This window comes from Micromonospora chaiyaphumensis (assembly GCF_900091435.1).
Taxonomy (GTDB): Bacteria; Actinomycetota; Actinomycetes; order Mycobacteriales; family Micromonosporaceae; genus Micromonospora; species Micromonospora chaiyaphumensis.
Window position 1 is genome coordinate 1 of sequence record NZ_FMCS01000006.1, and the last position, 54,804, is coordinate 54,804.

General features: G+C 74.3%; 58 protein-coding genes, 1 tRNA gene, 1 pseudogene and 1 riboswitch (1 of these 61 only partly in view). Of the genes and pseudogenes, 34 read left to right on the forward strand and 26 right to left on the reverse strand.

Features of this window, described 5'->3' with window-relative positions:
- A partial coding sequence (locus GA0070214_RS16940) for a HAMP domain-containing protein (RefSeq protein WP_167364282.1) occupies nt 1–1,870 on the reverse strand: 1,870 nt, incomplete at its 3' end.
- Between the two features lie 182 nt (nt 1,871–2,052).
- Here GA0070214_RS16940 and GA0070214_RS16945 point away from each other — a divergent pair.
- The gene (locus tag GA0070214_RS16945; RefSeq protein ID WP_091264062.1) at nt 2,053–4,116 is read left to right on the forward strand and encodes a SpoIIE family protein phosphatase; all 2,064 of its coding nucleotides are present in this window, start codon (nt 2,053–2,055) and stop codon (nt 4,114–4,116) included.
- A gap of 90 nt (nt 4,117–4,206) precedes the next feature.
- Here GA0070214_RS16945 and GA0070214_RS16950 read toward each other — a convergent pair whose 3' ends face one another.
- Nucleotides 4,207–5,724 (reverse strand): FAD-binding oxidoreductase, encoded by a 1,518-nt coding sequence (locus GA0070214_RS16950; protein WP_244167746.1) that lies wholly within the window; start codon nt 5,722–5,724, stop codon nt 4,207–4,209.
- Nucleotides 5,725–5,881: 157 nt separating this feature from the next.
- On the opposite strand from GA0070214_RS16950, the gene GA0070214_RS16955 reads away from it, so the two are divergent.
- Nucleotides 5,882–7,975 (forward strand): S9 family peptidase, encoded by a 2,094-nt coding sequence (locus tag GA0070214_RS16955; RefSeq protein ID WP_091265451.1) that lies wholly within the window; start codon nt 5,882–5,884, stop codon nt 7,973–7,975.
- Nucleotides 7,976–8,004: 29 nt separating this feature from the next.
- On the opposite strand, the gene GA0070214_RS16960 is transcribed toward GA0070214_RS16955, so the two are convergent.
- On the reverse strand, nt 8,005–8,946 hold the full coding sequence (locus tag GA0070214_RS16960; protein ID WP_091264069.1) for a threonine ammonia-lyase: 942 nt from the start codon (nt 8,944–8,946) through the stop codon (nt 8,005–8,007).
- A 62-nt stretch (nt 8,947–9,008) separates the two neighbouring features.
- Here GA0070214_RS16960 and GA0070214_RS31860 point away from each other — a divergent pair, with 62 nt between their 5' ends.
- Nucleotides 9,009–9,173 carry a hypothetical protein gene (locus GA0070214_RS31860; protein ID WP_154229506.1) on the forward strand — a complete coding sequence of 55 codons (165 nt, stop codon included), beginning with the start codon at nt 9,009–9,011 and terminating at the stop codon, nt 9,171–9,173.
- A gap of 1 nt (nt 9,174) precedes the next feature.
- On the opposite strand, the gene GA0070214_RS16965 is transcribed toward GA0070214_RS31860, so the two are convergent.
- From GA0070214_RS16965 to GA0070214_RS16990, 6 genes are all read right to left on the reverse strand, one after another.
- On the reverse strand, nt 9,175–11,292 hold the full coding sequence (locus GA0070214_RS16965; protein ID WP_091264071.1) for a bifunctional polysaccharide deacetylase/glycosyltransferase family 2 protein: 2,118 nt from the start codon (nt 11,290–11,292) through the stop codon (nt 9,175–9,177).
- A gap of 2 nt (nt 11,293–11,294) precedes the next feature.
- On the reverse strand, nt 11,295–11,714 hold the full coding sequence (locus GA0070214_RS16970) for a superantigen-like protein SSL4 (protein WP_091264074.1): 420 nt from the start codon (nt 11,712–11,714) through the stop codon (nt 11,295–11,297).
- 101 nt (nt 11,715–11,815) lie between these two features.
- The gene (locus GA0070214_RS16975; protein WP_091264077.1) at nt 11,816–13,339 is read right to left on the reverse strand and encodes an FtsX-like permease family protein; all 1,524 of its coding nucleotides are present in this window, start codon (nt 13,337–13,339) and stop codon (nt 11,816–11,818) included.
- Nucleotides 13,336–14,037: an ABC transporter ATP-binding protein gene (locus tag GA0070214_RS16980; protein WP_091264081.1), complete on the reverse strand. Its 702-nt coding sequence runs from the start codon at nt 14,035–14,037 to the stop codon at nt 13,336–13,338. The genes GA0070214_RS16975 and GA0070214_RS16980 overlap by 4 nt, the downstream gene beginning before the upstream one ends.
- Nucleotides 14,034–14,570 carry a PadR family transcriptional regulator gene (locus tag GA0070214_RS16985; protein WP_091264085.1) on the reverse strand — a complete coding sequence of 179 codons (537 nt, stop codon included), beginning with the start codon at nt 14,568–14,570 and terminating at the stop codon, nt 14,034–14,036. Before GA0070214_RS16985 ends, GA0070214_RS16980 begins: the two co-directional genes overlap by 4 nt.
- A 75-nt stretch (nt 14,571–14,645) precedes the next feature.
- Nucleotides 14,646–15,212, reverse strand: coding sequence for a TIGR03086 family metal-binding protein (locus tag GA0070214_RS16990; protein ID WP_091264088.1), 567 nt, complete (start codon nt 15,210–15,212; stop codon nt 14,646–14,648).
- A gap of 32 nt (nt 15,213–15,244) precedes the next feature.
- On the opposite strand from GA0070214_RS16990, the gene GA0070214_RS16995 reads away from it, so the two are divergent.
- Complete coding sequence (locus tag GA0070214_RS16995) at nt 15,245–16,069, forward strand: helix-turn-helix domain-containing protein (RefSeq protein ID WP_091264091.1); 825 nt, start codon at nt 15,245–15,247, stop codon at nt 16,067–16,069.
- Nucleotides 16,070–16,073: 4 nt separating this feature from the next.
- On the opposite strand, the gene GA0070214_RS17000 is transcribed toward GA0070214_RS16995, so the two are convergent.
- From GA0070214_RS17000 to GA0070214_RS17025, 6 genes are read right to left on the reverse strand one after another with little or no spacing between them, the layout of a single operon-like run.
- Nucleotides 16,074–17,612 carry a SpoIIE family protein phosphatase gene (locus GA0070214_RS17000; RefSeq protein WP_091264098.1) on the reverse strand — a complete coding sequence of 513 codons (1,539 nt, stop codon included), beginning with the start codon at nt 17,610–17,612 and terminating at the stop codon, nt 16,074–16,076.
- Nucleotides 17,613–17,614: 2 nt separating this feature from the next.
- Complete coding sequence (locus GA0070214_RS17005; RefSeq protein ID WP_091265453.1) at nt 17,615–18,943, reverse strand: sensor histidine kinase; 1,329 nt, start codon at nt 18,941–18,943, stop codon at nt 17,615–17,617.
- A 32-nt stretch (nt 18,944–18,975) separates the two neighbouring features.
- Nucleotides 18,976–19,989 (reverse strand): ATP-binding SpoIIE family protein phosphatase, encoded by a 1,014-nt coding sequence (locus GA0070214_RS17010; protein WP_091265456.1) that lies wholly within the window; start codon nt 19,987–19,989, stop codon nt 18,976–18,978.
- Complete coding sequence (locus GA0070214_RS17015; RefSeq protein WP_091264101.1) at nt 19,986–20,405, reverse strand: ATP-binding protein; 420 nt, start codon at nt 20,403–20,405, stop codon at nt 19,986–19,988. Before GA0070214_RS17015 ends, GA0070214_RS17010 begins: the two co-directional genes overlap by 4 nt.
- Nucleotides 20,402–20,812, reverse strand: coding sequence for an STAS domain-containing protein (locus tag GA0070214_RS17020; RefSeq protein WP_091264104.1), 411 nt, complete (start codon nt 20,810–20,812; stop codon nt 20,402–20,404). The genes GA0070214_RS17015 and GA0070214_RS17020 overlap by 4 nt, the downstream gene beginning before the upstream one ends.
- A complete protein-coding gene (locus tag GA0070214_RS17025; RefSeq protein WP_091264107.1) occupies nt 20,812–21,672 on the reverse strand; it encodes an STAS domain-containing protein in 861 nt (286 codons plus the stop codon). Before GA0070214_RS17025 ends, GA0070214_RS17020 begins: the two co-directional genes overlap by 1 nt.
- A gap of 162 nt (nt 21,673–21,834) precedes the next feature.
- Here GA0070214_RS17025 and GA0070214_RS17030 point away from each other — a divergent pair, with 162 nt between their 5' ends.
- Entirely contained in the window at nt 21,835–22,194 is a 360-nt protein-coding gene (locus GA0070214_RS17030) for an STAS domain-containing protein (protein ID WP_091264111.1), read from the forward strand.
- A 10-nt stretch (nt 22,195–22,204) separates the two neighbouring features.
- On the opposite strand, the gene GA0070214_RS17035 is transcribed toward GA0070214_RS17030, so the two are convergent.
- Complete coding sequence (locus GA0070214_RS17035; RefSeq protein WP_244167747.1) at nt 22,205–23,494, reverse strand: MFS transporter; 1,290 nt, start codon at nt 23,492–23,494, stop codon at nt 22,205–22,207.
- A gap of 49 nt (nt 23,495–23,543) precedes the next feature.
- Between GA0070214_RS17035 and GA0070214_RS17040 the strand changes: the two genes are divergently transcribed.
- From GA0070214_RS17040 to GA0070214_RS17060, 5 genes are all read left to right on the forward strand, one after another.
- On the forward strand, nt 23,544–24,227 hold the full coding sequence (locus GA0070214_RS17040; RefSeq protein ID WP_091264115.1) for a FadR/GntR family transcriptional regulator: 684 nt from the start codon (nt 23,544–23,546) through the stop codon (nt 24,225–24,227).
- 39 nt (nt 24,228–24,266) lie between these two features.
- Nucleotides 24,267–24,737: a large conductance mechanosensitive channel protein MscL gene (gene mscL, locus GA0070214_RS17045; RefSeq protein WP_091264118.1), complete on the forward strand. Its 471-nt coding sequence runs from the start codon at nt 24,267–24,269 to the stop codon at nt 24,735–24,737.
- Nucleotides 24,738–24,814: 77 nt separating this feature from the next.
- Entirely contained in the window at nt 24,815–25,063 is a 249-nt protein-coding gene (locus GA0070214_RS17050; RefSeq protein ID WP_091264120.1) for a hypothetical protein, read from the forward strand.
- Between the two features lie 29 nt (nt 25,064–25,092).
- Nucleotides 25,093–25,458, forward strand: coding sequence for a hypothetical protein (locus GA0070214_RS17055; RefSeq protein ID WP_091264122.1), 366 nt, complete (start codon nt 25,093–25,095; stop codon nt 25,456–25,458).
- Nucleotides 25,459–25,480: 22 nt separating this feature from the next.
- Nucleotides 25,481–25,756 carry a hypothetical protein gene (locus GA0070214_RS17060; protein ID WP_091264125.1) on the forward strand — a complete coding sequence of 92 codons (276 nt, stop codon included), beginning with the start codon at nt 25,481–25,483 and terminating at the stop codon, nt 25,754–25,756.
- Here GA0070214_RS17060 and GA0070214_RS17065 read toward each other — a convergent pair whose 3' ends face one another.
- On the reverse strand, nt 25,757–26,962 hold the full coding sequence (locus GA0070214_RS17065) for a benzoate/H(+) symporter BenE family transporter (protein ID WP_091264128.1): 1,206 nt from the start codon (nt 26,960–26,962) through the stop codon (nt 25,757–25,759).
- 58 nt (nt 26,963–27,020) lie between these two features.
- On the opposite strand from GA0070214_RS17065, the gene GA0070214_RS17070 reads away from it, so the two are divergent.
- The 5 genes from GA0070214_RS17070 (at nt 27,021) to GA0070214_RS17090 (ending at nt 31,717) form a co-directional block, all read left to right on the forward strand.
- Complete coding sequence (locus GA0070214_RS17070; RefSeq protein ID WP_091264132.1) at nt 27,021–27,584, forward strand: helix-turn-helix domain-containing protein; 564 nt, start codon at nt 27,021–27,023, stop codon at nt 27,582–27,584.
- A gap of 93 nt (nt 27,585–27,677) precedes the next feature.
- Nucleotides 27,678–28,397 (forward strand): PP2C family protein-serine/threonine phosphatase, encoded by a 720-nt coding sequence (locus GA0070214_RS17075; protein ID WP_091264135.1) that lies wholly within the window; start codon nt 27,678–27,680, stop codon nt 28,395–28,397.
- Between the two features lie 51 nt (nt 28,398–28,448).
- Nucleotides 28,449–29,648, forward strand: coding sequence for a GNAT family N-acetyltransferase (locus GA0070214_RS17080; RefSeq protein WP_091264137.1), 1,200 nt, complete (start codon nt 28,449–28,451; stop codon nt 29,646–29,648).
- A 38-nt stretch (nt 29,649–29,686) separates the two neighbouring features.
- Nucleotides 29,687–30,439, forward strand: a complete 753-nt coding sequence (locus tag GA0070214_RS17085) for a ZIP family metal transporter (protein WP_091264141.1) — start codon at nt 29,687–29,689, stop codon at nt 30,437–30,439.
- 102 nt (nt 30,440–30,541) lie between these two features.
- On the forward strand, nt 30,542–31,717 hold the full coding sequence (locus GA0070214_RS17090) for a ribosomal eL19 family protein (protein ID WP_167364283.1): 1,176 nt from the start codon (nt 30,542–30,544) through the stop codon (nt 31,715–31,717).
- 106 nt (nt 31,718–31,823) lie between these two features.
- Here the strand turns inward: GA0070214_RS17090 and GA0070214_RS17095 are convergent, their stop codons facing one another.
- Together GA0070214_RS17095 and GA0070214_RS17100 are read right to left on the reverse strand one after the other, a co-directional pair.
- Nucleotides 31,824–32,906: an NAD-dependent epimerase/dehydratase family protein gene (locus GA0070214_RS17095; protein ID WP_091264149.1), complete on the reverse strand. Its 1,083-nt coding sequence runs from the start codon at nt 32,904–32,906 to the stop codon at nt 31,824–31,826.
- 36 nt (nt 32,907–32,942) lie between these two features.
- Nucleotides 32,943–33,242: a hypothetical protein gene (locus tag GA0070214_RS17100; protein ID WP_091264153.1), complete on the reverse strand. Its 300-nt coding sequence runs from the start codon at nt 33,240–33,242 to the stop codon at nt 32,943–32,945.
- 121 nt (nt 33,243–33,363) lie between these two features.
- Between GA0070214_RS17100 and GA0070214_RS17105 the strand changes: the two genes are divergently transcribed.
- Together GA0070214_RS17105 and GA0070214_RS17110 are read left to right on the forward strand one after the other, a co-directional pair.
- A tRNA-Lys gene (locus tag GA0070214_RS17105) sits at nt 33,364–33,435 on the forward strand.
- 151 nt (nt 33,436–33,586) lie between these two features.
- Nucleotides 33,587–33,925, forward strand: a complete 339-nt coding sequence (locus GA0070214_RS17110; protein WP_091264157.1) for a hypothetical protein — start codon at nt 33,587–33,589, stop codon at nt 33,923–33,925.
- 12 nt (nt 33,926–33,937) lie between these two features.
- Here GA0070214_RS17110 and GA0070214_RS17115 read toward each other — a convergent pair whose 3' ends face one another.
- Nucleotides 33,938–34,504 carry a hypothetical protein gene (locus GA0070214_RS17115; RefSeq protein WP_244167748.1) on the reverse strand — a complete coding sequence of 189 codons (567 nt, stop codon included), beginning with the start codon at nt 34,502–34,504 and terminating at the stop codon, nt 33,938–33,940.
- A 373-nt stretch (nt 34,505–34,877) separates the two neighbouring features.
- Between GA0070214_RS17115 and GA0070214_RS17120 the strand changes: the two genes are divergently transcribed.
- Together GA0070214_RS17120 and GA0070214_RS17125 are read left to right on the forward strand one after the other, a co-directional pair.
- Nucleotides 34,878–35,759, forward strand: a complete 882-nt coding sequence (locus GA0070214_RS17120) for an SdrD B-like domain-containing protein (protein ID WP_091264164.1) — start codon at nt 34,878–34,880, stop codon at nt 35,757–35,759.
- A 145-nt stretch (nt 35,760–35,904) separates the two neighbouring features.
- Nucleotides 35,905–36,387 carry a hypothetical protein gene (locus GA0070214_RS17125; protein WP_091265462.1) on the forward strand — a complete coding sequence of 161 codons (483 nt, stop codon included), beginning with the start codon at nt 35,905–35,907 and terminating at the stop codon, nt 36,385–36,387.
- Here GA0070214_RS17125 and GA0070214_RS17130 read toward each other — a convergent pair.
- The gene (locus GA0070214_RS17130) at nt 36,360–38,744 is read right to left on the reverse strand and encodes a glycoside hydrolase family 65 protein (RefSeq protein WP_244167749.1); all 2,385 of its coding nucleotides are present in this window, start codon (nt 38,742–38,744) and stop codon (nt 36,360–36,362) included. The genes GA0070214_RS17125 and GA0070214_RS17130 overlap by 28 nt on opposite strands.
- Before the next feature lie 136 nt (nt 38,745–38,880).
- On the opposite strand from GA0070214_RS17130, the gene GA0070214_RS17135 reads away from it, so the two are divergent.
- A complete protein-coding gene (locus tag GA0070214_RS17135) occupies nt 38,881–39,510 on the forward strand; it encodes a phosphatase PAP2 family protein (RefSeq protein ID WP_091264172.1) in 630 nt (209 codons plus the stop codon).
- 16 nt (nt 39,511–39,526) lie between these two features.
- On the opposite strand, the gene GA0070214_RS17140 is transcribed toward GA0070214_RS17135, so the two are convergent.
- A complete protein-coding gene (locus GA0070214_RS17140) occupies nt 39,527–40,300 on the reverse strand; it encodes a prepilin peptidase (protein ID WP_091264176.1) in 774 nt (257 codons plus the stop codon).
- 590 nt (nt 40,301–40,890) lie between these two features.
- On the opposite strand from GA0070214_RS17140, the gene GA0070214_RS17145 reads away from it, so the two are divergent.
- From GA0070214_RS17145 to GA0070214_RS17200, 12 genes and pseudogenes are all read left to right on the forward strand, one after another.
- Entirely contained in the window at nt 40,891–41,457 is a 567-nt protein-coding gene (locus GA0070214_RS17145) for a hypothetical protein (RefSeq protein WP_091265466.1), read from the forward strand.
- Nucleotides 41,451–42,419: a hypothetical protein gene (locus GA0070214_RS17150; protein ID WP_091264180.1), complete on the forward strand. Its 969-nt coding sequence runs from the start codon at nt 41,451–41,453 to the stop codon at nt 42,417–42,419. The genes GA0070214_RS17145 and GA0070214_RS17150 overlap by 7 nt, the downstream gene beginning before the upstream one ends.
- Entirely contained in the window at nt 42,416–43,078 is a 663-nt protein-coding gene (locus tag GA0070214_RS17155; RefSeq protein ID WP_091264184.1) for an SAF domain-containing protein, read from the forward strand. The genes GA0070214_RS17150 and GA0070214_RS17155 overlap by 4 nt, the downstream gene beginning before the upstream one ends.
- A complete protein-coding gene (locus tag GA0070214_RS17160) occupies nt 43,078–43,911 on the forward strand; it encodes a CpaE/TadZ family protein (RefSeq protein WP_091264188.1) in 834 nt (277 codons plus the stop codon). Before GA0070214_RS17155 ends, GA0070214_RS17160 begins: the two co-directional genes overlap by 1 nt.
- Nucleotides 43,901–45,431: pseudogene (locus GA0070214_RS32920) on the forward strand (TadA family conjugal transfer-associated ATPase). Before GA0070214_RS17160 ends, GA0070214_RS32920 begins: the two are co-directional and overlap by 11 nt.
- Nucleotides 45,428–46,327, forward strand: coding sequence for a type II secretion system F family protein (locus GA0070214_RS32925; RefSeq protein WP_091264192.1), 900 nt, complete (start codon nt 45,428–45,430; stop codon nt 46,325–46,327). Before GA0070214_RS32920 ends, GA0070214_RS32925 begins: the two are co-directional and overlap by 4 nt.
- Nucleotides 46,327–47,187, forward strand: a complete 861-nt coding sequence (locus GA0070214_RS17175; protein ID WP_091265468.1) for a type II secretion system F family protein — start codon at nt 46,327–46,329, stop codon at nt 47,185–47,187. The genes GA0070214_RS32925 and GA0070214_RS17175 overlap by 1 nt, the downstream gene beginning before the upstream one ends.
- Nucleotides 47,188–47,211: 24 nt before the next feature.
- Entirely contained in the window at nt 47,212–47,421 is a 210-nt protein-coding gene (locus tag GA0070214_RS17180; RefSeq protein WP_091264196.1) for a hypothetical protein, read from the forward strand.
- Nucleotides 47,421–47,924: a TadE/TadG family type IV pilus assembly protein gene (locus GA0070214_RS17185; protein ID WP_091265471.1), complete on the forward strand. Its 504-nt coding sequence runs from the start codon at nt 47,421–47,423 to the stop codon at nt 47,922–47,924. The genes GA0070214_RS17180 and GA0070214_RS17185 overlap by 1 nt, the downstream gene beginning before the upstream one ends.
- A gap of 5 nt (nt 47,925–47,929) precedes the next feature.
- Nucleotides 47,930–48,391, forward strand: a complete 462-nt coding sequence (locus GA0070214_RS17190; RefSeq protein ID WP_091264199.1) for a TadE/TadG family type IV pilus assembly protein — start codon at nt 47,930–47,932, stop codon at nt 48,389–48,391.
- Nucleotides 48,388–48,819 (forward strand): hypothetical protein, encoded by a 432-nt coding sequence (locus tag GA0070214_RS17195; RefSeq protein WP_091264203.1) that lies wholly within the window; start codon nt 48,388–48,390, stop codon nt 48,817–48,819. Before GA0070214_RS17190 ends, GA0070214_RS17195 begins: the two co-directional genes overlap by 4 nt.
- Nucleotides 48,820–48,833: 14 nt before the next feature.
- Nucleotides 48,834–49,895, forward strand: a complete 1,062-nt coding sequence (locus tag GA0070214_RS17200; RefSeq protein WP_091264206.1) for a LysM peptidoglycan-binding domain-containing protein — start codon at nt 48,834–48,836, stop codon at nt 49,893–49,895.
- A gap of 65 nt (nt 49,896–49,960) precedes the next feature.
- Here GA0070214_RS17200 and GA0070214_RS17205 read toward each other — a convergent pair whose 3' ends face one another.
- The 4 genes from GA0070214_RS17205 to soxR all read right to left on the reverse strand — a co-directional run bounded on the left by GA0070214_RS17205 (nt 49,961) and on the right by soxR (nt 53,499).
- Complete coding sequence (locus GA0070214_RS17205; RefSeq protein WP_091264209.1) at nt 49,961–50,812, reverse strand: Rieske (2Fe-2S) protein; 852 nt, start codon at nt 50,810–50,812, stop codon at nt 49,961–49,963.
- Nucleotides 50,813–50,909: 97 nt separating this feature from the next.
- Nucleotides 50,910–51,611: a hypothetical protein gene (locus tag GA0070214_RS17210; RefSeq protein ID WP_244167751.1), complete on the reverse strand. Its 702-nt coding sequence runs from the start codon at nt 51,609–51,611 to the stop codon at nt 50,910–50,912.
- A gap of 619 nt (nt 51,612–52,230) precedes the next feature.
- Entirely contained in the window at nt 52,231–52,851 is a 621-nt protein-coding gene (gene bluB, locus GA0070214_RS17215; protein WP_091264212.1) for a 5,6-dimethylbenzimidazole synthase, read from the reverse strand.
- Between the two features lie 35 nt (nt 52,852–52,886).
- Nucleotides 52,887–53,080: riboswitch (cobalamin riboswitch) on the reverse strand.
- Nucleotides 53,081–53,130: 50 nt separating this feature from the next.
- Nucleotides 53,131–53,499 (reverse strand): redox-sensitive transcriptional activator SoxR, encoded by a 369-nt coding sequence (soxR, locus tag GA0070214_RS17220; protein ID WP_091264216.1) that lies wholly within the window; start codon nt 53,497–53,499, stop codon nt 53,131–53,133.
- Between the two features lie 90 nt (nt 53,500–53,589).
- Between soxR and GA0070214_RS17225 the strand changes: the two genes are divergently transcribed.
- Together GA0070214_RS17225 and GA0070214_RS17230 are read left to right on the forward strand one after the other, a co-directional pair.
- The gene (locus GA0070214_RS17225; RefSeq protein ID WP_091264220.1) at nt 53,590–54,429 is read left to right on the forward strand and encodes an SDR family oxidoreductase; all 840 of its coding nucleotides are present in this window, start codon (nt 53,590–53,592) and stop codon (nt 54,427–54,429) included.
- A 49-nt stretch (nt 54,430–54,478) separates the two neighbouring features.
- Nucleotides 54,479–54,804, forward strand: the beginning of a protein-coding gene (locus GA0070214_RS17230) for an EamA family transporter (protein ID WP_244167752.1). It continues 574 nt past the right edge of the window; 326 of the gene's 900 nt are visible here — the first part of the coding sequence; the start codon lies at nt 54,479–54,481; its stop codon lies beyond the right edge, outside the window.

A 54,804-nucleotide genomic window follows, 5' to 3' on the forward strand; every position in this document is an offset into this window, starting at 1 on the left:
CCCGGGTCACCTCGTCGGCGAACGACGACAGCTGGTCCACCATCGTGTTGACCGTCGACTTCAGCTCCAGGATCTCGCCCTGCGCGTCCACCGTGATCTTCTGCGACAGGTCACCCTTGGCCACCGCCGTCGACACCTGGGCGATGTTCCGCACCTGGGCGGTCAGGTTCGACGCCATCGAGTTCACGTTGTCGGTGAGGTCGCGCCAGGTGCCGGCGACGCCGCGTACCTGGGCCTGGCCGCCGAGCTTGCCCTCGGTGCCCACCTCACGGGCCACCCGGGTCACCTCGTCGGCGAACGACGACAGCTGGTCCACCATCGTGTTGACCGTCGACTTCAGCTCCAGGATCTCGCCCCGGGCATCCACGGTGATCTTCTGGCCCAGGTCGCCCTTGGCGACCGCGGTGGTGACCGAGGCGATGTTCCGCACCTGGCTGGTCAGGTTCGACGCCATCGAGTTCACGTTGTCGGTCAGGTCCCGCCAGGTGCCGGACACGCCCTTCACCTGGGCCTGGCCGCCCAGCTTGCCCTCGGTGCCCACCTCACGGGCCACGCGGGTCACCTCGTCGGCGAACGAGGAGAGCTGGTCGACCATGGTGTTGACGGTGTTCTTCAGCTCCAGGATCTCGCCCTGCGCGTCCACCGTGATCTTCTGCGACAGGTCACCCTTGGCCACCGCCGTGGAGACCTGCGAGATGTTCCGGACCTGGCTGGTGAGGTTGCCGGCGAGCTGGTTCACGTTCTCGGTCAGGTCGCGCCAGGTGCCGGAGACCCCGCGCACCTGGGCCTGCCCGCCCAGCTTGCCCTCGATGCCCACCTCGCGGGCCACCCGGGTCACCTCGTCGGCGAACGACGACAGCTGGTCCACCATCGTGTTCACGGTGTCCTTCAGCTCCAGGATCTCGCCCTGTGCGGCCACGGTGATCTTCTGGGACAGGTCGCCGCGGGCCACCGCCGTCGAAACCTGGGCGATGTTGCGGACCTGGCTGGTCAGGTTCGACGCCATCGAGTTGACGCTGTCGGTCAGGTCCTTCCACGTGCCGGCCACGTTCGGCACCTCGGCCTGGCCGCCGAGCTTCCCGTCGGTGCCCACCTCGCGGGCCACCCGGGTCACCTGCTCGGCGAAGAGCCGCAGCGTCTCGGTGAGCGAGTTCATCGTGTCGGCCAGCTCGGCCACCTCGCCGCGGGCGCCGACCGTGATCTTCTGCGACAGGTCGCCCTTCGCCACCGCCGTCGCCACCTGGGAGATCGAGCGCACCTGGCCGGTGAGGTTCGACGCCATGGTGTTCACCGAATCGGTGAGGTCCTTCCAGGTGCCGGCGACGCCACGGACATCGGCCTGGCCGCCCAGCTTGCCCTCGGTGCCCACCTCCCGGGCCACCCGGGTCACCTCGTCGGCGAACGACGAGAGCTGGTCGACCATCGTGTTCACGGTCCGGCCGATCCGCAGGTACTCACCGCGCAGCGGCCGGCCGTCGATCTCCAGCGCCATGTGCTGGGACAGGTCGCCGTCGGCCACCGCCACGATCACCCGGGCGATCTCCGTGGTCGGGCGGCCCAGGTCGTCGATCAGCGAGTTGACCGCCCGCTGCCCCTCGGCCCAGGAGCCGTCCAGGCCCTCGTCGTCCAGCCGCTCGGTGAGCCGGCCGTCGCGGCCGACCACCCGGCTGATCCGGCGCAGGTCCAGGTGCTGCCGCTCCTGGAGCGACACCACGTCGTTGAAGGAGTCCGCCACCTCGCCGGCCAGGCCGGCCCGTCGGGGCAGGCGGACCCGGAGGTCACCGCGACGGACCCGTCGCAGCGCCTCGACCAGTTCACCGAGGAGCACCTCGTGGTCGTCCCCGGCTACCGGTTGTTTCGCCGTGGTCATTCATTTCCTCGCTCAGCTCGGGGGCCATCAGGCTCGTGCCGACACGCGGCCATCCCACCATTCTGCCGCGTGTCGCGTCGAGGCCATCGATACCGAGCGGACGCCACGCCCGATCTGTCCCGCGCCGACCGGATCGGCGGAGCGGCTTGGCACCCGGGGCGGCGGCGGTGGAGGATACGGAGGTGTCAGCGGAGGCGGGGCCGGCCATGAACGGCGGCTCGGACGAGCACGTCCGGCGGGTTCGCCTCCCCGCCGACCGGCGCACGCCCGCCGCGGCCCGGGCGCTGGTGCGCTCGGTGCTCGCCGAGGCGGACCTGCACGAGCTGCTCAACGAGGCGCTGCTGCTGACCACCGAACTCACCACCAACGCGGTCGAGCACGCGCGCACCGAACTGGACATCGAGGTCGAAGCCGACCCGGCGGGGCTGACCGTCACGGTGACCGACTTCGCCTCCGGCCCGGTCGACGAGCTGATGGTCGGCGTCCGGAACACCACCTCCGACATCACCGAGGTGGCCGAGCGGGGCCGCGGGCTGCTGCTGGTCGACCACTTCGCCAGCCGCTGGGGCACCACCTACCTGCCGACGGGCAAGGGAGTCTGGTTCCGGCTCGACCGGCCCGACCTCGCTCCGACCTCCCGACCGGCCGAGGCCCGCCCGGTGCTGACCACCAGCGCACCGAGCGACGGGGGCACGCCGAGCGCCGCCGCGATGAGCGAGCTCATGCAGACCACCCCCGACCCGTACGCGGACGACCCGCTGCCCGAGTTCGCCGCCGGGCTACTGAGCCGGGTCGCCGAGATGGTCGGGGCGGCCGGCGGGGTGGTACGGCTGGACCGCGGCGACGGGCAGGGCAGCCAGGTGCTCGCCCGCTACGGCCGGCAGCCCCGCGAGGGCAACGAGCTGCTGCGCGTCCCGCTCGCCGTGCACCGCCCCTACGCCGGGGAGCTGGAGCTGGACGCGGCGCCGTCGGCGTACGCCCGGCCGCTCGCGGTGCTGGCCGCCGAGCGGCTCTCCCTGCACCTGGAGAACGACCGGCTGCGCCGGGCCGACGTACGCCGGTCGGCCTGGCTGACCTTCCTGGCCGAGGCGAGCGAACTGCTGGCCCAGTCGCTGGACGTCGAGCTGACCATGGCGCTCGTCCCGCACCTCGTGGTGCCCCGGCTCGGCCAGTGGTGCGCCGTGCACACCACCGACGAGTGGGGGCGGCTGCGGCTCGCCGCGGCCAGCCACGCCGACGAGGCGGTGCTGCCGCAGCTGCACCGGGTGCTCCAGGAGACCGGGCCCGACTCGATCCAGGCCCGGCTGCGGGAGTCCTCCCGGAGCGCGACACAGGTGCCGCTGAGCGGGCCGATGGAGGGCTTCGCCGTACCCCTGATCGCCCGTGGTCAGCGGCTCGGCACCCTGGCCGTGGGCCGTCACCAGCGGCACCGGCACGACCCCGACGAGGTGTCGGTGCTGGAGGACGTGGCCCGGCGGGCCGCCCTGGCCATCGAGAACGCCCGGATCCACGCCGAGCGCCGGCGGGTCGCGCAGACCCTCCAGCAGTCGCTGCTGCCGCCGGTGCTCCCGGTGGTCGAGGGCATCGGCTTCGCCGCCGAGTACGTGCCGACCGGCGACGACGCCGAGGTCGGCGGCGACTTCTACGACGTGGTGCCGCTGCCGGACGGCCGGTGGCTCGTGGTCGTCGGCGACGTCTCCGGCAAGGGCGTGCAGGCGGCGGCGGTGACCGGGCTGGTCCGGGACGTGATCCGGGTGCTCGTCGGCGACGGCAAGCCGCTGCCGGAGGTGCTCGGCCGGCTCAACGAGACGCTGGTCGAGCGGGGCGGCGGCCGCTACTGCACGCTCGCGCTGGCGGCGGTCGGGCCGGGCGACGGCGACCAGCTCGACGTCTCCCTGCACCTGGCCGGGCACGACCGGCCCGTGCTGCTGCACGGCGGCGGCGGGGCGGGCTTCGTCGGCACCGGCGGCACGGCCCTCGGGCTGCTCGACTCGATCACCACCCCGACCGCCGAGATCGCGCTCAAGCCGGGCGACGCACTGATCTTCTACACCGACGGGGTCACCGAGCGCCGGCGCGGCCGGGAGTTGTTCGGCACCGACCGCCTGCGCGAGGCGGCGGCGCCCCTGGCCGGCTACTCGGCGGACGTGGTGGCCGCCCGCCTCCGCGCCACAGCGATCGCCTTCTCGGTGGAACCCCCGCGCGACGACATAGCCGTCCTGGTCCTCCGCAACGACGCCCTCTGACCCTCTCCCCCTGGGCGCCAACCCCGTTGATCATGAAGTTAGCGGCAGTAGGTGCCCGGTTTGTCGCCGCCAACTTCATGATCACCGAGGCTAGAGGCCGCCTGGGAGGCGGCCGGGGGCCAGGCGGTGATGGGGGTCCAGGTGGGCCTTGGCCGTGCGGAGGCGGGGCAGGGTCGGCAGCTCGCCCCACAGGTCGACGGCCCGGCGGACCGGTGCGGGCGCGGAGACCACCACGCAGCGACCCTGGCGGGCGAGGAGCACGCCCCGGACCGCGGCGAGGATCGAGGCGACCCGCTCGGGCGGCAGTGAGCCGGGCAGCGCCGCGTGCACGGCGCCGATCCCGGCCGAGCCGCGGACCGGGACGGGGGTGCCGGCCGCGTCGCGCAGCGCGTAGACGGCGGCGTGCAGGTCGTTGATGGGCACCTCGATCCGCAGTGCGGTGTCGCCGGGGGCGAACGGGTAGCGGCCCCACCACTCGGGGGCGGCGTGGTTGACCACGGCCTCGGGGCCGAGCAGCGCGACGAGCCGGTCGGCCCGCTCCGCCACGTCGGCCGGACCGCCTTCCAGCAGCACCACCAGGCTGCCCGCGGCGGTCGGCCGCCCCGGCCGGCCGGTCACCGCCGGATGGTCGGGCCGGTTGACCACGGACGGGTGGGTCGCGGGGATCCGCCGGCGCGGCAGCGGCACGGGCACCGGCAGGTCCAGCTCGACGGCCGACGGGTCGAGCCGGGCGGCGAGCACCGCCCGGACCAGGTCGTGCACCTCCAGCGGCGTCCACACCGGACGCGACACCCAGACCCGCCCGGCCGGCACGGCCTGCACCCGCATGGTGGCCGAGACCAGCACCCCGAGGCCGCCCTGCGAGCCGCAGAGCAGCCGGGCCACGTCGAGCCCCGGCACCTCGGCCGCCCCGAAGAGGGCGGCCGCACCGCCCGGCGCCCCACCACCCGGCGTCGCACCACCCGATGCCGCACCGCCCCGCGTCGCACCACCCAGGGCCCGACCACGCGATGCCCCACCGCCCAGTGCCGGCCCAGCTCGGCCGAGCAGCGCGGTGCCCGGCTCCCCCACGCTGACCAGCTCGCCGTCGGCGTCGAGGTAGCGCACCCCGACGAGCTGGGCGCAGGGACTGCCGTGGCGGTGGCGCAGCGGGCCGGCCTCGTCGGCGGCCAGCACCCCGCCCAGCGTCGCCCCGGGGGAGGGCGCGTCGACCGGGAGGCGCCGGCCGCTGCGCTCCAGAGTGGCCTGCACGGCCCGGAGCGGGGTGCCGGCACCGATCTCGGCCACCGCGGAGGCGTGCGGCTCGTGCCAGACCCCGGCCAGCCGGCCGGTGTCGAGCATGATGTCGACCTGCGCCGGGGCGGCACCCCAGTCGATCTTCGTGCCGGCGCCGCGGGGCACGACGGTCAGGTCGTGGGCCGCGGCCAGCCGGAGCACCTCGGCGGCGGCGTGCGGGCCGCCCGGCACGGCCACCCAGCGGGCCGTCCGCCCGGCCACCTCGTCGGCCGGGCCGGCGAAACGGGCGAACGGCGGACCGCAGATCTCCGCCAGCTTCCGGGTGATCTCGAGGGCTCCGGGTCGATCGGTGGAACGCGCTGCAGCCGCCATGGCGGTTATCGTACACATGTTCGAAAGCCCTGCGGCGAGTCGCCGGATTTCGGCGGCGCGCGGCCCGGTCGGCGGCCCGCCGGCCGGTAACGTGACGCCCGTGACCACCGAGACTTTCGACAACTCCCGCTCGGCGCGTCGATCGCCGCGCCGCGACCTGGAGCCGTCGCCTGCCCCCGTCGCGAAGCGCGTTCCGGCCGACCGGACCCACCACGGCGACACCGTCGTCGACGAGTACGCCTGGCTGGCCGCCAAGGACGACCCGGAGACGATCGCCTACCTGACCGCGGAGAACGCGTACACCGAGGCGCGCACCGCGCACCTGGCGGGGCTGCGCGCGGAGCTGTTCGAGGAGACCCGCCGGCGCACCCAGGAGACCGACCTGTCGGTGCCGACCCGCAAGGACGGCTACTGGTACTACACGCGCACGGTCGAGGGCCAGCAGTACGGCGTGCACTGCCGCCGCGCCGTCCGCGACGGCGAGACCACGCCGCCGGTCAGCGCGGACGGCGCCCCGCTCGACGGCGAGGAGGTGCTGCTCGACGGCAACACGCTCGCCGAGGGGCATGACTTCTTCTCCCTGGGCGCGTTCGACGTGAGCCCCGACGGGCGCTGGCTGGCCTACTCGACCGACTTCTCCGGCGACGAGCGCTTCACGCTGCGGATCAAGGATCTCCAGACCGGCGAGGCGCTCCCGGACGAGGTCCCGGACACCTTCTACGGCACCGCCTGGTCGAGCGACGCCTCGACGCTGTTCTACGTCACGGTCGACGACGCCTGGCGGCCGAACCGGGTCTGGCGGCACACCGTGGGCACCCCGTCGAGTGCGGACGTGGTGGTGCACCAGGAGGACGACGAGCGGTTCTGGGTGGGCGTCGAGCTGACCCGTTCCGAGCGCTTCGTGGTCATCGACATCCACAGCAAGATCACCAGCGAGGTCCGGGTCATCCCGGCCGCCAACCCCACCGGCGAGCCGGCGATCATCGCGCCGCGCCGGCAGGGCGTCGAGTACGCGGTGGAGCACCACGGGCACCGCTTCCTGATCCTGCACAACGACGGCGCGGAGGACTTCGCGCTGGCGTACACGTCGGCGGACGCGCCGGGCGACTGGACGCCGCTGATCCCGCACACCCCCGGCACCCGTCTGGAGTCCGTCGACGCGTTCGAGAACCACCTGGTCGTCTCGCTGCGCAGCAACGGGCTGACCGGGCTGCGGGTGCTGCCCGTCGGCGGCGGGGACAGCTTCGACATCGACTTCCCCGAGCCGATCTACAGCGTCGGGCTCGACGCCAACCCGGAATACCGCACGAGCGAGGTGCGGCTGCGCTACACCTCGCTGGTCACCCCGGACTCGGTCTACGACTACGACCTGGTCACGCGACAGATGGTGCTGCGCCGGCGGAAGCCGGTCCGGCCCGGCCCGGACGGGCGGGAGTACGACCCGGCCGACTACGAGCAGCACCGGGACTGGGCGCTCGCCGACGACGGCACCCGGGTGCCCATCTCGCTGGTCTGCCGCACGGGCACCCCGCGCGACGGCTCCGCTCCCGCCGTCATCTACGGCTACGGTTCCTACGAGGCGAGCATGGACCCGTGGTTCTCCATCGCCCGGCTCAGCCTGCTCGACCGGGGCGTGATCTTCGCGGTGGCGCACATCCGTGGCGGGGGCGAGCTGGGCCGGCGCTGGTACGACGAGGGCAAGCTGCTGGCCAAGAAGAACACCTTCACCGACTTCGTGGCCTGCGCCCGGCACCTGGTCAAGGCCGGCTGGACGGCGAGCGACCGGCTGGTCGCCCGGGGCGCCTCGGCCGGTGGCCTGCTGATGGGCGCGGTGGCCAACCTCGCCCCGGACGCGTTCGCCGGGATCGTCGCGCAGGTGCCGTTCGTGGACGCGCTCACCTCGATCCTCGACCCGTCGCTGCCGCTGACGGTCACCGAGTGGGAGGAGTGGGGCAACCCGCTCGACGACCCCGAGGTCTACGCGTACATGAAGTCGTACACGCCCTACGAGAACGTGGCCGCGGTGGACTACCCGGCGATCCTCGCGGTGACCAGCCTCAACGACACCCGGGTGCTCTACCACGAGCCGGCCAAGTGGATCGCCCGGCTGCGCGCGGTCGCCCCGCAGGGCGACTACCTGCTCAAGACCGAGATGGGCGCGGGCCACGGCGGCCCGAGCGGCCGGTACGACGCCTGGCGCGAGGAGGCGTTCGTCAACGCCTGGACCCTCGACCGGCTGGGCCGCGCCTGACCGTCGGGCTGAGGGGCCGCGCCGGCCCCTCAGCCCAGCAGCGGGGCCAGCACGTGCGGGTCCGCGTTGCCGCCGGTGACCACCGCGACGGTACGCCCCGGCGGCAGCTCGTCCCGGTGGAAGAGTCGGGCGGCCAGCGCGACCGCGCCGCTCGGCTCGGCCACCAGCCGGGCCTCGCGGAGCAGCCGCCCCGTCGCCGCGACGATCTCGTCCTCGGTCACCGTGACGATGCCGTCGAGCCGGTCCCGCAGGTGGGCCAGGGTCAGCTCGGACAGGTTGGTGCGCAGTCCGTCCGCGCAGGTCCGGTAGGTGCGCTCGACCTCCCAGACCACCACCTCCCCGGCCGCCAGGGAGTCACGGGCGTCGGCGGCGAGCAGCGGCTCCACCCCGATCACGGCGGCCGACGGGCGCAGCGCCTTGACCGCGGTGGCCACGCCCGAGGAGAGCCCGCCACCGCCCACGGGCACCAGCACCACGTCGACGTCGGGCAGGTCGGCGACGATCTCCAGGCCGACGGTGCCCTGCCCCGCGATGATCCACGGGTGGTCGAAGGGCGGCACCAGCGTGGCCCCGGTGTCGGCGACGATCCGCTCGGCCTCGACGAGCCGGCGGGCCGGCGGCACGAGTCGCACGTCGGCCCCGAGCGTCCGCATCCGATCGACCTTCACCCGCGGCGCGCCCTCCGGCACGACCACGGTGCACGGCACGCCGAACGTCCGGGCCGCGTACGCCAGGGCCTGCCCGTGGTTGCCGGAGGAGTGGGTCACCACGCCCCGGGAGCGGGCGGCCGGGTCCAGCCGGGCCACCGCGTGCGTCGCCCCGCGCAGCTTGAACGAGCCGACCGGCTGCAGGTTCTCCGGCTTGAGCCACAGCTCGTCGTCCCAGAGCGTCGGCAGCAGCGGGGTACGCACCACGGCGCCCGCGACGTCCTCGGCGGCGGCCCGGACGTCGGCGATCGAGACCAGCTCCATCGCCCCATCCTGCCGCGCCGCGGGACCGGCCGCCGCCCCGCGTCCGGCCCTAGACTGCCCGGGTGAGCGACGACGAGCAGCGGGCGGAAGGCGGGCCGGGGCCGGCCCGGCGCGCCCCCGTGTGGCTGATCCTCGGCGTGGTCGCCTCCGCCCTGGTGGTGTGCTGCTGCTCGGCGCTGATCGGCCTGACCGTCTCCTGGGCCGCCGGGCTGTTCGGCCCGCGCTGACTCAGCGGGCCGGCGCTCCGCTGACCAGCGCCGCCGCCTCGCCGGTGCGGACCATCCGCTGCCAGCGCAGCCGGTTGCCGACCACCGCGGTCACCACCGACTGCACGACCACCAGGTACATCACCTGCCGGTAGACGAGCTGCTGGAACGGCAGCGTCCAGAGCGGGCCGAACCGCTCCCGGTCCAGGCGCAGCGCGTAGGCGGCGGTGCCGCCCTGGAGCAGGAGCAGGCCCACCCAGGCCAGCGCCAGCTCGGACCAGGGCAGGAAGAGCAGCCCGTAGAGGGCGAAGACGTCGACGGCCGGCGCGGCCAGCGGCAGCACGATCTGGAACACGGTCAGGTACGGCAGCCCGCGCCGGCCCAGCTTCCCGCCGGCGCCCGGCTCGCGCAGCGCGTGCCGGTGCTTCCACATCGCCTGCATGGTCCCGTAGCACCAGCGGTAGCGCTGCCGCCAGAGCTGGCGCAGCGACGAGGGCGCCTCGGTCCAGGCGATGGCGCTCTCCTCGTAGACCACCCGCCAGCCGGCCCGGAGGACCTTCATGGTGAGGTCGGTGTCCTCGGCCAGGGTGTCGGCGGGCACGCCGCCGACCGCGAACAGCACCTGGCGGCGGAACGCGCCGATCGCGCCGGGGATGGTGGGCATGCACTCCAGCACGTCGTACATCCGGCGGTCGAGGTTGAAGCCGATCACGTACTCCAGGTGCTGCCAGCGGCCGAGCAGCCGGCGCCGGTTGGCCACCTTGGTGTTGCCGCTGACCGCCCCGACGGTCGGGTCGGCGAAGCCCTGGACCAGCCGGTAGACGGTGTCCGGCTGGAAGACGGTGTCCCCGTCGACCAGCACCAGGAGGTCGGCCCGGGCGGCCCGGATCCCGGTGTTCAACGCGGCCGGCTTGCCGGCGTTGGCCTGCCGGATGACGCGTACCCCGCGCAGCCGCATCCGTTCGACGATGTCGGCCGTGCCGTCGCTGGAGCCGTCGTCCACCACGATCACCTCCAGCGCCGGGTACGCGCTGGCGACCAGGGACCGCACGGTGGCGGCGATGTTGGCGGCCTCGTTGTAGGCCGGCACGATCACCGACACGGGTGCGGTCACCTCGGGCCACCGGCGGCGCGGCCGGCGTACCCGGCGGACGTGCCGGCGGGCGCAGACCACCTGCACGGCGAGGCGGACCACCCCGAGCACCAGGGCCACCGCGAGCAGCAGGTTCATGGCCGAGGTCAGCCAGTCGGCGCCGGTCTGGGCCCAGCGCAGCGCGGTGCCGCTCAGCCGGGCGCCGGTGGTGGCGGGCACCATCGAGTCGGGGGCGCCGATCCCGGCGGAGACGGTGGTGAACCGGTAGCCCTGAGCGGCCAGCCGGGGCAGCATCTGGTCCAGGGCGGCCACGGTCTGGCCGCGGTCCCCACCGCCGTCGTGCATGAGCACCACGGCGCCGGCGCCACCCGGCGGGGTGGCCGCGCGCACGATGGCCGGCACGCCGGGACGCTGCCAGTCCTTGGCGTCCCGGTCGGCGAGCACCGCCACGTGACCGCTGCCGGCGGCGGCCCGCAGCGCCCGGTACTGCGCGTCGCTGACGGCGGCCGGGGTCGACGAGAAGGGCGGCCGGAACAGCGTCACCTCGCGACCGGTGACGCCGGCGATGGCGTTGCGGGTCCAGGACAGTTCGGCCCCGGCGCGCCAGCCCGGCGCGGTGGTCAGGTCGGTGTGGGTGAAGGTGTGTGAGCCGATCTCGTGCCCCTCGGCGAGGATCCGCCGGACCAGGTCGGGGTGCTCGTCCACCCGCGCGCCGACCACGAAGAACGTGGCGTGGGCGTGGTGCCGGCGCAGCACGTCGAGGATCTGCGGTGTCCAGCGCGGGTCGGGGCCGTCGTCGAAGGTGAGCGCCAACGTGCGTGCCGGCAGCCGCCGGCTGACCGGCGCCGGGCCGTCCAGCCGCAGCACCGGCCCGCCGGTGGCGACCGCACGCGGCGGGGGCGAGTCGGGCGCCCGGTCCGGGCCGGAACCGCCGCCGACGGCGCTGATCAGGCCGTGGAAGCTCAACGCGGCGAGCAGGGTGACGAGGCCCAGCAGGAGCAGTATCCAGTGTGCCCGGGGGTCGGGGCGGGCGACGTGTCGCGCCATGGTCAGGGCTTGCCCGGCGGCCGGCTCGGCCTGGCGCTGTTGCGCCTCTCGTCGCCCTGCCCCGGCACGGTGGCGGTCGGGCGGGGCGCCACCGAGGTGGCCGCCCGGGTGGGTGCGGTGGTGTGGGTGGCCGCCGGCGCGGACGCCGGGCCGGTGCTGGTCACCGACGGCGGGCGAGGGCTCGGGCTGGTCGGCTTGTCGTTCCGGGGCGGGGCGTCGACCCCGGCCTCGATCGGCGAGGGCTTCGTGTCGGACCAGCCGGGCAGCGGCACCGTGGAGTCGAAGAACAGCCCGGCCAGGATCAGGCCGAAACTGGTCAGCAGGCCGAGGCCCATCGCCACGCCGGCGATCACGGTCAGCCGGCGGCGCCGGCCGGTCCGGTCGACGAACACCGGCGGCGCGGCGTTCGGCTGGTTCGGCATGGTGCTGGTCTCCCGCTGTCGCGCTCCCGCCGGCCGGTACGCCGGCTCGGGAGGCCGGGCCTCCCGAGGCGAACAGCGCCGCCGGCGGCCGCCGCGTCACGTCAGGTCGTGCGCAGCTCCTCCACCGACGTGCTGGCCCGCAGGAAGAGCAGGCCGACACCGACGGTGAGCAGCACCGCAGCCAGCCCACCGGCCGCGAACCAGGCCAACTGCTCCCACGGTACGCGCGGCGGGACGGTCACCTCGGGCACCCACTCCGTGCGGGTGTAGCCGGACCGGGTGGCCGGGTCCCCGCAGAGCTGCTCGCCCGCGTCGCAGAACTCCTGGTCGTAGCCCCCGCCCCGTGGCGCGGGGAACAGGCCCCGGACGAGCAGGTAGCCGACGGCCAGCGCGAGGCCGATGGCGGGCACCGCCGGGGCGAGCGACTGCCAGAGCAGTGAGCGGCCGATGGTGGCCCGCGGCACCCCGGTCGCCACCAGCGCCGCGTACGCCCGGCGCCGGGTGACGATCCCCTCGACGACCGCCACCAGCAGCCCACCGCCGGCAATGGCCACGGACACCGCGACACCCAGGTCGACGAGGTCCATGGCACCCAGGTAGAAGGAGTCCGACCCGGCCATCCCGGCTCCGGTGCGGCGGTTCAGCTCGATCGTGGCCAGGAAGTCCGCCCGCACGCCGGCAGCGCCCGCCCCGAAGATCAGCGCGGCCAGCAGCGCGGCGAAGGTGCGGCTGCCCGCCCACGGGTCGGCCGTCAGCCGGCGCGCGGCGAGCAGCGCGGCCGGGCGGCGGCCGTAGCGGTGCAGCAGGCGGCCGGCGGCGTGCGAGAGCCAGCCGGTGCCGGCCACCACCCCGATCATGGCGGCCAGGGCGCCGACGATCAGCAGCGTCGGCAGCAGCCAGGGCGGCGGTTGGCTGTGTCGCCGCTCGTACCAGAGGCCCACCGGCCGGAACGCGGCGAACAGACCCAGCCCCACCAGGATGAGCAGGCCCGGCCACGGCCAGGGCGCCCGGGTGCGGACCCGGCGGACCACGCCGAACGGGGTGGTGGTGACCCGGCGCAGCAGCACCACGCTGACCAGGGCGGTGAGCAGCGGCAGGCCGAGCACCACGGCCAGCACGGCCGGTGGGGCCGGGTGGACGTCGGTGGGCAGCGGCAGCCGGCCGTCGGCACCGGGCCGGTGCAGGAGCCGGTGGCCGGCCTCGTAGACGGCGAGGCCGCCGAGGGTGCCGAGCAGGCCGGCCAGCCCGGTCTCCGCGGCCGCGATCCGGGTCACCTGGCGCGGGGTCGCCCCGGCCAGGCGGAACGCGGCCAGCCGGCGGTCCCGGGCCGGCGCGCCGAGCCGGGCGCACTGCCCGGCCAGCCCGAGCACCGGCACGACCAGCAGCAGCAGGGCGAACGCCAGGCCGCCGCGCAGGCCGGGCTCGCGCAGCAGCCCGTTGGTGTACTGGACGGACCAACGGACGGCGTTGTCGTCGGTGGCCGGCGGGGTGGGTATGGCCAGCACGGTGAGCGCGGCCAGCCCCGCGAGCGTGGCCAGGGCGGCGCTCAGCGCGGTCAGGGCGACCCGGGCGGCGTCGGCCCGGGTGCCGGCCCGGGCCAGCCGGAACAGGGTGCCCGGCGTCACCGGTGGCCGCCGGGCACGGGCGCGTCGAGACCGAGGCCGGACTGGTCGACCGCCCCGTCGCGCAGGGTCACCTCACGGTCGGCGTACGCGGCGATCCGCGGCTCGTGGGTGACCAGCACGACGGTGGTGCGCTGCTGCCGCGCCAGCCGGACGAGCTGGGTGAGCACCTGCTCGCCGGTGAGCGTGTCCAGCGCGCCGGTGGGCTCGTCGGCGAACAGCACCCGCGGCTCGGTGACCAGGGCCCGGGCCAGGGCGCAGCGTTGCTGCTGGCCGCCGGACATCTCACCCGGGGGAACGTCGGCGACCTCGGCCACACCGAGCCGCTCCAGCCAGGTGAGCGCCGCCGTCCGCGCCTCTCGCCGCCCCGTGCCGGCGAGAAGCAGCGGCAGCGCGACGTTCTCCGCCGCGGTCAGCTCGGCGACGAGCTGGCCGAACTGGAAGAGCACGCCGAACTCGGTGCGCCGCAGCCGGGACCGGGCCGCCTCCGGCCACTCGTCGATCCGTTCCCCGCACCAGGTGACCTGCCCGGCGTCGGGGCGCAGGATGCCGGCCAGGCAGTGCAGCAGGGTGGACTTGCCGCAGCCGCTCGGGCCGGTGACGGCGAGGATCTCGCCCTCGGCCACGTCGAGCGTCACGCCGCGCAGGGCCGGCGTCCGCCCGTACGCCCGGACCACGCCGCGGGCCTGGAGAAAGCTCACGAGTGCACCTCCCGGTGCCAGTCGGCGACCCGCTCGAGGGTGGTGTGCAGCCACCGCAGGTCGGCGTCGAGATGGGCGATGGCGAAGTCGGCCGCGATCACCTCGTCGAGGGCGGCCGCGGGTGCGGTCTTCACCGCGGTCAGCTCGCGCAGCCGCTCGGTGTGCGCCCGGCGCTGGGCGATCAGGTAGGCGCGGGCGCGCTCGGCGTCGGCGACCATGAGCGCGACCACCACCTTGGCGAAGAGGGTGCTCGCCACGTACGGCATCGGGGGCTCGACGGTGGCGAGCCACCGGTCGAGCGCCGCCCGCCCCTCCCCGGTCAGCGCGTAGGACGTGCGGTCCGGGCCGCCCTCGCGCTCCTGGCCGGCCGGGCTCACGAGGCCGTCCCGCTGGAGCCGGGCCAGGGTGGCGTAGACCTGCCCGAAGGCGAGCGGCCGGGCCCGGGGCAGCCGCTCGTCGTGGGCGCGCTTCAGCTCGTAGCCGTGCCGGGGACCGCGCGCGAGCAGCCCGAGCAGTACGTGCTGAGTGGACACCGCCTCACTATTCATTGAGTGAATAGTGGTGTCAAGAGTGGCCCGTGCGGCGCGTCGCCGCACGGGCCGGTCGGGTCAGGGGGTCCAGGCGGGGTCGCGGCCGGTCCGGCCGAGCAGGGCGTCCAGCGTGGTGGGCTCTCCGCTGGTCGGCACCGGCTCGCCGAAGGCGCCCATCTTCTGCCCGGTGTCGCCCATCCGGTCCATGAAGCCGTGCCCCGCCGCCACCACCGCCGGGTCGACCTCCAGCCGCTGGCCGGTCGCCCGCGCGAGGTCCCAGCCGTGCACGGTGAGGTCGATGAGGGCCATGTCGCCGACGGTCTCCTGCGGCAGCCCCATGCCGGCCGAGACGCCCTCCAGCGCCGCCGGGTCCGACCACGCCCGCGTCAGGCGGTCGGTCTCGGTCGCGAACCGGTCGCGCCAGCCCTCGGTGAGGTGGTCGGTCTTGGCCGCCCAGTCGACCTCCCGCCGGTGGGCGAGGTCCTGGAAGTTGACCACCACCTCGAAGAGGTGGTTGAGCAGGTCGCGCACGGTGTAGTCCGGGCACGGGGTGGGCAGGCCGAGCTGGTCGTCGGAGATGCCCTGGACCACCGCCACCGTCCGGGGCGCGGCCAGCGCCATCAGCTCACTAGTCTTCGTGGTCATAGGGACCAGCGTATGAGGGCGGTCTTGAAGAAATGCGACACGAACCGCGGCGCGACAACCGGGGCATCCTCGACCCCGGCCGGCTCCGGCGGCGGGTCCACTTCCGGCGCCGGCTGCCCGCACCGGCGCTGCGCCCCTGGGTCGAGCACTACTGGCTGATCGACTGGGCGCTGACCGATCCGTTCGACCAGCGGGTCGTTCCGCACCCGGCCGTCAACGTGGTGTTCCAGGCGCAGGAGGGCGAGGCGGAGCACGGCGTGATCGCCGGCGTGGACACCGGCCTGTTCACGATCACCCTGCACGGCACCGGCCGGGTCACCGGCGTGCAGTTCCGCCCGGGCGGCTTCCGCCCCTTCTGGCACCGCCCGGTCTCCGAGCTGACCGCCCGGCGCGTCCCGCTGCCCGCCGGGTCACCACCCGCCGGCGCGCCGTTCGCCGCCGGACCGGTCTGCCCCGGTTCCGACGACGAGCGGTGCCGCCGGCTCGACGACCTGCTCACCGCCTGGCAGCCGGTGCCGGACCCGCTCGCGACCGAGGCCACCGCCCTGGTCGAGGAAATCCGCGCCGACCGGAGCGTCCTGCGCGTCGACGACTTCGCCCGGCGGCACGGGCTCTCCACCCGGCGCCTCCAGCGGCTGTTCCTGGACCATGTGGGCGTCGGTCCGAAGTGGGTCATCCGCCGCTACCGGCTCCAGGAGGCGATCGAGCAGGCCGCCGCCGGGCCGCTGGACTGGTCGCGGGTCGCCGCCGATCTGGGGTACGCCGACCAGGCCCACCTGGTCCGCGAGTTCACGGCGGTGGCGGGGGTGTCGCCGGCCGCGTACGCCCGCTCGCTGGCGGACCCGCGCGGCGGGTGACGGCTCAGCGGCGGCGGACGGCGACCACCGCGACGTCGTCGTGGATCTCCGGCGGGGCGAGTTCGACCAGCAGCCGCTGGCAGAACTGGTCGAGGTCGGCGTCGACCCGGGTGGCGACCGCGCCGAGCGCCGCCATGCCCTCGTCGATGGTGGCGTCCCGCCGCTCGATCAGCCCGTCGGTGTAGAGGAGCAGCGTGGCCCCGGCCGGCAGCACGAACTCCAGGTCCGGCGGGCGGGGCGCGCGCACCCCGAGCAGCGGGGCGGAGTGCTGCACGAACTCGATGCGCCCGTCGTTGCTGATGAGGGCGGGCAGGTGCCCGGCGCTGGCCAGCCGGATCAGCCCGCTGCCCGGGTCGAGCAGCAGCACGCAGATGGTGGCCAGCTCGGCCGGTAGGAGGGTGCGCATCAGCTCGTTGACCCGGTCCAGGATCACCCCCGGCGGATGCCCCTCGACCGCGTACGCGCGCACCGCGTGCCGCAGCTCGGCCATCACGGTTGCGGCGTGCAGGGAGTGCCCGGCCACGTCGCCGATCGCCACGAGCAGGTGCCCGTCGAGCATCACCAGCTCGTAGAAGTCACCGCCCACCTCGGTCTGGGCGCTCGCCGGCTCGTAGCGGACGGCCAGGTCGAGGCCGGCGATGTCGGGCAGCCGGCGGGGCAGCAGGCTGCGCTGGAGGGTCACCGCGATGCGGTGCTCCTGGTCGAACGAGCGCTGGGCCTCGACCGCCGAGGCGACCGCCTGGGCGAGCTGCACCAGCACCGGGGTGCGTACGGTCTGGGTGGCGGTCGGCACCACCACGTAGAGGGGGGCCCGGTCCTCCCGGAGGCGGGCGGCGGCCACGGTCACGGTGTCGCCGTCGGGCCAGGCGGTCAGGTCCCAGGCGCCCGGTTCGTCGACCCGGACGCGGGTGCCGATGGGCTGGCCGGTGTCGTCCACCGTCCACGGCACGATGACCGGCGGCGCCTCCGGCCCGACGGTCACCCCGGCCAGGCAGTCCCCGTCGAACGTCTCCGCCACCACGGCCGCCGGGCTCTTGAAGATCCGCGCCGCGCCGGCCGCCGCCGCCTCCAGCAGGCGGACGAAGTTCGGCGCCGCGTGCATCTCGACGGTGGCGTCGGCCAGCGCGGCCAGCCGCTCGGCGAGCAGTTCGGCCCGCTGCCGGGCCTGGTAGTAGCGGAGCACCGCGTGCGCGGTGGCGACCAGTTCCTCCGGCTCGATCGGCTCGGCCAGGTACGCGTCGGCGCCCCGGGTCAGCCCCTGCGCCCGGTCCACCACGTCCACCGCGTGCGCCGAGACGTGGATGACCGGCGTCGACGGGCGGTAGCCCTTGATCAGCTCGCAGACCTCGAAGCCGCTCATGTCGGGCAGCCGGACGTCGAGCACCACGAGGTCGACCTTGTCCTTGCGCACCCGGTCCAGCGCCTCGGCGCCGTTCTGCGCCTCCAGGGTGGTGAAGCCCGCCCGGGTCAGCCAGTTCACCAGCAGGTACCGCTTCGGACCGCTGTCGTCGACCACCAGCACGGTCGCCGGGCCGCCCTCCACCGTCACGCTCCGCCCACGGGAAGGACCACGGTGAAGGTGCTGCCCCGGCCCGGTTCGCTGACCAGCTCCAGCGTGCCGCCGAGCAGCGTGACGAGCCGCCGCGCGTACGGCAGGCCGAGGCCTGTGCCGCCGACCCGGGTCGCGCCGGGCACCTGGTAGAACTCCTCGAAGATCCGCTCGTGCAGCTCCGGCGGGATGCCCGCGCCGGTGTCGGTGACCGACAGCGCCCAGAGCTCGCCCCGGCGTTCCGCGCGTAGCCGCACCTCACCCCGCTCGGTGAACTTGAGCCCGTTGTGCAGCAGGTTGCGCAGCACCTGGGCGAGCAGCACCTCGTCCGAGCGGATGGTCGCCGGGGCCGGTGGCTCCTCCACGACCAGTTCCACGCCGGGCCGGGTGGCCAGCGCCCGCAGCGTGCCGCGGAGCTGCCCGAAGAGCCCGCGCAGGTCCACCTCGGCCCAGGTCGGTTCGAGCCGGCCGGACTCGGCCTTGGCCAGGTCGAGCAGCTCGTTGACCAGGTTGAGCAGGTCGGCCGCGGACGACCGGATCAGGTCCACCTGGCGGGCCTGCTCGCCGGTGAGCGGGTCGGAGGCGGAGTCGGCGAGCAGCCGGCCCAGCCCCATGATCGCGGTCACCGGGGCTCGCAGCTCGTGGCTCACGTTGGCCAGGAACCGGCTCTTCGACTCGCTGGCGGCGCGGAGCTGGACGGACTTCTCGTCCAGCTCGGCGTAGAGCGCCACCACGCCGCGGTTGGTCTCCTCCAGCTCCTCGGTGAGCTGGTTGTAGAGCGCCATCACGCCCCGGTTGGTCTCCTGGAGCTCGGAGTTGAGCACCTCCAGCTCGTCGCGGTGGCTGCGCACCTCGTCGAGGGCAGCGATGAGCTGGGCGTTCTGCGCGGCCAACTCGTCCAGCGCGGTGCCCGGAGCGCTGCTGGCCAGCTGGGTCCGGAGCTGGGCGAGGCGCTCCGGCGTGAGCGGTGTGGCCGGTGCCGGGACTCGTCGGGACATCCTCACGACCGTATCGCCCTCGTCGGTCACCACGCCCAGCATGTCCACCAGCCGCGCCACCGCACCGGACTGCGGCTCGTAGCGGCCGTCGGGCAGCGGGCGCACCGGGGCCAGGTCGACCCGGAGCACCCGCTGGCCGGTGTGGGCGTCGACGACGACCGCGAAGGTGACGTCCGCGCCCTCCACCGCGCGCAGCAGGTCGCGGGCCACCTCGCTGAGCGCGGTGGCCAGGCGTACCTGGTCCTGGTGTTCCAGCCCGACCGCGGCGGCCACCTCCCGGCCGCGCTGCCGGACCAGGAAGATGTCCTGTTCCACCCGGAGCGCCATCTGCAGCAGCGGGTCCGGTGCGGCCGGGCCGGTCACGGCTCCGCCCGGGCGACCAGGACGCAGGCGTCGTCGCGGCGGATCCCGGCGTCGCGGAGCAGGACGGCGGCGGCCAGCAGCGGCGCGCGGCCGGTCAGGCCGGGGTAGTCCGCCAGGTCCCAACGGTCCACCACGCCGTCGCTGTGCATGACCAGGGTCGCCCCGGACGGGAACGGGTAGTCGTACTCCCGCACCGAGGGGCGCTGGTGCCCGGCGATGCCGGGCAGCGAGACGAGGCCCCGCCGCCGCTCGCCCGCAACCACGATCATGGCTGCGATGTTGCCCAGCCCGGCGTACCGCAGCAAGCCCGACACGGGATCCGGTTCGGCCACCGCCAGCGCGGCGCCGCGGGTGTGCGCGATGGACCGGTGCAGGTGCTGCACCACGGTGGCCGGCGACCCGGCCGGCGCGGCCCGGAACGCGGCCAGCGCGGCGCCGGTGGCGGCGGCGGCCAGCGGACCGTGCCCGAGGCCGTCGCAGACCAGCACCTGCCGCCGGCCGTCGGTCACCCGCACCGCGTACCCGTCGCCGCTGACCTGCTCGCCGGTGATCGGCCGGGCCAGCGCGCCGGCCCAGTCCGGTTCGGGAACCGGACCGTCCCAGACCTGGACGGTCAGCACCGTGCCCCGGCCGGGCAGCGAGTAGCCGTCGAACCGGCTCGCCTGCCGGGCGATGGCGCCGAGGCCGATGCCGAGGGTGCCGGTGGTGGAGTGCCCGTCCGCCGAGGAGAGGGCAAGGTCGGCCATGCCCGGGCCGGAGTCGATGGCCACCAGCTCCACCCCGGCCCGCCCGCCCCGGCGCACCGGGCGGAGCAGCAGGTTGCCCTCCTGGGCGTGCTTCACCAGGTTGCTGGTGATCTCGGCGGTGACGATGGCCAGGTCGGCGACGCGCGGCTCGCCGAGTCCCACCTGCCGGCCGAGCCGCTCGGCGGTCCGCCGCACACTGCTCGCCGTGGCGCCGCTCTCCACCCGGAACCAGAGACCGTGGTCGGCGACCACGTCGGCGTTCATCGGGACCACTTGGTGACGGTGATCCGGGTGCCCTCTCCCACGGCGGTCCAGATGTCGAAGTCGTCGACGAGCCGGCGAGCGCCGCTGAGCCCCAGGCCGAGCCCGCCGCCGGTGGTGAAGCCGTCGGTGAAGGCCTCGTCGAGATTGGGGATGCCCGGCCCCTGGTCGGCGAAGACGATGCGGACCCCGCGACGGCGGCCGTCCTCCACCGTGGTCACCTCGGCGCTGCCCCCGCCGCCGTAGATCAGCGTGTTGCGGGCCAGCTCGCTGGCGGCGGTCACCAGCTTGGTCTGGTCGACCAGCGAGAGCCGGGCCGCGACGGCGGTGGTGCGCACCAGCTGCCGCACCCGGACCACGTCCTCGTCGCTGCTGATCGCCTGGGTCGCCGGCACCCCCAGGTCGACGCCTGCGGTCATGGCGTGGCCGTCGTCTCGGCGTCCTCGTCGACGTCCGCCTCGTCCCACTCGTCGGCCCGGCTCGCCGCGATCAGCTCCATGCCACGCTCGACGTTCAGCGCGGTACGGATGCCGTTGAGCGACAGCCCGAGCTCGACCAGGGTGATGGCGACGGCGGGACGCATCCCGACCACGACCGTCTCGGCGTCCAGCACCTTGGAGATGGACGCGATGGTGGAGAGCATCCGGCCGACGAAGGAGTCGACGATGTCCAGCGCCGTGATGTCGATGATCACGCCGTGGCAGCCGGTGGCGACGATCCGCTCGGCCAGGTCCTCCTGGAGCTGGACCGCCGTCTGGTCGGACATGTCGACCTGGATGGAGACCAGCAGGATGTCACCGATCTTGAGGATCGGCACCCGCTCCATCAGGACTCCCGGCGCGGGCGGCGGGAGGTCGTCTCGACGCCGGTCAGGCGCAGCACGTGGCGCAGCGCGTCGGCCAGGCTCGCCTTGGTGGCGATGTCACCGAACTCGATGCCGAGGGCGACGATCGTCTGGGCGATCTGCGGCCGGATGCCGGAGATGATGCAGTCGGCGCCCATCAGCCGGGCGGCCACCACGGTCTTGAGGATGTGCTGGGCGACCTGGGTGTCCACCGCCGGGACGCCGGTGATGTCGATGATCGCGTACGGCGAGCCGGTGTCGACCAGCGTCTGGAGCAGCCGCTCCATCACCACCTGGGCGCGCGCCGAGTCGAGGGTGCCGACCAGCGGGACGGCGACGACGCCCTCCCACAGCTTCACCACCGGCGTGGACAGCTCCAGCAGCTGCTCCGCCTGGTCGGCGATCAGGCCCTCGCGGGTGCGTACGAAGCTCTCGAAGGTGAACAGCCCCATCTGGTCGATGAGGGCGGAGTAGGCGACGAAGTCGCGGAGGGTGCCCGCGTCCTGGCTCTCCTCCATGAGCTCCAGCAGCGCGTCCTTCAGCGCGAACACGCTGATCGCGGTCTCGGTGGCGCTGAAGCCCTGCCGGGCCCGGCTCGCGGAGAGCTCGGCCAGCACGGCCCGCAGCTCGCCGGCGTGCTCGTCGGCCAGGTCGGTGAGACCCTGCCCGGCGGCATCGACCATGCTGCGGTGCAGCTCCCCCGCCTGGCGGGACAGTTCCGCCTGGCTGAGCCGGCCGCGCAGCGAGCTGGCCACGATCTCCGTCCAGCGCGTGGTCAGCCGGTCGGCGTGCTCGGTCAGCAGGCGGGCGAGCCGACCACTCTGTTCGGCGCTCAACGCCATTGTGACCTCCCTGAACTCTGGACGGGCCGGACTCTATCACCGGCAACTACGGGAATACTTGCCACGAAGCAAAGGAATGATCGACGGCACCCTTCTCCGCTCCCGTTCTGCACGCTGCCAGGTTCGTGGGATACCGTTCCACCGAACACAGGAGGTCTACGAATGTCCCTGACGGTGCACACGGAACAGCGCGGCGACGTGGTCGTCGTGTCGGTCGCGGGCGAGCTGGACATGGCGACGGCACCGCAGCTCCAGGACCAGATCACGGACCTGCTGGACAAGGGGCGCAACCGCCTCGTGTTCGACCTGGCCGAGGTGTCGTTCTGCGACTCCACCGGGCTGTCGGTGTTCGTGCGCGCCAAGAACAGCTGCGACGAGGCCGGCGGCGTGGTCCGGTTGGCCGCCCCGCAGCGCGGCGTGCTCCGCATCCTCGAGGTGAGCGGCCTGGTCGAGGTGCTGCACACCTATCCGACGGTGGAGCAGGCCGTGGCGGGCGACCCCACGCCGGCCTCCTCCTCCTGACCGTTCCCTCTCAGCGCTCGTCCTCGATGTGCCGGGGACGGGCGATCACCATGCCCGCCGCCGTCTGCACGGCCAGCGCCACCAGCAGGAAGCCGATCGGCGCCGTCCAGCCCCCGGTCGCCTCGTAGAGGATGCCGACCAGCAGCGGGCCGAGCGCGGCGATCAGGTAGCCGGTGCTCTGCGCGAAGGCGGAGAGCGCGACGGTGCCCTCGGCGGTCCGGGCGCGCAGCCCGATCGTCGTCAGGATCAGCGGGAACGCGCCCTGGCCGAAGGCCAGCAGCAGCACCCAGAGCGGCGCGAGGCTGTGCGGTGCGAGCGCCAGGCCGACGTACGCGGCCGTGGAGAACGCGGTCAGCGACAGCACCAGCGGGCGCAGCGTGGGCAGCCGGCCGGCCAGGGTCGGCATCAGGAGCGCCACCGGCACGCCGAGCGCGGTCACCCCGGCGAGCAGCAGGCCGGCCGCCTCCGGCGCGTAGCCGGCGTCCCGGAAGAGCTGGGCCAGCCAGCCCATGATCGCGTACCCGCTGAGCGACTGCGCCCCGAAGTACACCGCCATGGCCCAGCCGAGCCGGGTCCGCGCCGGCCGCACCCGCGCCGGCCCGGCGGCCGCCGCCGGGGTCGCCGTCCGTCGGGCGGCCCGGGTCCGCAGCGCCAGCGGCACCCACGGGAGTACGGCCACCGCGGCCAGCCCGGCCCAGACGCCGAGCCCGGCCCGCCACGAGCCGAAGGCGTGGGCGACCGGCACCGCCGAGGCGGCGGCCACCGTGGTGCCCACGGTCAGGGCCATCGTGTACGCCCCGGTGACCAGCCCGGTGCGGTGCGGGAAGTGCTGCTTGACCAGCATCGGGAGCAGGATGTTCGCGACCGCGATGCCGGCCAGCGCCAGCGCGCTGGTGAGCACGAAGACCGCCGCCGAGCCGGTGACCACGCGGAGCACCTGCCCGACGGTCAGCGCGAGCATGGCCACCACCAGCACCCGGGCGGCGGGCCAGCGGCGGACCAGCCACGGGGTGAGCGCGCCGAGCCCGGCGAAGGCGATGGTGGGCAGCGTGGTAACCAGGCCGGCCATCGCGCCGGAGAGGCCCAGCCCGTCGCGGATCTCGTCGAGCAGGGCGCCCAGGCTGGTCACCGCGGCGCGCAGGTTGACGGCGACCAGCAGCATGCCGACCAGGACCAGCAGGCCGCCGCGGACCGGGGTGGCCGGCGGCGCCGGGGCGGCGGCCGGGGCCGGCCCGGGGGTCACGTCGGTGGTGGGCGCGTCGGTGACGGCGGCCGCGGTGGGCGGGGGTGGCGGGGTCATGACCTCGAACCTACAATCATGGGATGAATTTCGGCAGGAGGTGTAACCGGTGACACGCGCCGTCGATTCCGTCGCCGTGCCGCCGCGCGGCCACCGGGTGCGCCAGACCATCGAGCAGCTCCGGGCCCGCATCCTCGGCGGCGAGTGGCCGGTGGGCGCCAAGATCCCCACCGAGCCACAGCTCGTCGCCGCGCTGGGCGTCGGGCGGAACACGGTCCGCGAGGCGGTCCGGGCGCTCGTGCACGCCGGGGTGCTGGAGTGCCGTCAGGGCTCCGGCACCTACGTGGTGTCGACCGACGAGCTGGCCCCGGTGGTGGCCCGCCGGCTCACCGACGACCGGATGGCCGAGGTGATCGAGGTCCGGCGCGCCTTCGAGGTGGAGGCGGCCCGGCTCGCCGCGCTGCGGCGTACCCCCGAGGACCTGGCGGCGCTCGACGGCGCGCTCGCCGCCCGGGAGGCCGCCTGGCGTTCCGGCCGGGTCGGTGAGTTCGTGGAGGCGGACGCCGCGCTGCACACCGCGGTCGTGGCCGCCGCGCACAACGGCATGCTGGCCGAGCTCTACGCCTCGGTCGGCGCCGCGCTGCGCAGCACCGTGGCGCAGGCGATGGGCGAGGCCCTGGAGCCCGAGCGGTACGTGGACCACGGCCGGCTGGTCGCGGCCATCCGGGACGGCGACCCGGCCCGGGCGGCGATCGAGGCCGGTGCTTTTCTCGAGGCCCCCTCCGGGGCATAGGTTGTCCCGGACAGAAATCCGGACAGCACGGGAGAGCGGATGCTCAAGGGCTTCAAAGACTTCATCATGCGCGGCAACGTCGTCGACCTGGCGGTCGGTGTCGTCATCGGCGCGGCCTTCACCGGCGTGGTCACCCAGCTCACCAAGTCGTTCCTGGACCCGCTGATCCGGGTCTTCGTGCTGCTGATCACCGGCAGTGACAAGGGCCTGGCCGGCACGGCGCCGATGTTCCGCGGCATCGCGTTCGACTGGGTCGCCTTCGTCAACGCGGTGATCACCTTCCTGCTCACCGCGGCGGCGCTGTACTTCCTGGTCGTCTTCCCGATGAACAAGCTCGCCGAGCGGCGCAAGCGCGGCGAGGAGCCGCCGCCGAAGGCCCCCAGCGAGGAGGTGCGGCTGCTCACCGAGATCCGGGACGCGCTGCTCGCCGGCAACCACGGCACGCCCGCCCAGCGGGGGGCCCTGGACGACGTGCTCGGCCGCCGGCAGGAGCCCCCGGCCGCGCGCTGACCCCATAGCCGATCGGCCCCCGTGGGAATCCCGCGGGGGCCGACGCGTGTCGAACACTTGTTCGATAGAGTCCCGGCATGGAGCAGCGTAGGCACTGGTGGAACGGGAAATGGGGGCGGCTGGCCCGGCGGGACGTCTTCCTCCGGGTCGACGGCGACCGCTGGCACGTCGAGCAGCGCGCCGGCGGCGCCGAGGGGGTCTCCCAGTTCTACGAGTACGCCAGCGTCGACGAGGCCGAGGAGACCGTCCGGGCCCTGCTGGAGGGGCCGGACACCTGGCGCGAGCTGTCCCCCCGCCCGCCGAGCGGCTGGGCCCCGCCCGTTTAGCGCCCGCACGCCTCGGGAACCGCGCCTGTATGAGCCAGCAGCAGGACACCGTCTCGCGGGTCACCACCGGCATGCGGGTGATCGACTCCACCGGCGTCGAGGTGGGCACCGTGGATCTCGTCCAGCGCGGCGACCCGGCCGCCGTGACCGTGCAGGCGCCCGCCCCGGTGGACCCGGGCAGCAGCCTGGACGAGCTGATCGGGTCGGCGGCCGCCGAGGAGCCGGACGTCCCGGCCGACCTGGCCGCCCGGCTGCTGCGTGAGGGCTACCTCAAGGTCTCCACCGAGCTGGCCCGCACCGGCGCCGTCTACGTGCTGGCCGACCGGATCGCGGCGGTCACCGAGGACGGCGTACGCCTCACCGTCCCCGCCGGCGAACTGCCCCCGGAGGAGTGACTTCCCGCCTACGGTGGGCGGCATGTGGATGGTGATCGGAGAGCAGGGCGGCGTCCCGACCGAGGCGGCGGCACGGGCCGCCCAGTTCGCGCACATGGCCGAGGTGACCCGGCAGAGCCCGGGCTTCGTCCGGGGCTGGTGGGGCTCGGACGACGACGATCCCGACCTCACCCACGCGCTGGTCGTGCTCGACACGCTGGAGCAGGCGCGGGCGCTCCGGCGGATGGTCGAGGAGAACGTCACGGGCATCCGCCTACGGATCATGGAGATCGGCGTCGAAGCGGAAGGCACCTCCTGATCAGGCCACGCGGGCCGGCGCGGCCGGCTGCGGTTCCGGCTCGGGCGCCGGCGGCGGGACCGGGCGGCGGCGGAACAGCAGCAGCATCAGCCAGCCGGCGACCAGCCCCCAGAACGCGCCGCCCACGCCGAGGAGGCTCACCCCGGAGGCGGTGACCACGAGGGTGACCACGGCAGCCTCCCGGGCGCCGGGCTGGGCGACCGCCGCCGCGACCGCGCCGGCCAGCGCGCCGAGCAGCGCGAGCCCGGCCACCGCCTCCACGAGGACCGGCGGGGAGAGCAGCACCAGGGCGGTCGCCACGCCGGCACCCAGGCCGAGCAGTGCCAGGCCGATCCCGGCGGTGACCGAGGCGATCCAGCGCCGCTCCGGGTCGGGGTGGGCGTCCGGGCCGGCCGCCAGCGCGGCGGTGATCGCGGCCAGGTTCACGGCGTGCCCGCCGGCCGGCGCGCCGAGCACGGTGGCCAGACCGGTCACCCGCAGCGCCGAGCCCAGCGGGGCGCGGTAGCCGTAGCCGGCCAGCACGGCCGTCCCCGGCACGTTCTGCGCGGCCATGGTGACCAGGAAGAGCGGCAGCGCCAGCCCGACGATCGCGGGCAGCGTCCAGGCCGGCGCGGTCAGCACGACGGCCGGGGCGGCGTCGATCCGGGCCGGCCCGGAGGCGGCCAGCGCGATCGCCACCACCGCCACGGCGAGCGCGCCGGGCACCGCCCAGCGGCGGGCGAACCGGTGCAGCAGGAGCCAGGCGAGCACCACCGGCCCGGCCAGCCGGGGCACCTCGACCAGGGCCCGGACGGGCGCCGTGCAGAGCGGCAGCAGCACCCCGGCGAGCATGGCGCTGGCGATCGGCGCGGGGATCGCGGCGACGGCCCGGCCGAGCGCGGGAACGAGCCCGGCCGCGACGATCAGCAGGCCGGCGAGCAGGAACGCGCCGACCGCGGCCGGCCACCCGCCGGGTACCGGGCCGGTGGCGACCAGCAGCGCGGCGCCGGGGGTGGACCAGGCGATGGCCAGCGGAAGCCGGTGCCGCAGGCCGAGCCAGACCGCGCAGCAGCCGCTGGCGACGCAGAGGGCGAGCAGGCCGGAAGCGGCCTGCGCCTGGTCCGCGCCCACGGCGCGCAGCCCGGCGAGCACGACGGTGAACGAGCTGGCGAAGCCGACCAGGGCGGTCACCACGCCGGCCAGGACGGGTTGCAGTCGACCGGCCATGCTTCTCCCCTCACCACCGTTCCGTTTACGGAACGAGCCGATGTAGCACGATAGCCCCATGGCAGCTGCCCCACCAGCCGGTGACCGGACCGCCGGAGCCGTCGGCCGGCGGATCCGCGCCCTCCGCGAGGAGCGCGGGATGTCCCTGTCCACGCTCGCCCGGCTGGCCGGCGTCGGGAAGGCCACCCTCTCCGGCCTGGAGAACGGCACCCGCAACCCGACCCTGGAGACCCTGTACGCGATCACCGCCCAGCTCGGCGTGCCGCTCACCGCCGTGCTCTCCGGGCCGGCGGAGACGCCGACCGTCCGCGGCGCCGCGGTGGGGGCGACCCTGCTGGAGGTCTTCAGCGACACCGACGCGACCTACGAGCTGTACCGGATGCGGGTCAGCCCCGGCCCGGCGCAGCTCTCCCCCGCGCACCAGGCCGGTGTCACCGAGCACGTCACCGTCTTCTCCGGCGTGCTCCGGGCCGGCCCGGTGACCGCCCCGCTGACCGCCGGCCCCGGGGAATACCTCCGGTGGATCTCCGACGTGCCGCACAGCTACGCCGCGGTGGGCGACGAGGAGGTCCGGGCGAGCCTGCTGCTGCGCTACCCGCGATCGACCACAGTGGAGTCCTGATGCATACCCCGTGTGCAAGCCGATGACATTTCTTTCCGCAGACCCAGCAGTGCGTAGAGACGCGGAGCGGGTGTTCTTGGCAAGCTTGTCCCCATGACGCTGATCCTCCGCTCGGCCATCCTGAACGACGTCGGCCTCGTCCGGACCAACAACGAGGACTCCGCCCTCGCCGGTGACCGCCTGGTGGCGGTGGCCGACGGCATGGGCGGCCTCCCCGCCGGCGAGGTGGCCAGCGAGATCGTCATCCGCATCCTGGACGAGCTCACCCCGCCGACCGTGCCGGACGAGGCCGCCGACGCGCTGCGCGCCGTGGTGAGCACCGCCAACCAGCGCATCCGCGCGGCCATCACGGTCGACCCGGCCCGCGACGGCATGGGCACCACGCTGACCGCGGGCCTGCTCGCGGGCGACACCCTGGTCCTCGCCCAGGTCGGCGACTCCCGCTGCTACCTGCTGCGGGACAACGAGCTGACCCAGCTCACCCGGGACGACACCTTCGTGCAGGCGCTGGTCGACCAGGGTGCGCTCTCCCCCGACCAGGCCCGCCACCACCCGCAGCGGTCGCTGGTCACCCGGGCGGTGCAGGGCTCGGACGTGCCGCCGGCCATCGGGGTGCTCACCGTGTTCGCCGGCGACCGGCTGCTGCTGTGCAGCGACGGCCTCTCCGACTACGTGGAGGACGCCGCCATCGCCTCGGCGCTGGGCACCTACGCGGACCGGCAGCAGTGCGGCGAGCAACTGGTGAAGCTCGCCCACCAGGCCGGCGCGCCGGACAACGTCACCGTGGTGGTCTCCGACGTCACCGAGGCCTGATCCCGTCCGATTCGGGTTGCGCCGCCCGGCGGGTCACGTTGGGATGAACGGATGCGCATTCGCCGGTTGGCCGCCGAGGAACGCCTGACCACCAGCTTCCCGCTCCAGGCGTACGCCTTCGAGGCATCGCCGATGGCCGTGTCGCGGACCGAGGAGTTCCGCGAGTACCTGCCGTACAACGCGGGCAACCGGACGCTGGTGGTCGAGGAGGACGGGGTCACGACGGCCGCGGTCTCGGCCGTACCGATGCGGCAGAACCTGCGCGGGGCCGTGCTGCCGATGGCCGGCGTCGCCGGGGTGGCCACCCACCCGCTGGCCCGCCGGCGCGGGCACGTGCGCGCGCTGCTGGACCGGCTCCTCGACGAGATGCTCGACGAGGGGCACCCGCTGACCGCGCTCTACCCGTTCCGCGCCTCGTTCTACGAGCGCTTCGGCTACGTCGGGCTGCCCCGCCGGCGTACCGCGGTCTTCTCCCCCGCGGACCTGGCGCCGCTGCTCCGGGCCGAGCTGCCCGGCGAGGTGGTGTGGGAGCGGGTCGGCGCCGGCTACGAGCGGTGGCGGGCGTACACCGAGCGCTGCCTGCGCGAGCGGCACGGGTTCGCGATCTTCCCGGACTTCCGCGCGGTCGGGCTGCGCGACCGGGACGACCGCTGGCTGCTCACCGCCGTCCGGGACGGCGAGACGGTCGGTGCGGTCACCTACCGGATCGACGACCACGGCGGCACGCTGTTCGCCGACGACCTGCTGGCCGCCGACCCGTACGCCCGGGCGTCGCTGCTGCAGTTCTTCGCCCGCCACGTCGACCAGGTCGAGCGGATCAGCGTCGAGCTGCCCGCCGACGAGCTGCCCGAGCTGTGGCTCACCGACCTCGCCGTGCACATCGAGGCGCGGGTGTCCCGGCCCGGCTCGCCGGCACCGATGGCCCGGCTGCTCAGCCTGGAGGCGCTCGCCGGGCGGCCCGTCGGGACCGGCCGGGTCACCGTCGACCTGGTGGGCGACCGCTGGCTCGCCGGCAGTCACCTGCTCGACGGCGCCACCGGCACGCTGGAGGTGCTGCCGGCGGACAGCGCCGCCGCGGGCACCGTGCCGGCCGCGCGGCTCACCGCCGCCGGGCTCTCCGCCCTGGCGTACGGGGTGCTCGACCCGGCCGAGGTGGCGGTGCGCGGGCTCGGCGAGGTGCCGGCCGGCGCGGCCGCCGAGCTGCGCCGGATCTTCCCGCGGGAGCTGCCGTACCTGTTCGCCGACTTCTGATCCCGTTTCCCCGTCGCGGGCGGGGGTAGGGTGCTGCGGTGCCGGGTTGGGGGGAAGCGGGATTCTGGGGTCTGCTGGCCGGGTCCGCGTTGCTGATCGGGGCCGTCGCCGGGTTCTCCGCGCAGGTGCCGCGCCGGATCACCGCCTCGGTCATGGCGTTCGGCGCGGGCGTGCTGCTCTCCGCGGTCTCCTTCGAGCTGATCGCCGGGGCGCACGAGCAGGCCGGCCTGCTGCCGGTGGCGTTCGGGACGGCGGTGGGGGCGCTCGCCTACACCGGGGCGAACATCCTGCTGGCTCGGCGCGGGGCACGGCACCGCAAGCGCTCCGGCAACGAGCAGCCCTCCGAGCAGGAGCTGCCCGGTTCGGGCACGGCCATCGCGGTCGGCGCGCTGCTGGACGGCGTACCGGAGTCGGTGGTGATCGGCGCGAGCCTGTTGGGCGGCGGCAAGGTCAGCCTGGTCACCGTGGTCGCGGTCTTCCTCAGCAACGTGCCGGAGGGGCTGTCCAGCGCGGCGGGCATGCGCCAGGCCGGCCGCAGCCGGCGCTGGATCCTCCTGCTGTGGTCGGCCATCGCGCTGGCCTCGGGCGTGTCCGCGCTGGCCGGATACGCGCTGCTCGGCGGGTCCCCGCCCGCGGTGCTGGCCACCATCACGGCGCTCGCGGCCGGGGCGATCCTCGCGATGATCACCGACACCATGGTCCCGGAGGCGTTCGAGAACGCCCACCTGCTGGTCGGCCTGATCACCGTGCTCGGCTTCCTGGTCGCGTTCGCCTTCTCCTCCCACGCCTGACGCGGGCGGCCGGCACCCGCTCCGCACCGGCGGGGCTTAGCGGCGGGTTAAGGATCGCGTGCGGAGTCGTGCGGCGGCGGGCGGTCCTCCTAGCATCGGGCGGTGCGCGTGAAGTCCGCTGTCACCCTCCTCGTCCTCGCTGTCGCCACCGCGACCCTGCCCGCGTGCGGGGGTGACCAGCCGGCGGGCTCGCCCGCGCCGGTCGCCGCGACCGGCCCGTCTGTTTCTCCGGTCGGTGCCCCCAGCGCCCGGGCCGGTCTCGGCACCGCCAAGCCGAGCACCGCTCCCTCGGCGGCCGTGTTCCGCGCCGGCAACCCGGACGGGCATGCTGCCGTGCCCGCCGAGGCGCGGGCCGTGGACACGTCGCGCCCCACCCGCACGGTCGGCACCGGCACCCCGGCGAGCTGCACCTCGGAGGCCGTGGTGAAGGCCGTGGCCGCCGGCGGGATCATCACCTTCGACTGCGGCCCGGCCCCGGTGACCATCCGGATGAAGGCCACCGCGAAGGTGGTCAACTCGCATGGCCCGCGGATCGTGCTGGACGGCGGCGGCAAGGTCACGCTGAGCGGCGGCGGCCAGCGCCGGATCCTCTACCAGAACACCTGCGACCAGGCCCAGGGCTGGACCACCTCGCACTGCCAGAACCAGGACCACCCGCAGCTCACCGTGCAGAACCTCACCTTCGCCGACGGCAACTCCACCGGCGACCGCACCGAGGGCGGCGGGGGCGGCGCGATCTTCGTACGCGGCGGCCGGTTCAAGGTGGTCAACACCCGCTTCGTGGACAACCGCTGCGACCGCACCGGCCCCGACCTGGGCGGCGCGGCGCTGCGCGTGCTCAGCCAGCACGAGAACAAGCCGGTGTACGTCGTGAACAGCAGCTTCGCCGGCGGGGTCTGCGCGAACGGCGCGGCGACCAGCAGCATCGGCGTCTCCTGGACCGTGCTGAACAGCGTCTTCCGCGACAACCGGGCGGTCCGCAGCGGCGCGAACCCGTCCCGGGCCGGCACTCCCGGCGGCGGCAGCGGTGGCGCCATCTACTGCGACGGCAACGAGTTCACCGTCCGGATCGCCGGCACGATCATCGAGGGCAACACGGCGAACGAGGGCGGCGGCGCCATCTTCTTCGTCAGCAACAACCGCACCGGCACCATGAAGATCGAAACGTCGACCCTCCGCCGCAATCCGAGCAAGGGCTTCGAAACCCAGGGCTATCCCGGCATCTTCTTCCTGGGCGCCCGCCCACCCACGGTGACCGGCTCCCGCCTCACGCGGTGACCCCCACCTTTCGGGGTTGATCAAGAGGTTTGCGTCAGGTTCGATCTCCGCGGTGACGCGAACTTCTTGATCAACGCGCTGCGGTCAGCTTGATCAAGCGCTGTGGTCAGTAGGGGTTGGGGTGGCCGGGGAGGCGGGCCTTCAGGAGGGCCTTCGGGCGGCCGGGGAGGGTCGGGTTCGCCGACATCGGTGGGCTGGTGGTGCCGGCCCGGTCGGACATGCCCTCGAACAGCTCCTTCAGGGCCGTGACGCTGTCGACCTTCGGGGTCCAGCCGAGTTCGCGCTCGGCGCGCTCGCTGGACATGAGCGGAGCGTTCAACGCCAGGTCGACCCAGCCGGTGTCGACCGGTTGCAGCCGCGCCCGCCAGGTCAGCGCGGCCGCCGCGCGCAGCACCGGGGTGGCCACCGGCACCGTCCAGCCGTGGAAGTGCCGGGCCAGCAGCTCCGGGGTCAGCACGGGGTCCGCCGCTACGTTGAAGGCGCCGCGCGCGTCACCCAGCACCGCCCGGGCGTACGCGTCGGCCACGTCGTCGGCGTGCACCGCCTGCATGCGCAGCCGCCGGTTGGTCGGCACCAGCGGGAGCCGGCCGTACCGGAGCAGCCGCACCGGCGCCAGCGGGCCGATGAAGTAGCGGCGGATCTCCGTGCCGGCGTCCCGCTGGAACGTCAGCCCCGGCCGCAGCCGGACCACCCGCAACTCCGGGTGCTCCCGCTGCACCCCGTCCAGCAACTCCTCCACCTCGGCCTTGTCCCGGCTGTACGACGACGTCTCCACCCCGGTCGCCGGCCAGTTCTCGCTCACCGGGTGGTCCTTGGGGCCGGGCGCGTAGGTGCCGACCGACGAGGCGTACACCAGGGCGGGCACACCGGCCCGGACGGTCGCCTCGACCACCGCGCGGCTGCCGTCGACGTTGGTCCGGTGCAGGGTCCGCCGGTCGTGGCTGGGCTGGATCTGCCAGGCCAGGTGCACCACGGCCCGCGCCCCGACGAAGGCCACCGACAGCTTCTCCACCGCGTCCGGCGCCCCGACGTCGCAGGAGTGCCATTCCACCCCGTCGTACGGCTCACCGGTGTCCGGCCCGGGCATCCGGCGCGCCACCCCGACCAGCTCCGCCCCGGCCTCCCGCCGCAGCCGGCGCAGCAGCGCCGTCCCCACGTTGCCGGTCGCCCCCACGATCACGATCCGCATACCGGTGCCGTACCCGCTGAAGCGGACAGCAACCGCTCACGGACGGGGGTTCGTCCGCGCCCAGCCCTTCTCCCCCTCGCGGCGGCCCAGCGTGGCGGCCAGGCAGCGGGGGCAGACGTAGCCCTCGGGGTCGGCCTCGGTGAGCACGTCGGTGTCCGAGTAGTCGAAAGGCACGTGCGGGAAGCGGCGCAGCCGGGTGCGGCTGAGCTGGAGCCCGCAGACGGTCTGGTTCTGGCCCGGCAACCAGGCGTGCACCTCGCCGCCGGGGCGGCGTACGCCGTCGTCCCCGGCCACCTCGCTGGACGCCGCCACCGCGGCGGTGCTGCTCGCCCTCATGCGTGTCCCGGTTCCCCCGGCGGGCGGTGTCATGCCCGCCGGCGGTCCTGACGAGTCTGAAGATCGACAGGTGGCGGAGGCGGAAGGCCCGCTCGGGCGGGTTCCGGTAGCCTGGTCGGACGGGCCGCTAGCTCAATGGCAGAGCTGTGGACTTTTAATCCATAGGTTCAGGGTTCGAGTCCCTGGCGGCCCACTCCTCCGCAGCTCAGCGGCCCTTTGCGGGGCCGCTGTTGCCGTAACCGGGGCCGGTACAGCAGCGAAGTTCAGCAGTAGACCGGTCAGCGATCGAGTGAGGGCGGACGATGACGGACGGACCGGCCGTACGCAACTCCCGGCTACTCGGCTTGTTCACCGAGATCGTCCAGGGCCCGGAGGGGACTTGGCGGGCTGTGGAGGCCGCTGGCCGCGGCATCGCCGCAGAGGCGCGCTGCGCGCTCGCGATACTCCCGGACAAGCTCACCATGAGATCCGGAAGCGCGGACGAACTGCTTCGGAGCGCGCTTGCCTCCGCCGATCGGCTCATGGAGCTTGGAGCCATCGAGGACGACCTGAGTGAGCTGTGGTCCCGTCGCCGAGAAGGCGATCTTGGCGAGGACGCCTTCGAGGCGAGCCTCCAGCAGATAGTCACGCGTCTTGAGGCCTGGCCGCAATCGTGGTCACGCGGCAACCGACGGTGCTCGTAGTGATACGACGAGTCAGTGGTCGAGGTGGATGGGAGCCTCGACGATGCCGTTGTAGATCATGGCGATCTGCAGCTCAGGACGGCTGAACAGGCGAGCTTCGCCTCGGTAGACGGCAATCATCGTGTCTCCACCTCGCCACCAGGTGTCAGAGAGGCCGGCCACTTCGGCGAACGGCTCAAGCTCGGACAGGTCCAGGCGGTCGACGGCTCGGCCACGAACCTGCGTGATCTGCGTTGCCCAGCGGCGCGCTCGGTAGGTCAACGCGAGCGACTCGACCCAGCCCTCGACCGATTGGTGCAGTACCGCTCTCCGGGCGCCACCCACGATGCCGAACTCACCCTGAGGGCCGATGCAGAACCCGTACGACATGGAGAACCGCTGGGGTCCCGCATCGAACCACCAGTCGCCCGTCGAGGTCATCTCCGGCACGTCGGTCCGGAACAACTTCGGGCCGCCCTCGTACAGCGGCGCAGGGGGTAGCTGCAAGCCGCCCCACTGGGCCTCGAACACAGCCATCCGCTCGATGATCGCGGCCGGGATGCCGTGGTTCCGCCAGTGGTCGCGAATGTCGCTGCTCATCTCGGTGTACAGGCGATGCCCATGGGCGTCGACGAAGCTTCGAGCGCGTCTGGTCAGAGCTGCTGGTACCGGAACCTCCTCAAGAACCTCAACGTCTGTGGCGCCTCCTCCTCGGAGGCTCTGCGACCGACCGTCCCGTCGACCTGCAATGGATCAGTAGTCCGATCCCCACCCACGTCCCGTCAGCCATCTCCACACTCGAACCAGAGACGGTACCTCTTCGAACTGCTGAACGTGGACCGCCACCCGCAAGCAGACCTGCTCAGCAGGACCCGCGTAACACGGATCGCATCGACGACGCCGGATGAGTGGAGACAGTTGATCTCCACGGCCCACCCTCCGGTCGGGCCGTCACCTGCGACGTGAGGAAGTCATGCGACCGCACTCCCTGTCCCGCTCGCTCCGACGTCTCGTCCCCACCACCCTGGCCGCCCTCGCCCTCGGCGCGGCGGTTCTCCCGGCCGACGCGGTGGCGGCCGGGAAGACCCAGCCCGACCTGCTCGTCGACCTCGTGATGACCGAACCGCTCAACCCGGCCGAGGGTGAGACCTTCTACGCGCGGATCGACCTGCGCAACTACGGCAACGGCGACTCGGGCCCGGTCAAGCTCACCGTCTCGGTGCCCGCGGGCCTGCGCACCACGACCGCCGACACCGGCACGGGGTGGACCTGCACGGTGGCGAGCACGACCAGCTATTCCTGCGCGTATCCGGCGCTGCTGGCCGGGCAGCGCAGTCAGCTGAGCGTGCCGTTCGAGGTGGCGGGCGCCACGCCGGGGACCAGCGTGCCGATCACCGCGACCATCGCCCCCGACAAGCGGGAGTCGAACACCGGCAACAACACCGGTTCGGTGACGGTGGCCATCGCGGGCACCTGCGTCATCCGGGGCGTCGTCTGGCACGACCTGGACGGCGACGGGCAGCGCGAGGAGGGCGAACCGGGCATCGGCCCGGACGGCGTCCTCGAGGTGAGCCTCTGGCGCCCGCAGGGAGAGACGATCGGTGGCGGCTCGGCCACCGTGAACCCGGACGGCACCTGGTCCATCACGGCCCGGACCGAACTGCTCTATCAGGTGCGGGTGGAGGCCATCAACCAGTACGACCGGACCGCCGGGAACGTAGGTGACGACGCCACCGACTCGGACCTGGTGACGGCGTACCAGCATGACCCGACGCTGCTCGCCGCGAGCGACGAGTTCGAGGCCCACGCCGGTGGCGAGTACGTCGTCGACGCCGGCCTCGTCACCCGGAGCTGACCCCGGCCGCCGTCCGCCCGGAGGACCCGAACCCCGGGCGGGCGGCCCCCTCTCCGGCGACACACCGCTGGCCGTGTCGGTGATCCGGCTGTGGGCGGCCCCGACCTGGTACGACGGTGGGACCAGCCGAGCCGAGGAGGTACCGATGACCAGTGGGCGGGAGACCGTGGAGGTCGACCCGGTGGTGTTCCGCGCCGTCTACGACTCGCCGGCCTCGCTGCCGGGCCGGCACCGCTGGACGACGCCGGAGTCGGACGTACGCCGGCTGGAGAAGCTGCTGAACATGCCGGCGCGCAGCATCGGCGCCCCGCTCTGGGTCAGCGGCGACGAGCCGGACTGTCCGAAGTGCGGTCGCCGGGTGAACTGGTACGACATCGTCTCCTCGGCGCTGCACGGGGTGCACGACCGGGGGATGATGGCGCGGGTGATCCTCGGCGAGCGCAAGTACGTCAACACCGAGGTGCCGGAGGCGATCCCCGGCGTGCACTGCGCCGACTGCCGCACCCCGATCGAGGGGCTGCGCAGCTTCAAGTGCCACAACTGGGCGTACGCCTTCGAGGCGCTGGAGGAGATCGTCGGGCGGATGTCGGGCGTGCCGAGTCAGCCGGCGCCGCCCACCTCCGCCTGAGCGCGCCGGGCCGGGCGGCGGCCGGGTGGTGACGGCGGCTCGGGCCCGGGGTCCGGCACGGGCGGCATGGGCCGGGTGACCGGCGCCGCCCCGGTCACCCGGAGCCGTTCGCCGTGGTGCCACAGCTCGATCGCGTCTTCCGGGCCCCCGTCGGGCAGCTCGTAGCGGGCCGTGTCCGGGGTCAGCGTGATCCGCAGCCGCTGCCCGTGCCAGCGCAGGTGGAAGGCGAGCCGGGTGATCCGGCGGGGCAGCCGCGGGTCGAAGGAGAGCACGCCGCGGTCGTCGCGCAGGCCGCCGAAGCCCTGCGCCACCACCAGCCACGCGCCGGCCAGCGAGGCCAGGTGCAGCCCGTCGGCGGTCTTGTCGCCGAGGTCCTCGAGATCCTGCAGGGCCGTCTCGGCGAACAGGTCGTACGCCAGGTCCAGGTGGCCGACCTCGGCGGCGAGGACGGCCTGCACGGACGCCGACAGCGACGAGTCCCGGACGGTCCGGGCCTCGTAGTACGCGACGTTGCGGGCCTTCTCCTCGGCGGTGAACTCACCGGGGCAGCGCAGCATGGCCAGCACGAGGTCGGCCTGCTTGACCACCTGGCGGCGGTACAGCTCCAGGTAGGGGAAGTGCAGCAGCAGCGGGTAGTCGTCCGCGCGGGTGTTCGCGAAGTCCCACTCGGGTTGTTCGGTGAAGCCGGCCGACTGCTGGTGCACCCCGCGCTTGCCGTCGTAGGGGACGTGCACCGCGTCGGCGGCGGCCCGCCAGCCCGCCACCTCGCCCGGGTCGACGCCGAGCCGGGCGGCCGCCTCGGGGAAGCGCTCGGCGGCGTCGGCCGCGCCCCGCAGGTTGCGCCGGGCCATGAGGTTGGTGAAGAGGTTGTCGTCGACCAGCGCGGAGTACTCGTCGGGGCCGGTGAGCCCGGTCAGGTGGAAGGTGCCGGTGTCGGACCAGTGGCCGTACCCGTGCCAGAGCCGGGCGGTCTCCACCAGCAGCTCGACGCCGCACTCCACGAGGAACCCGGTGTCGCCGGTGGCCGCGACGTAGCGGAGCACGGCGTCGGCGATGTCGGCGTTGACGTGCAGCCCGGCGGTGCCGGCCGGCCAGTATCCGGAGCACTCCCGGCCGCCGAGGGTGCGCCACGGGAAGGTTGCCCCGGCCAGTCGCAGCTCGGCGGCGCGGTCCCGGGCCTCGGGCAGGTGCGCGTGCCGCCAGCGCAGCGCCGAGCGGGCCAGCCCGGGCGCCAGGTACGTGAGCACCGGCAGCACGTAGCCCTCGGTGTCCCACAGCACGTGGCCGTCGTAGCCGTTGCCGGTCAGTCCCTTGGCCGGGATGGTCCGGTCGCCGTCGGCCCGGCCGGACTGGAGCAGGTGGAACACCGCGAACCGGAGCGCCTGCTGGAGTTCCGGGTCGCCGTCGAGTTCGACGTCGGCGGTGGCCCAGGCGGCGTCGAGGGCGGCGCGCTGCGCGTCGAGCAGCGCGTCGAACCCCTCGGCCCGGGCCGCGTCCGCCTCGGCGACGGCCAGGTCGGCCAGCTCGCCGGCCGGGGTGCCCTCGACGTGGGCGCACTCGTACGCGGCGAACTTCGTGACCCGGATCCGCTCGCCGGGGCGCAACGGGCCGGTGACCGCCAGCCGGAACCGGTCGGCGGTCAGCTCGGTGTCGGTCGCGGTGGTGTCCGCCGCGTCGACCCGGTGGGCGACCGCGACGGCGACCCGCTGGGCGCTGCGCTCGGTGCGGTGCACCAGCACCGCGTCGGTGCCGTCGTGCCGGCCGGTCTCGGCGATGAGCGGGTCGTGGATCACCGAGGCGGCGCGCGGGTCGTCGGCCCGTTCCGGCACCCGTTCGTTGGCGAGCAGGTCGGCGTCGACCCGCACCTCGACCGGGCCGTCCAGCGGCTCGACCTGGTAGTCGACGGCGGCGACCGGCCGGCGGGGCAGCGAGACCAGCCGCGTGCTGCGTACCCGCACGCCGTGCCCGCCCGGCGAAATCCACTCGGTCTCCCGGCGGAGCACCCCGGCGCGCAGATCGAGGACCCGCTCGTGCCGCCGGACGGTGCCGGTCCGCAGGTCCAGCGGCTCGCCGCCGACCCAGAGCCGGACCAGCGCGGCGTTCGGGGCGCTGATGACGGTGTCGCTGTGCTCGGGAAAGGCGTACCCGCTCTCCGGGTAGCTCACCTCGCGCTGCTCATGGAACCCGTTGAGGTAGGTGCCGGGCATCTCGTACGGCTCGCCCTCGTCGAGGGTGCCGCGCCACCCCACCCAGCCGTTGCCCAGCGCGAAGATCGACTCGGTCTCGCCGAGCCGGTGCAGGTCCGCCCCGGTGCGGCGGATCCGCCAACTCTCGTCGCCCTGGGGGCTGTGTGGCACGGGTCCTCCCGAGGTCGGTGCGTCGCGGCCACCGAAGCAGACCCGGCTGAGAGGCGGCTGAGACTTCGGTGCCCCGACAGTCATTCCCCCGCCACCCTCAAGGTGAACGGAGTATGAACAGGTGGTGAGGTGATTCATGACCGACGCCCTGGTGACCGATGTCCCGGATGTCAGTACCGACTGGTACCACGACATCGTCCAGTTCGCCGACCGCACACCGGAACCGGTGCACTGGTTCGCCGTGCACTTCACCGAGGGGGCGATCGTCCTGCTCGGGGTCCTGCTGGTCCTGGCCGCGCTGGCCCGGCTGGTCGGCGGCGACCTCCGGGGCCGGGCGCTCGCCCTGGCCGCCCCGGTCGCGGTCGTCTGCGCGTACCTGTCCAGTGAGGGGTTGAAGACCCTGATCGCCGAGGACCGGCCCTGCCGCAGCCCGGCCGACCTGGTCATCGTGGCCGGGCACTGCCCGCCGGCCGGGGACTGGTCGTTCCCGAGCAACCACGCCACCATCGCGGGCGCGCTGGCCGCCACCGCGCTGCTGCTGCACCGCCGGATCGGCCTGGTGGCCGTCCCGCTCGCCGTGCTGGCCGCGGTCTCCCGCACCTTTGTGGGCGTGCACTACCCGCACGACGTGGCCGCCGGGCTGCTGCTCGGCGTGCTGGTGGGCACGCTGCTCACCCCGGTGCTGGCCCGACCGGTGGCCGAGGTCCTGCGCCGGCGGGTCCGCCGTGCCGCCGCCCGCCCGGCCGTCGGGCCCGCCCGGCGCTGACCCCGCGTGCCGGCGCTCACGTCGTCAGGACGAGGGTGGCGGCGGTGCCGAGGATGAGGAACGGGCCGAACGGCAGGTGGCTGGACCAGCGGACCCGGCGGGCCGCCAGCAGCGCCAGGCCGGCCACCGCGGAGAGCGTGACCGCGAGGACCAGGCCCGCCACCAGCACCGGCCAGCCGTACCAGCCGAGCAGCGCCCCCGCGCCGAGCGCCAGCTTGGCGTCGCCGAGACCGAACCCCCGCCGGCCGAGCAGCAGGGTGGTCGCCGCGAAGCCCGCGCCGAGGGCGAGCCCGGCCGCGGTGGCCCGCAGCCAGGGCCCGGGGCCGGGCCCGGCCAGCGTGGCCACCCCGAGCAGCACCCACACCCCGGCCGCCGCCGGCCAGGTCAGCCGGTCCGGAAGCCGGTGAACCGCGGCGTCGACCAGGGCCAGCGGCACCGCCCAGGCGAGCCACCAGGCGACCGCCATCCGTGCGGCGGGCGGCCCACCGGTGAGCGCCAGCGCCACCACCGCCGCCGCCAGGGCGGACTCCACCACCATCGGCGCTTCGCCGACCCGCGCCCGGCAGGACGGGCAGCGGGCCGCCGGCCCGAGCGCCGGCAGCGGCCGGTCCAGGCCGATCGGCGCGCCGCAGCCGTCGCACCCCGTCCGGTCGGGCGACCCCGGGGGTACGGCGTACCGCGCGACCGCCAACCGCAGCAGCGGTACGACCGCCAGGGCGGCCAGCAGCCGTGCGCCCGGGCGGCGAGCCGGGGCGGTCGGTGCGGTCGCGCGGACCCGTTCGGCGGTCACGCCGGCTCCCCCGAACGGTCGCGCGCTGTTCCACTCTGGAGCACGCAGAGTGAATCCGGCTCCCTTGCCGTGTCGCGGATGGCGCGGAAACCGGCGTCCCGCCGAGTGCGGGCGGGGCCGCGGAGGCCGGTGGCCGGCGACGGGCGGCCGGTCCGGCGACCCGGGGGACGGATCGGACCAGAGGGACGGTTGCCCCCCATTCCACCGCCCGGTGACTCACACCCGGGACACCGCATGTCGCGTGCGGGTGAACGCACTCCTGCCACCGGCCGACCCGCCCGAGGGCCGTTCGTCGCCGTCCGGACACCCACCTGCCGCCACCACCTGCCATCACTGAGCGTGTTCGATTGAATTGCCTCTGTTGCATCGGCGGACGTCAGCCTATGCTCGCCCCTTGGGTACGACGCAACCCCCGAACAATTGGCGTCGGAGGCCAACCAGAGACTTCACCCTTCGAATTCCGCAGAGATCCGTACAGGCAAATGCAGCGGTAGCAACTGCGACCCGGCCGTACACATCCGGGCGCGCTTCCGCATGCCCGGAGTGCGTTGACGCGACCGCTCCGGGTCGGCACCGAGGAGGGCCCGGCGTTGCGCACACGGCAATCCCGCCGATGGGAAATCTGCCTGCTCAGCCTCGCTCTGCTGACCGCGACCGCCGGCTGCGGCAGCGAGCCCGAGGCTGCGGCCGGCCCGCTGATCGGGCGGGCCGCCGCACCCGCGGCGCATTCCACCGCCGAGGAGAAGGCGGCCGGAAAAGCGGCTCTCGCCGCCTATTCCGGCTATCTCGACGCCTCCCGGGCGGCGAGCGCACACAGCGATCCCGGCCATCCCGCACTGGCCCGATTCGTGGCGGATCCGTTGCTGACCCGGGTGCGCGTGGCAATTCGTGACGCGAAGGAGCACGGCGCGATGCGTACCGGAACACTCGTTTCCGATCCCAGCGTGGTGTCGGTCGACCTGGCCGCCGATCCGCCCACCGTGGAGATCCAGGACTGCCTGGACGCGACCCGCTACCGCCTCGTCTACGCCAAGGACCGCCGGGTGGTCCCCGGCACCCGCGGCGGGCGCTACCTGGCCACCGCCACCGCGACCCGCTACCCCGACGGCCGGTGGCTGATCAGCGCCGGCGCCGGACACCAGGACCAGCCGTGCTGACCTGGGGAGGAGGGGGTGTCCCGGCCCGCCCGACCCGGGCCGGGGCACCCCGGCGGCTGCTGCTCACCGCCGGCCTCGCGCTGCTGCTCGCGCTGACCGGCGCGCCCGCGCTGCTGGTGACCGGCTCGCCCGCTCGCGCCGGCAACCCGGGCGGCGAGTGCCCGCCCGGGCAGGACGACTGCAACGTCTGGGACGACGAGCCCGGCACCCCGGGCGGTCCGGGCGGCGGCGGGAACGGTGGCGGGGGCGGTGGAGACGGCGGCGCCGCCGCCAAGTGCCAGTGGAACGGCCGGGTCATCCCCTGCTACCACCCGGATCTCGGCTGGTTCAACAACGGCGACGGCTGCTACTACAAGCTGGCCGAGCCCCAGCCTGCCGCCCCCGAGGGCCAGCAGTGGTACGTGCAGACCTGCAACGGTGGTGACCTGGGCGCCCAGACCGTGGTCCTGCTCGACGCGCCGCCGCCCGGCTTCGGCGCGCCGCCCGACCCGGAGGAACTGGCCCGCCGCGCGCTGGCCTCGATCTCGCTGAAGGCACCCCGGGTCGCGGTGGCGCCCCGGCGCAGCAAGGGCCCCGGCCTCGTGGGGCTGCCGGTCTGGATGTGGGCCAGCCGCGGGGCCTCCTACTTCGGGCCGCTGCACGCCTCCGCCTCGGACCGCGGGCTGACCGTCGAGATCACCGCCCGGGTGACCCGGATCGTCTGGGACATGGGCGACGGCACCGAGGTCACCTGCACGGGGCCGGGCACGCCGTACGACGCCGACGGTCCGCGGGCCGGGCGGACCTCGCCCGACTGCGGCTACGACCTCGGCTATCCGAAGGCCGACACCTACCAGGTCAGCGCGACCACGTTCTGGACCGTCGAGTGGTCCGGCGGCGGCGAGAGCGGCGAGATCGCCCAGAGCCGGGTCAGCGGGACCGTTCCGGTGCAGATCAACGAACTTCAGGTGGTGACGCGATGAGTGTGGCGACGCGCAACGGGACTCCTCTGGACGCGCCCGTGGCGCCGCCCAGGGTGGTCCGGCAACGGCGGATCCGCCCCGGCCTGCTCGGCCTGGCCGTGCTGCTGATCGCCCTCGGCGGCCTGGGCGCCGCGTTCGCGGTCACCTCGGTGCGGTCCACCGGCAGCTACCTCGCGGTGGCCCGGCCCGTCGAGGTCGGCCGGCAGCTCACGGCCGACGACCTGGTGCCGGTGCGGGTCTCCGGGGGGCGGGAACTCCAGCCGGTACGGGCCGACCGGATCAAGGAGGTGCTGGGCCTGCGAGCCGCCGTCCGGCTCACCCCGGGCACGCTGCTGACCCCGGCCCAGCTCACCGAGGCGCCGCTGCTCGGTCCCGGGCAGCAGCAGCTCGCGCTGGGGCTGGAACCGAGCCAGGTGCCCGCCCGCAAGCTGCACCCCGGCGACAGGGTGCTCCTGGTCAGCACCCCGGACACCAGCGCCGGCAGCGCCGGCACCAACCGCGGCGGCGGCACCCGGTTCGAGGCCACGGTGATCGACACCGCTGTGCCGGAGAACGACGACGTGGTCGTCTACCTGGCGCTGGCCGTCCGGGACGTGCCGGCCGTGGTCGCGCTGGCCGCGGACGACCGGATCGCGCTCGTGCTCACCGGGGCGGCCTGATGGCGGTCATCGCCCTGGTCTCGGCGAAGGGCTCGCCGGGCGTCACCACGGCCGCGCTGGCCGCCGCGCTGAGCTGGCACCGTCGGCTGGTGCTGGCCGAGTGTGACCCGGCGGGCGGGTCGGTCCTGGCCGGCTACCTGGGCGGGGCGCTCGACGGCCCGCGCGGCCTCGGCGAGCTGGCGGTCGGGGAGTTGCGCGACGGCAACCTGGAGAGTGCGTTCTGGTCGCAGCTCGTCGACCTGGACGCGCCCAGACGGGAGCGGCTGCTGCTGCCCGGCGTCGTCGACCCGGCCCAGGCCGGCAGCGTCACCCCGCTCTGGCAACGCTTCGCCGATTTCTTCACCAGCCTCGAGAGGGGCGTCCCGCCGTACGACGTGCTGGTCGACTGTGGCCGGTTGCCGGTCGGTGGTCCACCGTGGCCGGTGCTGCGGGCCGCGGCCGTGGTGCTGCTGGTCACCCGGGCGCACCTGCCCGACCTGTCCGCGACCCGCGCCACCGTCAAGGCCATCGAGCGGGACTTCGCCGAGCACCGGATCCCGCCGGGCACCCTGCGCCTGCTGGTGGTCGGGGACGGGCACGGCAGCAGCGAGATCAGCAAGGCGCTGCGGCTGCCGGTGATCGCACGGCTGCCGCACGACCCGCGTACCGCCGGGGTGCTCGCCCACGGCGGCACCGTGCGCGCCAACCGGCCGCTCATGCGCGCGGCCGGCCAGTTGGAGGTGCCCATCCGGGCGCTGCTGGACCGGCGCCGGGCGCGGCTGGCCTGGCCGGGAGCGCCGGCCCCGCACGCGGTGACCGCGCCGAGCACGCCGGGGGTGTCCGGTGCGGTTTGAACCCGTCTCCCACGACCCGCGCGGGCAGCAGCCGGGCGCCACCTCGACGGTGCCGCCGCTGGTCCCGCCGAACGGTCGGCACCTGTCCGCGCCGCCCGCCGCGCCGGTCGCGCCACCACCCCCGCCGCCCCGCCCCCGGGTCGACTTCGCGGTGGTCCGCGAGCTGCGCCGGGAACTCAGCGAACGGCTCACCCTCTGGCAGCGCGGCCGGGAGTTCGACGCGGACGCCGAGGAGGTCGAGCGCGCCCGGCTGGCCGTCGCGGTGGTCTCCACGTACGCGGACTCGGTGCGCCGGGCCGGCACGCCGATGGCCGCCGACGAGGAACGGCTGCTGCTCGACCAGGTGACCGCCGAACTGGTCGGCCTGGGCCGGCTCCAGACGCTGCTGGTCGACGACACCATCGAGGAGGTGCACATCCTCGGCTGCGACCAGGTGCGCATCACCCGGCACGGCGGTGGCGTCGACTGGGTTGAGCCGATCGCCGACAGCGACGACGAGCTGGTGGAGATCCTCCAGGCGGCGGCCCGCCGGGCCGGGGCGACCGAACGCTCCCTGTCCACCTCGAAGCCGACGCTCGACCTGCAACTGCCCGACGGCAGCCGGCTCGCCGCGGTGTTCCTGGTCAGCCACCGCCCGTACGCGGTCATCCGCAAGCACAACACGCTCGCTGTGAGCCTGGAGGACATCGCCGGCGGCCGGGCCGACCTGGACGAGATGATCGACCCGCTGCTGCGCGACTTCCTCCGCGCCGCCATGCGGGCCGGGCTGAACATCATGGTCGCCGGGCTGGCCGGGGCCGGGAAGACCACGGTCATCCGGGCGCTCATGGACGAGATCCCGGCCGACGAGCCGTACGTGCTGCTGGAGGAGAGCCGGGAGCTGCTGCCGGCCCGCCGCGGGCACAAGCACCGGGCGGTGATGAGCTTCGAGTCCCGGGAGGGGCACGGCGAGCGCGGGCTCGACGGCCGGCCGGCCGGTGAGGTCAGCATCGCCGACCTGATCCCGGTGTCGCTGCGGATGGGCGTGCTGCGGATCATCGTCGGCGAGGTGCGGTCCCGGGAGATCGTGCCGATGCTCCAGGCCATGACCACCAGCCGCGGGTCGATGTGCACGATCCACGCGCGTACCCCGGCCGGGGTGGGCGAGCGGATCATCGAGCTGGCGCTGGCCCACGGCCGGGAGATGACGGTCGACCAGGCCCGCCGGATGGCCGGCAACGCGCTGGACCTGATCGTCTACGTGACGGTCGAGGACGAGACCGCGATCGGCGGTCGCAAGCACCGCTTCGTGTCGCACGTCGAGGAGGTCATCGGCGTCGGTGAGGGCAACCGGATCACCACGACGAGCGTCTTCGGCCCGGGGCCGGACGGCCGGGCGGTGCCCCGGCACCTCCCCGAGCGGATCCGCGACCAGTTGCTGCGGGTCGGCTACGACGCCCGGCTGCTGACCCGGTTCATCGAGGCCGGCACGGGCGCCTGGCGACGCCCCCGGGCACACCCGGCTGGGACGGCGCGCATGAGGACCATCGAGCTGATCGCGCTGGTCTCCGGGGCGGCGTGCGTGGCCGGGCTGGTGCTGGCGGTGGTCGCGCTGGTCGGCACGCGCCGGCCGGCCCGTTCGACACCGGGCGCCGGGCCGGGGCTGAGCCGGCTCTGGACCGGCTCCGGCGCCGGCCGGCCGGACCAGCGCCGCCACCAGCTGCTGCTCGGCGCGGCCGTGGTGGCCGGCGCGCTGGCCTTCCTGCTCACCGGGCTGCCGGTGGTGGGTGTGCTGGTGGCGCTGGCGGTGCCCGGGGTGCCGTGGCTGTTCGCGGTGGGCCGGGCCGAGCAGCGGGCCATCGCCCGGATCGAGGCCGTCGGCGAGTGGACCCGGCGGCTCAAGGACATCTCCGGCACCGGGCAGGGTCTCCAGCAGGCCGTCATCGGCACCATCGCCACCGCGCCGGAGGAGATCCAGGACGAGGTACGCACCCTGGCGGCCCGCCTCCAGGCCGGCTGGCTGGCGAGGTCCGCCCTGCTCGCCTTCGCCGACGAGATCGCCGACCCGGTCTGCGACCAGGTGGTGGCGGCGCTGATCCTGCACCTCACCGACCGGGGCGAGCGCCTCGGCGACGTGCTCGGCTCGATCGCCGCCGCCGCCTCGGCCGAGGTGGCCACCCGGCGGGAGGTCGAGGCGAAGCGCACACAGCCCCGGTTCGCGGTCCGCTTCCTCACCGGGATGACCCTGGCCACGCTCGCGTACGGGCTGGTCAACAGCGACTACGTCCGTCCCTACGGGACGGTCTTCGGGCAGCTGGTCATGGCGGTGCTCGGGGCGGCCTTCGTCGGGCTGCTGGTCTGGGTGCGGTCGATGAGCCAGCCGCCCCGCCCGGCGCGCTTCCTGCCGGCGCCCGACCCGGAGGAGGCGATCGCATGATGCTCAACTGGCAGCTGGCCGTCGCCGTGCTCGGTGGGGCCGCCGTGGGGCTGGGGCTGTTCCTGGTGGTCCGCGAGGCGCTGCCGGCCACCCCGGCGCTCGGTCCGGCGCTGCGCCGGCTGCACCAGCCGCCCGGCCAGGCACCGGTCGCCGGGCGCGGGCCGGACTGGCTCGGTGGGGTCTCCCGCTGGCTGCGGCCACCGCACCGGCAGCTCGCCCTGCTCGACCGGACCCCGGAGCAGTACGCCCTGTCCGTGCTGCTCTCCGCGCTGGTCGGGTTCGCCGCCCCGGTGGTCGCCTCGGCCGTGCTCTTCCTGGGCGGGGTGGGGCTGCCGGTGGTCGTACCGGTGCTCGGGAGCCTGGGGCTGGCGCTGGTCGCCGGCCTGCTCGCGCACCGCGCGGTGCTGGCCCGGGCGGACGCCGCGCGGGACGAGTTCCGCCAGGCGGTCTGCACCTACCTGGACCTGGTGGCGTTGCAGCTCTCCGCCGCGCACGGCCCGGTGCAGTCGCTGGAGCGCGCGGCGGCGGTCTGCGACGGCTGGGTGTTCGACCGGATCCGGGAGGCGCTGCGGATCGCCCAGCTCCAGATGCACTCCCCCTGGGACGAACTCCAGGAGCTGGCCGACCGGATCGGCATCCCGGAGCTGGGCGACGTGGGGGCCATCATGCGCTCCTCCGGCAGCGAGGGTGCCCAGGTCCACGAGACCCTGCGCAGCCGCGCCGACTCGCTGCGCGACCAGATCCGCACCGACAACCTGGCCCGCGCCGAGGGGGTGACCAGCCGGCTGGACATCCCCGGCTCACTGCTGGTCTTCGTCCTGCTCGGCTTCGCCGTCTACCCGTTCCTCGCCCGCCTGTGAACCGACCCCGAGAAGGAGACGACCGTGCACCTCTACACCTATCTCTACGCCGCGGTGAGCAGCCGCCTGGCCGAGCTGCGGCGGGACAGCGAGCGGGGCGACAGCCCGGTGCCGACCGCGGTGATCATCTTCGGCCTGGTCGCGGTGGCCATGGCGGTCACCGCGCTCGCCCTGGCCAAGGCCAACAACTGGATGAACGCCATCCCCAACAACACGGCGCCGCAGGCCCCGTGATGCCCCGCCCCGCCCGTACCGACCGGAGCCGGCCGGCACCCGCCGGCCGGCCCACCGGCCGCTGCGGCCCGGGGCGGATCACCACCGTCCTCCGGGGACGGCTCGCCGCGGGCGGGCCCGAGCGGGGGGCCAACCCGGTCGAGCTGGCGGTGGTGATGCCGGCGATCCTGGTGCTGCTCTTCGCCTCGATCCAGCTCGCCGTCTGGTTCGTCGCCCGGTCCACCGCCCTCAACGCGGCGCAGAGCGGGGTGAACGCCCAGCGAGGGCTCGACGCACCGCCGGGTGCGGGCCGGGACCGCGCCACCACCTTCCTGCGCGCCGCCGGGGACTGGCTGGTCGACTGGCAGGACCCCGGCCCCGCCTGTGCGGTCATCGCTACCGGGGGCACCCCCACCGAGGTCACCTGCACGGTCAGCGGGCGCTCCCTGTCGGTGATCCCGGGGGTCGACTTCCCGGTCCGGCAGACCGCGCACGGCACCGCCGAACGCTGGGCGACGGGGTGAGGCGGATGGTGCGGGACCGGGGTTCCGTCTCGATCGAGGTGGCGGTGCTGGCCCCCGCCTTCATCGGGTTGATGGTGCTGGCCGGGGTGGCCGGCCGGACGGCCGTCGCCGACGAGGCGGTGGAGTCCGCCGCGCACGACGCGGCCCGGGCCGCCTCGATCGCCCGCGACGCGCGCACCGGCGAATCCGACGCCACCGACGCGGCACGGCGGCAGCTCGACTGGTCGGGGCTGCGCTGCACGGCACCACCGGCGTTGACCCTCAGCGGCTCGGTGGGGGGCACCCGGACCAGCTTCCGGAACGCGTACCGGGGCGCTCCCGGGGTGCCGGCAACCGTCACGGTCACGGTGACCTGCACGGTCTCGTTCGACGACCTGCGGGCACGCGGGCTGCCCCTGGCGCTCGGCGGCAAGACCGTCTCGGCAACCTTCACCTCCCCGCTGGACACCTACCGGAGCCGAGGATGACCGGGCGGCGCGGGGCGGAGAGCGGCCGGGTGAGTCTCTTCCTGGCCGTGGCGATGACCGGCGTACTCGTGATCATCAGCCTCGCGTACGACGGCGCCGGGCAGCTCCGCTCGTTGCAGCGCGCGGACAACCTGGCCGCCGAGGCGGCCCGCAGCGGCGGCCAGATGATCGACCGGGCCCGCGCCATCGAGGGCGGCCCGAAGCAGATCGACGAGGTGGCCGCCCGGAACGCCGTCGCGGCCTACCTGAGCGCCGCGGGCGGGGTCCGCGACCACGACGTCAGCTTCCCCGTGGTCGCCGGGGAGCAGCAGATCCACGTACGCGTCCGCATCACCTACCGCCGGGACCTGCTCGGACTCTTCGGCTTCCGGAACACCGCCACCGTCACCGGTGAGGCCACCGCGCGGGCGCTCACCGGAGCCCCGTAGGAAGGAAGGCAGTCATGGGTGCATCGCCACGTTCGGCCGTCCGGCGGACCGGTCAGGTCCTCACCGGGCTCGGCGCCCTCGTCGTGCTCTGCGCGGTGCTGGCCGGTGGGCCGATCGCCCTGCTGGCCTTCGCCGGCAACCCCCTGCCCGACCACCTGCCCACGCTGGCCGAGGTGGGCACCGCGTTGACCAGCCGCGACGACGGGCAGCTCTTCCTGCGGGCGCTGGCCGTGGTGGGCTGGTTCGGCTGGGCGACGTTCGCCTTCTCCGTACTCGTGGAACTCCTCGCGGCGGCGCTGCGCCGGCCGGCGCCCCGGCTGCCCGGGATGCGCCGCCAGCAGCGGGCCGCAGCCGCGCTGGTCGGCTCGGTGGCCCTGATCCTGGCGGCCAGCCCGGCCGCGGCGAGCGCCGCCACCCTGGCCGCGCCGCACCCGGTCGCCGCGGCGCCGGCCGTGGTCGCCCCGCAGGCGGTGATCGCCCCGCAGGCCGGACCCGCGCTCACCGCACCGCCGGCCCGGGCCACCTCGGTGACCACCGACCCGGCGGTCTACCGGGTGGCGAAGGGCGACTACCTGGGCGAGGTGGCCGAGCGCTACCTGGACGACTTCGACCGCTACCGCGAGGTGGCCCGGCTCAACCGGCTCGCCGACCCGGACCGGATCCGACCGGGACAACTGATCAAGCTGCCCGAGCGGGCCGTGGACGCGGGCGCCCGCCGGCACGCCACCGGCCGCCTCGTGGTCACCCCGGCCGGCCAGTCCCGACCGGCTCCCGGCTCGCCGGCGACGGCGGGCGGTGGCGCGTCCTCGGCGACGCCGAAGGGCAGGCCCTCCCCGGGCCCGTCCACACGCGACACCACCCCCACGGTGGAGGCGCCGACCGGGCCCGCGATGTCGGCGGGCGCCTCCCGGGCCACCCCCGAGGACGGCATCAACCGCCCGCTGGCCATCTCGGCGGTGCTGGCCGTGGCGAGCATCGTGGGCGCCCAGATCGGCGCGGTCCTCGGCCTGCGCCGCCGCCCGGCGCCCCGGCCCGGCGTCCGGGCCCTCGTGACGGGCCGCCACCGCCGGGACTGACCCGGACGATCTTGGACGGAAACGGCCCCCGGAGGGGCCGTTTCCGTCCAAGATCCAGCCCTGGATCAGGGGAGGCGGGCCTCCAGGCGGCCGTTGACCACGCGGGTGGGAAGGACGACCTGGTCGTTGCCGGACGGGCCGTGGACGACCTCGCCGCCGTTCAGGCGGAAGGTGCTGCCGTGCCAGGGACAGACCACGCAGGCGTGGCCGTCGATCTCCTGCACCTCGCCCTCACCGAGCGGGCCGCTCTGGTGCGGGCAGCGCTCCAGCATCACGGTGACGTCGTCACCGTGCCGGTAGAGGATCACCGAGACGTCGTCGATCTCCCGGGTGAGGAGCTGGCGCTGCGGCAGGCTCGACATGTCGCCGAGCGGGTGCCAGCCCTCGCTGACCAGGTGCAGCTCGGAGATGCTCTGGCTGACCTGCGCGCCCTGCTTGTACGCGAGGTGCCCGCCCAGGTACGCGCCGGCGCTCGCCGCCGACAGCCCCAGGTAGGCCAGCGCCCGGCCCATGTTGTGCCGCCCGTTGAGCCGGGCCGCCAGCGAGCTGGCGTAGAGGGTCAGGCCGATGGTGTTCGCAGCGGCGTGCACGAGGCCGATCCGGCGCTGGTCGCGGGACAGGGCCGCCCAGTCGTTGAGCCCGGCCACCGCCGCCGGCACGGCGCTGAGCGTGCCGACCCCGACCAGCGCGGTCGCTGCCCGGCGCTGCCCGGGCATCAGGTCTACGACGGCGGCCGAGATCCAGGCGCCGACCGGCACCTGCACCATGGCCGGGTGCAGCGGGTGACCAAGCCAGACGCCGTGCAGGAAGTCGCGGACCCGCTGGGGGCGCAGGGTGCCCTGGACGGCGCGCTGCAACCGGTCACCCACCCGGTCGAGCCCCGAGGCCTGTTCGAGTTTCGTCAATAGTTCGCGCACGTTGTCCGACTTCCCGGCCGGAGACGTCCCAAACCGGGCGGCGACGACGGATCACCCCATCGGGTAATTCGGCCCCCCCGGTAGCGGCCAAGCACGGTCATCGAGGGTAGGAGCCGTAGCTCTCCGGCGTCGCGAAGGGATCCAAAGAGTCTCCGGCGGTTAGGGCATCGCGGCTCCTGCCGTGGACCTTGGCGAAGCCGTTCGGCACCACTCGGTAAACATTCCGAGCCCGATACCGCTCGTCGAACGAGGCTTGGGGTACGGGCCGTTTTCCCAGGTTAAGGAGGCCAAGGTTTACCAGCTCTCCCAACCCCTTGCCCCGCGTTTCGTCGCTCAGGTCATAGAGCTCCCGCCCGATGCGCGGGGAGATCCACACCGCTTCACCGGTCTTACCGCGTTCCTCATGTAGCGCAGCGAGGTACATGCTGACCGCCGCACCGGACAGGTGGGTAATCCAGCCCTCCGTCCAGAACTCCCGCTTCAGCTGCACGTAGAAGTGCTTTTCCCGCTGCCCCGGCGGTCGCTTGCGGTGTCTCGCCACCAGGGGGCCGGGCGCCTCGTAGGCCCCGCCCGAGCCGGCGTCATCAAGCATGTGGATCCGGCCGGCCTCACCTCGCCGATGCTCCAGTGCGACGAAGCCCTCTCCCTCGAGCCACTTGAGCGCTTCACGGATGCGTCGGGCGCCGGCGCCGGCCGGGTTTGACAGCCCAAGCAGAGACGCCAACTGCTGCGCGGGGTAGCCGAACACCGGATCAGGGCGCCCACGGGCCAGCCAGAGCAACGACAGGAACAACTTCAAACGGGTGGCTCCGCCACGACCACCCCCACCGCGCAGGATTCGCGCCATTGGCGGAGACGGCTCCGTCGGATCGTTTCGAGCGATAAAGCGCCATCGGACGGCAGCCCCGGAGGCGCCAGCGTGCCGAGCCGCCTCTTGCGCCGTCCTCAGCTGGTGAGGATCTTGCCGGAACTTCGTGTCATCCACGTTCACGTTTTTCACCAGCCCCGCCCTTCTACGAGTTTAGCGGTATAGTCCTCTGCGGTCTAAACGTAGGGGCTACTCCGACGAGACCTAGTAAGGGTAGCACCGCCGTAAACGTACAGGCGGAGGGAAATCGACAGATGAAGGCGGTCTGGCGATGGTGGAGCGGTTTGCGTAAGCGATAGACCCATGCTACCTTGTGTCCAGATCGAGGTCGAGGATGGCCGGCGCCGCATCCACACAGTCCGTGGGCGTGGCGCTAGGAGGCCCCGACGGAGGTCAACGGGAGTACCTGCGGGCCCACTACAACACGAGTAGCTCTCGTTGGGTGTCCGCGACGCGGCGCAAGGTTGGCGTCTCGCTCCCGTCGAAAGGCCCCGTAGACGTCTGCGGGGCCTTTCGCGTTGCCCGCGGTGTCCAGCTCAACGCACGCCGGTCAGCTCCCCCAGCGGTCGGTGTGCAGGGCGGCGGCCAGGGGTCGGGGCGCACGCCAGCCGTGCCGGACCAGGTCGGGCACGGTCTGGAGGTGGCTCACCGGGCCCAGGCAGAGCCAGGCCACCGGGCGGATGCCGGGCGGGATGCCGAGCAGGTCGGCCAGGAACGGCTCCCGGTAGAAGGAGACCCAGCCGACGCCGAGCCCTTCGGCGGTGGCGGCCAGCCAGAGGTTCTGGATGGCCAGGCAGACCGAGTAGAGGCCGGCGTCGGCGATGGCGTGCCGCCCGAGCACCGCCGGCCCGCCCCGCTGCGCGTCGTACGTGACCACGACCGACAGCGTCGACTCCCGCACTCCGTCGATCTTGATGCGGGCGAACCGCTCGGCCGCCGCACCGTCCAGCGTGGCGGCGAAGGTGTCCCGCTCGACCTGGACGTGCGCGTGGAACCGGCGCCGGGTCTCCGGGTCACGGACCAGGACGAAGTCCCAGGGCTGCGAGTTCCCGACGCTCGGCGCGGCGTGCGCGGCGGTGAGGATCCGGTCCAGCACGGCGTCCGGCACCGGCGCACCGGTGAACTCGGCGCGCACGTCGCGGCGGCGGTGGATGACGGCGTACAGGTCCACAGGCAGGCTCCCGCTGCACTCGGCCCACGGTTGCGTGGGCGACGCGACGCGAGGCCGGTCTTCGGACTTCCGGATCGACGCCTGACCGTCCGCCTTCCCAGCCGTACGGCCAGTGGCTGCGCGTGTCGCGCATGGACGGGGACTCCCCGGTCACCGCGGCGGGCCCGTGCCGGAATTCCACCGGCTTCCCGATTCTCCCCGCACCCGCGGGGCACCTCGCCTGATCGTTGCCGCCGCCGATGCTACGACCTGGCACCGTCGACGTGCCGGTGGCCCGGGTCAGGCGGGTGGGGCGAGCTCGCGCAGCACCTGGTTGAGCCGGTCGATGCGGGACTGGGCCTCGGTGCGCAGCCGCTCGGCGAGCGCGTCCCAGTCCGTGGAGGTCGGTGCCTGTCCCGGTGGCAGCGCCGCGAGGGCCCGGCCCACCTCGGCCAGCGTGAGCCCGACCCGCTGGCACGCCTCGATCATCGCCAGCCGGCACATCACGTCGCTGTGATACCGGCGCTGGTTACCGGCCGTGCGGTCGCTGCTGATGAGGCCCTGCGCCTCGTAGAACCGGATCGCCGACACCGAGACGCCGCTCCGCCCCGCGACCTGACCGATCGTGAGACCCGGCTCGTGCCAGTCGAAGGACGTGTCCTGCTTCACGCCCCGAGTATGCCCACCGGACGTTGACCTCAACAATTGTTGAGGTTCTACGGTCGGCCCATCGAGTTCCCGAGAATTCTGGAGGCGACGATGATCCTGGTGACCGGTGCGACGGGCAACGTCGGGCGGCGCGTGGTCGAGCGGCTGGCCGCCGCCGGCCACGGCGTGCGGGCCGTCACCCGCGACCCCGCCCGAGCGAGCCTGCCGGCGGGGGTGGAGGCGGTGGCCGCCGACCTGGCCGATCCGGAGACGCTGCGCCCGCACCTGGACGGTGTCCGGGCCGTGTTCCTCATCTGGCCGTTCGTCGATCCGGCCACGACGGCGCAGCTCGCTCCGCGCGTCGCCGCCGTGCTCGCCGGCGCCGGGTCACCCCGGGTCGTGTACGTGTCGGCCGCCACGGCCGAGGCCGACCCGGACTCGTTCTGGGCCCTGGTGGAACGCGCCATCGTCGCGGCCGGCCTGCCCTGGACGATGCTGCGTCCCACCGGAATCGCCACGAACACCCTGGCCTGGGCCGAGTCGATCCGCTCGGAGGGCGTGGTGCGCTGGCCGTACGGCGCGGCCGCCCGTTCGATGGTCCACGAGGACGACATCGCGGCCGTGGCGGTCGAGGCGCTGACCACCGACCGGCACGACCGGCGGACCTACGTGCTCAGCGGCCCGCAGACGGTCACCCAGGCCGAGCAGGTGCGCATCATCGGTGCGGCGATCGGCCGCGACGTGCGGTGGCAGGAGGTACCCGCCGAGGCGGTACGCCCCATGCTGGCCGCGGCGATGGGCAGCGCCGCGTTCGCGGACGCGGCGCTGACCGGCTGGGCCGCCATGGCGGAGACTCCGGAACAGGTGACCGCCGACGTGGCGGCCGTACTGGGGCGGCCCGCGCGGACGTTCGCCCACTGGGCCGCCGACCACGCGGCCGACTTCACCTGAGCCGGGAAACCACTCGCGGCCGGTGCCGTCGCCGTCCATTGTTGTGCGGGTGTACGCACACGCCTCCCGTACCCCCTCGGCCGCACCGGCGGCCCGGCTCATCGCGGCGCTGGGCCGGCCCGAGGCCGTGCCCCCGCCGCTGCTGATGCTCCTCGGCATGGTCTCCACCCAGGTCGGCGCGGCGGTGGCCAAGCAGCTCTTCACCGCCACCAGCCCCGGGGGTACGACCACCCTCCGGCTCGGCCTCGGCGCGCTGGTGCTGCTCGCGGTCACGCGCCCGACCCGCTGGCCCGGCTGGCGGGCGGCCGGCCTGATCGTGGCGTTCGGGGTGGCCATGGCCGCCATGAACCTCGCCTTCTACGCCGCGCTCCAGCG

Coding starts and splice junctions, on each gene's coding strand:
- GA0070214_RS16950 (WP_244167746.1), bottom strand. CDS start 5,724: ATGGCGGCTGCAGCGCGTTCCACCGATCGACCCGGAGCCCTCGAGATC.
- GA0070214_RS16960 (WP_091264069.1), bottom strand. CDS start 8,946: ATGGAGCTGGTCTCGATCGCCGACGTCCGGGCCGCCGCCGAGGACGTC.
- GA0070214_RS16965 (WP_091264071.1), bottom strand. CDS start 11,292: ATGGCGCGACACGTCGCCCGCCCCGACCCCCGGGCACACTGGATACTG.
- GA0070214_RS16970 (WP_091264074.1), bottom strand. CDS start 11,714: ATGCCGAACCAGCCGAACGCCGCGCCGCCGGTGTTCGTCGACCGGACC.
- GA0070214_RS16990 (WP_091264088.1), bottom strand. CDS start 15,212: ATGACCACGAAGACTAGTGAGCTGATGGCGCTGGCCGCGCCCCGGACG.
- GA0070214_RS16995 (WP_091264091.1), top strand. CDS start 15,245: ATGCGACACGAACCGCGGCGCGACAACCGGGGCATCCTCGACCCCGGC.
- GA0070214_RS17005 (WP_091265453.1), bottom strand. CDS start 18,943: ATGGCGCTCCGGGTGGAACAGGACATCTTCCTGGTCCGGCAGCGCGGC.
- GA0070214_RS17010 (WP_091265456.1), bottom strand. CDS start 19,989: ATGAACGCCGACGTGGTCGCCGACCACGGTCTCTGGTTCCGGGTGGAG.
- GA0070214_RS17015 (WP_091264101.1), bottom strand. CDS start 20,405: ATGACCGCAGGCGTCGACCTGGGGGTGCCGGCGACCCAGGCGATCAGC.
- GA0070214_RS17020 (WP_091264104.1), bottom strand. CDS start 20,812: ATGGAGCGGGTGCCGATCCTCAAGATCGGTGACATCCTGCTGGTCTCC.
- GA0070214_RS17025 (WP_091264107.1), bottom strand. CDS start 21,672: ATGGCGTTGAGCGCCGAACAGAGTGGTCGGCTCGCCCGCCTGCTGACC.
- GA0070214_RS17030 (WP_091264111.1), top strand. CDS start 21,835: ATGTCCCTGACGGTGCACACGGAACAGCGCGGCGACGTGGTCGTCGTG.
- GA0070214_RS17035 (WP_244167747.1), bottom strand. CDS start 23,494: ATGACCCCGCCACCCCCGCCCACCGCGGCCGCCGTCACCGACGCGCCC.
- mscL (WP_091264118.1), top strand. CDS start 24,267: ATGCTCAAGGGCTTCAAAGACTTCATCATGCGCGGCAACGTCGTCGAC.
- GA0070214_RS17050 (WP_091264120.1), top strand. CDS start 24,815: ATGGAGCAGCGTAGGCACTGGTGGAACGGGAAATGGGGGCGGCTGGCC.
- GA0070214_RS17055 (WP_091264122.1), top strand. CDS start 25,093: ATGAGCCAGCAGCAGGACACCGTCTCGCGGGTCACCACCGGCATGCGG.
- GA0070214_RS17060 (WP_091264125.1), top strand. CDS start 25,481: ATGTGGATGGTGATCGGAGAGCAGGGCGGCGTCCCGACCGAGGCGGCG.
- GA0070214_RS17065 (WP_091264128.1), bottom strand. CDS start 26,962: ATGGCCGGTCGACTGCAACCCGTCCTGGCCGGCGTGGTGACCGCCCTG.
- GA0070214_RS17070 (WP_091264132.1), top strand. CDS start 27,021: ATGGCAGCTGCCCCACCAGCCGGTGACCGGACCGCCGGAGCCGTCGGC.
- GA0070214_RS17075 (WP_091264135.1), top strand. CDS start 27,678: ATGACGCTGATCCTCCGCTCGGCCATCCTGAACGACGTCGGCCTCGTC.
- GA0070214_RS17080 (WP_091264137.1), top strand. CDS start 28,449: ATGCGCATTCGCCGGTTGGCCGCCGAGGAACGCCTGACCACCAGCTTC.
- GA0070214_RS17095 (WP_091264149.1), bottom strand. CDS start 32,906: ATGCGGATCGTGATCGTGGGGGCGACCGGCAACGTGGGGACGGCGCTG.
- GA0070214_RS17100 (WP_091264153.1), bottom strand. CDS start 33,242: ATGAGGGCGAGCAGCACCGCCGCGGTGGCGGCGTCCAGCGAGGTGGCC.
- GA0070214_RS17115 (WP_244167748.1), bottom strand. CDS start 34,504: ATGAGCAGCGACATTCGCGACCACTGGCGGAACCACGGCATCCCGGCC.
- GA0070214_RS17120 (WP_091264164.1), top strand. CDS start 34,878: ATGCGACCGCACTCCCTGTCCCGCTCGCTCCGACGTCTCGTCCCCACC.
- GA0070214_RS17125 (WP_091265462.1), top strand. CDS start 35,905: ATGACCAGTGGGCGGGAGACCGTGGAGGTCGACCCGGTGGTGTTCCGC.
- GA0070214_RS17135 (WP_091264172.1), top strand. CDS start 38,881: ATGACCGACGCCCTGGTGACCGATGTCCCGGATGTCAGTACCGACTGG.
- GA0070214_RS17155 (WP_091264184.1), top strand. CDS start 42,416: ATGAGTGTGGCGACGCGCAACGGGACTCCTCTGGACGCGCCCGTGGCG.
- GA0070214_RS17160 (WP_091264188.1), top strand. CDS start 43,078: ATGGCGGTCATCGCCCTGGTCTCGGCGAAGGGCTCGCCGGGCGTCACC.
- GA0070214_RS32925 (WP_091264192.1), top strand. CDS start 45,428: ATGAGGACCATCGAGCTGATCGCGCTGGTCTCCGGGGCGGCGTGCGTG.
- GA0070214_RS17175 (WP_091265468.1), top strand. CDS start 46,327: ATGCTCAACTGGCAGCTGGCCGTCGCCGTGCTCGGTGGGGCCGCCGTG.
- GA0070214_RS17185 (WP_091265471.1), top strand. CDS start 47,421: ATGCCCCGCCCCGCCCGTACCGACCGGAGCCGGCCGGCACCCGCCGGC.
- GA0070214_RS17190 (WP_091264199.1), top strand. CDS start 47,930: ATGGTGCGGGACCGGGGTTCCGTCTCGATCGAGGTGGCGGTGCTGGCC.
- GA0070214_RS17195 (WP_091264203.1), top strand. CDS start 48,388: ATGACCGGGCGGCGCGGGGCGGAGAGCGGCCGGGTGAGTCTCTTCCTG.
- GA0070214_RS17200 (WP_091264206.1), top strand. CDS start 48,834: ATGGGTGCATCGCCACGTTCGGCCGTCCGGCGGACCGGTCAGGTCCTC.
- GA0070214_RS17225 (WP_091264220.1), top strand. CDS start 53,590: ATGATCCTGGTGACCGGTGCGACGGGCAACGTCGGGCGGCGCGTGGTC.